The following is a 57,671-nucleotide window of genomic DNA, read 5'->3' as shown; positions in this document are numbered from 1 at the left end:
CAATCCCAAACCACGTTTTTATACTTCATACATCTCTCCCCAATTTTCTAAATTAATATTCAATTTATCCTTTCTCCCCAGTCTATTTATATGGAGAACAACGAGAAACCATAGTTTACACACCAATCAAAGAGGGTAATAAAGAGTTTCTCTCGTTTTACTCGTGTTTTATATTCATATTAAAAACGTTCCCGAAGGTCTTTGTACCGAAGTTGATCCGAAACTGTACCAAAATTAACCCGGAATCACACCCTTATTTCCATAGGTTTACCCGGGGATCTCTCCGGTCAGACTCTACTCTTCAGTAAACAGATCAACCTCGTCCTTAAAAGTATAATTCATATCTTTCTGCCGAAATCAATTCTGGTGAAAAGCCTCGATTCCCGTCCAACCAAGACGTTCACGAGCCACGTTTTCCGGGAAAATACGATACACGACCTCCGCCTCGCTCCCCAAGGAACCGTCGGCATTAAATATTTCGACATGCATTTTGGCTATACGAGAATTTTGCTCCACGATACGGGAACGCATGAAAAGCTCGCCCCGATCCGTGTAGACTGTGGAACGGTATTTCATATCCAATGCTATGGTGACCCCCGCACTTTGTACCTTGGCAAAAACATTCCAACAGGCGATCTCGTCAGCTAAAGTGGCTTGAATGCCACCATGCAACACGTGAAAGAATCCTTGAAATTCGGGACGGGGCATCCAATAACAAGTGATGTATTCTCCTTCCTCGTAAAATTCACATTGTAACCCGTGTTCGTTGCCGGATGCACAACCGAAACAATTGTATCCCTCGTGTTGCTCGTACGCGTTGTATAATTTCTTCTTTTCCATTTTTATAAAAAAAGGGACGTTATCTCGCGTCCCCCTATAATAAATTGTCTAATAATGTCACAAATTACTTTGAATCAATTTAGCACAAGCCTCCATTTCCTCTTTCGGGAATTGCTTTTTCGGATTGCTGAAATTCAACTCGTTCCCCTCAACCAACGGGACCAAATGCACGTGAGCGTGCGGCACATCCAATCCCAATACACCTATCCCGATGCGTTTGCAAGGAATGCTTTTCTCGATCGCTTTAGCTACTTTTTTGGCAAACACCATTAAGCCTGCCAATTCTTCATCGGTCAAATCGAATATATAATCTTCTTCTCTTTTCGGCACCACTAACGTGTGTCCCTTTTGCATGGGTGCAATATCCAAGAACGCATAATAGTTCTCGTCCTCCGCCACCTTGTATGACGGAATTTCACCCTTTATAATCTTCGTGAAAATTGAAGCCATTTTTGATTTTAGATTTATTGATTTTAGATTTTATGATTCCAGCCGCACGATTCTCTGCTTTTATAATGAATCATTTTCAATTCTCCATTTTCAATTAAATCGAGATGTCCATAATTTCGAACTCCATCGTTCCTGCCGGTACTTGTACTTCCACCTTATCACCTAATTTTTTACCGATCAGCGCCTTCGCGATAGGAGTCGTAATCGACAATTTTCCTGCTTTGAAATCAGCTTCACTTTCGGACACTAACGTGTACGTCATCGTTGCCTTTGTCTTCATATTTCTAATCGTCACCTTATTCAAAATCTGCACTTTTGAGGTGTCGATCTGGGACTCGTCAATGATCCGGCAACTGGCGATTGTATCTTGAAGCTGCGCGATCTTCGCTTCAAGCATTCCTTGAGCATCCTTGGCAGCGTCATACTCTGCATTCTCGGAGATATCTCCTTTTTCGATGGCTTCCCCGATTGCCTTGGAAATTTTAGGGCGCTCCACGTTTTGCAGATTGTCCAGCTCTTCCTGCAATTTTCTCAGCCCTTCTTTAGTTACATAAGATACCTTCTTTGTCATAGCATATAATATTAAAATCTTAATTCATATATAAAAAAATAAATGACACTTATCCTCCAATAAGTGCCTTTATCTAGTAAAGAATTCCATTCGTTCGGAATCCCTCACCTCCTGATGACAAATTTATGACCTTTTTTTGAATTAACCAATTTTTCTCCACAAATAATTTCAAACAAAAATATTACAGAAAAAACACTGATAATAAAACACATCACCTACTTGTATTCACTAGGGACAGAAGCAGTTTCACACTTTTCAAGGCAAGTATTCCTCCCGAATATTCTGCATGGCAGCAAAGAGATTACTCCGGGCATGAGGGGAAACCACCGTCATCTGATCGATTAATTTGCTCACGGCATCCCGGTTTGTCACCTTCTCGTGGGGACAATGTTTCTTTTGTTTCTTGAATTGCCGCATCTCGGCATATCGCGAAGTTTCGTCATTAGACAGATAGATCAAGGGGCGAATTAACGTGAACGTATTCTTGAACATCTCCAACCGGGGCGGCATACTGCATATCGTCCCGTTAAAGATCATACTCATCACGAGGCTTTCCACGGCGTCATCCCGGTGATGCCCGAGAGCCAGTTTTTTACAATCATATTCCTTGGCTATATCGAAAAGCATTTTACGACGGTGCCACGAGCAAACGAAACAAGCCGGTTTCTTGGGATTTACTGTCGTGTCTACCCGAATTGTCCGGTAGACATACTCCACGCCCAAACGTTCACAAAAAGCCCGCAGGTAATCGCTATCCACCTCGTAAGCCACGTCTTCCACCGCGATATGGGCGGCAACCACCGTGTAATTCTGTTTCGGGTCTTTCGCCCGCATCGCCAATACCTCTAATAACGCCAACGAATCCTTGCCCCCGGATACACCCACGAGTATCCGATCCCCGGCTTCGATCAAATTATAATCATGTATTGCTTTCCCCACTTTCCGGAAAAAGTCACGGGTAAATACCTTATCTTGTTTTCCTTCCGTTATCATCCTCTCGTTCTATAATTTCTTTCATGCAAAATTAAGAAATCCAACCAACATATTGTTTCACTCTCGCAATTATTTGTAAATTTGACCGTTCAATCTAAAATAACGTTTATGCTAAAGAAAGTCCCGCACACCTATACTATTGTATTCTCGATTATTATTATTTGTGCTATCCTGACCTGGATTATTCCAGGGGGTGAATACGCACGGGAAACCATCGATGTAAACGGTGTAGAACGCACGGTCATCGTGAACGACTCGTTCCACGAGGTAGCCAAAAGCCCCCAGACATGGCAAGTATTTTCCGCTCTCTTTAACGGTTTTGAAAAGCAAGCGGGAATTATCGCGTTCATATTGATTATCGGGGGCGCTTTCTGGATCATGAACAACAGCAAGGCGATAGACGTGGGTATTTTCTCGTTCCTGCGCTCCACGCGAAAACTGGAACACATCGGAATTATACGTAAACTCGGGGTGAACAATATCATCATCACGATGGTTATGTTACTATTCAGTAGTTTCGGGGCTATATTCGGGATGAGCGAGGAAACTCTGGCTTTCGTGATTATCATAGTTCCCCTGGCAATTTCCATGGGCTACGATTCCCTCACGGGCGTGTGCATGGTGTACGTTGCCGCCCATGTCGGCTTCGCGGGAGCCATACTCAACCCGTTCACGATAGGCATAGCACAGGGATTATCGGACTTACCGCTATTCTCCGGTTTTGAATACCGTCTGTTTTGCTGGGCGATTCTCAACGTAATTATGATAGCCTGGGTACTACGTTACGCCGCGAAGGTGAAGAAAAATCCCAAAGCATCACTAGTTTATAGCCTCGACAACCATTGGCGTAAAGAAAAAGTGGCTGCCCCCGAAGAAATAGAATACAAAAGTTACTCATCTTCTTGGTTCGTTTATCTTTTCATTCTCTCGGGGCTTATACTTTTCTCGTTCTATTTTCCCCGTACCACGCTATCTATCGGTGAGCATTCCAGCCTGACCACTTTCGTGCTTCCCGTCTTAACCGCGTTGTTTGCTTTGATCGGATTCTTTTCTTTACGAAAGTCCTACCACTTTTTTATATTGACCATACTCGGGTTCACGATTCTCTTCCTCATCGTGGGCGTTATGGGATACGGGTGGTACTTGCCCGAAATATCCGGATTATTCCTTGCCATGGGTATCCTATCCGGTTTTGCCGCAAAAGAAAATGCCGACAGTATTGTCAAACTTTTTATCGCCGGGGTAAAAGATATTCTTTCTGCCGCACTGGTCGTGGGACTCGCGGGTGGTATCATCATCATCCTGCAAGAAGGACACATCATCGATCCCATCCTCCATTCGTTAGCAAACTTGATGAACGAAACGGGGAAAGTACTTTCCCTAGGGGGCATGTATCTCATCCAGACCATGATCAATATCATCATTCCGTCCGGCTCGGCAAAGGCTGCCTTGACCATGCCCATTATGGCTCCGTTCTCCGACGTGATCGGTTTATCCCGGCAGGCTACCGTTATGGCATTCCAGTTCGGCGACGGGTTCACGAATATGATTACCCCTACATCCGGAGTACTAATCGGCGCTTTGGGAATTGCCCGTGTACCTTATGACGTGTGGGTTAAATTCTTTTGGAAATTTATCCTGTTGTTGATTATCTTCGGGTTCATACTATTAATCCCGACCGCTACCATGCAATTGAACGGGTTCTAAAGGAAATCATGCGCCCTCACTCTATTCTATACAAAGACTCCACGCGTAACCGCACGGGGGATTCTTCACGAATGAAGCCGGCAATGTAACCAACATTCCATTACCTACCCGCTTGTAACTCAAATTACCCTTATACCCCAATAACGTAACTTTTGTCCCTTTACCCGGCTTCATACTGTAAAGCATGATCTGTGCGGGCGGATTCGGTTCGTCCTCATCATTCAAGTAGATAGCGTACACCTTCCCGTTACTCTTGTGCTTCGTGTAGCAAATTTTCGCTTCTTTATACGGGGCTATCGGTCGGGTTTCATAGATTGCCTCACCGTTAATCTCCATCCACGCCCCCATCTCTTTCATGATCTTTATGCCTTCCGGCGGAATCTCCCCGTTACCGTCGACTCCCACGTTCAACAAGAAGTTTCCTCCCTTGCTAACAATATCCACTAGGTAATGCACCAATTCACGGGTAGGTTTGTATTTGTCCCCTGGCAGATACGACCACTGATTCGCCATCGTCATACAAGTTTCCCACGGGTAGCCCCACGGTTTCTCGGGAATCTTCTGTTCTGGGGTACGATAATTCTCGTATTTTCCCCCTACCCACCGGTCTACCGCAATTAATCCGGGTTGATATTCCCGAGCCATACGGATAATCCGATCCAATTTAATATCCTGTCCCCGGTTCTCAGGAGCTACCCAACCGCCATCCAGCCAAAGAATATCCACGGGTCCGTATCCAGTCATCAATTCCTTCACCTGATTGTAAGTAAAATTACAGAATTTCTCCCACATCCACGGGTGTTCCTTGATCTTGTAATTCACGTTCCGATCACCGTGTTGCCATCGATCCGACCAATAGTAAGGACTATTCCAGTCCGGCTTCGAGAAATAAGCCCCGATCATAAAATCCCGCTTCTGAAAAGCACCGTATAATTCTTTCAACACGTCCGGGTTCGGAGCCGTGTGATAAGGACATTCCACGGAAGTGATCTTATAATCCGTCTCCTTCGTGTCCCACATACAGAATCCGTCGTGATGCTTCGTCGTGAACACGAAATATCTCATCCCCGCCTCCTTAGCCAACTCCGCCCACTTGTCTGGATCGAACTTCACCGGATTGAACGTTTTTTTCAAATCCACGTAATCCCGGTAATACTCGTCATAAGAGATCGTCGTGTCCCGCTGTATCCAATCGGCATCTTCCGAACAAATCGTCCACGACTCGCAATACCCTTTTTGGCTGTATGGCCCCCAGTGCACGAAAAAACCGAACTTCAAATCCTGCCAGCGTTCTAATTTTACTTTCACAGCCGGATCTTGCTCCCAGTAATAATCCATCCCCTCGTATTGGGCTTTCAACAAGGTACCCCACAAAACAAGTACCAGACATGACAATAATTTCTGCATTGTTTTTCTTTTAGCAATTCATATATTTTACACAAACAATTGCAAAGATAACAAATATTCCGACTCTCCCCTTGCAAACAGAGGAAAGCCGGAATACTTCCTTATCTCAAAAGGACACAAATACTATTTCAATCGTTCCGAAACAAATGCTTTCAACTTTTCACCTCTCAAGTTCTTAGCTATAATCCGATTATTCTCGTCCAGCACGAATATGGTCGGCACTGCATCGATATTGTATTTTTTCACGACATCACTCTGCCAACCTTTCAAATCGGAAAGATGCAACCAGGTCAGACCGTCTTTCTCTATCGCCTCCTCCCACTTGTTTTTCCTTTCATCCAAAGAAACACTAATTACAGCCAACCCCTTATCCTTATACTCGTTATACAACTTCACCATATTCGGGTTCTCTTGGCGACAAGGTCCACACCAAGAAGCCCAAAAATCAATAATTTTCAATTTTCCCTTCACACTATACATCGCAACAGACTCTCCTCCCGGCGTTTGCAAAGTAAAATCGGGAGCCACTGCGTTCACATTCACGTTTTCCAAGGTAGTAATCCGCGCTGCCAAAATTTTAGCGGGTTCTGTCTGACGGGCTTTTTCCGACAGTTGCTCGTAGCATCGCTTCAACGCCGCCAAATCCATGCGTCCCATACCTGCCGTCTGAATATAAGCGGCAAAGAGGTTATCTTTATTTCTCTCCACGATGACACCCAAATCTTTCTGGGCTTTTTCTTTCACCTTTTCAATCTTCTTTTTCAACTCACCAACCGTTTTGAAATGCTTCTGGGCTTCAGCCTTATTCATCTCCTCCCGCAATTTGCCCATTTCGACATTGGCTTTCCCTACTATTTCCTGATAAGCATTCAACTCACTCTGTAACTTTCCTCCTTTAATAGAATTCTTACCGGATTGCCATAATTCCACTTCATAAGGAGCATCCGTATCCAACAAAAATACAAAACCACCGTCATAGCCTCCCACTTTTAACAAAGCGACACAAGGCTCTGACAATTCTCCTTGAATCCGGAATTTCCCGTTCTCGATCTTTCCCCTTCCTAACGTATCCACCCGGTCTATCCGATTCGAAATCACCAGCATCTCCCCCTCTGTCAATTCTTTTACATACCCGTCAATCGTGAATGTCTTTCCCTCCCCGGCAACAAACCCGGGGAGAAGAAAGAATATACTCAATAATAATATTAACCTGTTCATTTTATAATGATTTAAATATTTCCTGTCACGAACGAATAAGCAATATCCTGAATCGTGCCAAAACCAGTATGGACAATAGCTTTCACGAAATCGCCCGCTTCATCCAAAAATATCTCGTGCAACTCTCCCGTCCCGTCAGCCTTGTTCACCACGATTCCGATACTACGGTTTTCATTGGTTACGTTATAATGAGAACTGCATACCCGGAACTGCATTTGATGAATCACACCTCCCGCATCATACAATTCAATAGCTTCCTTACTTACCGAATTGTACAGGTAGACTTTTGACTCTTTCGTGTAGAAGAATTGATCGGCATAAGCTACCGAGGTTGCAAAACAAGAGTTTGCATCCACGTCCAAACTACCGAGTTCCACTTTTTTTATCGAAACACCCCCGTCACCATCTTTATCTTTTCCCGCCTCAAAATGATACATATTATAAATAGAGGTAGCCGTATTCTTCCCTATCACAAGAGCTCCACTCTCCTCGGAAGCCGGAGAAATTCCCTGACCGACCCAAAGAACTTCATTTTTCTCCCACTCGTTTTCATCTAGCGAACCGTTTGGCACCAATGTCAGCAATGCCGTGTTTCCGTCATCATTCGAAGGATATATCGTTCCGTCCTCCCTGTAACAACTGTTCTGGTTTAATTCATAATACATGAATTTCTTGTTCTTTTTATCCCATACAGTCACAAACCCATTGGTAGACATATACATTTTATCGACCGTATAATTTTCAACATCCGGTTGAGTTTTTACCGTATAGTAAAATCCGGTTGAACCTGCATGATAGAATTTACCGTTTTGATCTACAACTACACTATTACGCCAAACATTATTTGCGACCCCATAAGCAAATTTTTGCGAGAAACCGCTCGGGAATAATATTCTTGAAGGTTTGTAATCCAACATCTCAAAGGCATACAACCAACTTACCGAATCGGGTTGTACCACACTTAACGCTGCTCCCCGCCTATAATCCAAACTTTGATCCGGGGCATACATGATGCGTTCGGCTTTCTGGAAGCGTCTCGCCCCCCACAAATCCTGATAAACATCCAACGTGATCTGTGCTGTTTCCTCTTCATTCGGGTCTTCGATTACCGACAACCGACGATCACCCTGCGGACCGTTCAGCACGAACCAACTCCTCACGAAAGGTACTACGGTTTTCATGTTTAACTGGCGATAGTACTCAATTTGTGTAGACACATCCTTCACCTTAAAAACAACCTCGTAAAGCGATGCTTTTCTAGGAGGATACTTCAACAACAATTCCTTCGTGTACACGCTATCGATAACTTTTTTACCATCCACCGTGCGAGAAACGGTCCATAAAAACTCCAAATTATCCTCTCCATCCTTCGTCGTCTGGCTAATAACAGGGATATAGGTTACTTTCAAAGAATCCAGAGGTGGTTGCCGATACTGGTAAGAATACGAGTAATCCTCGCCTTCGCTTGTTGCTTCGGGGGTGAATGCAATCGTCAGATCGTTCACCTCCTTGTAATCATAATTTCCTTTATCATCATAGCACCCTGCTAGAAATAAAGTAACGATTCCCAATATATAAATTATCTTTTTCATCATTTTCACTTTTACGATTAAACGGGGGGTCACTTATCATTATCCGGGAGTACAGGATTTTCCGGGAACTGGGGGAATGCCAGCGGTTCATCAGGATGAGCCTCATTCCAAGCATCATATTCCTTACGCAACTGGGTATGTGTCGACTCCCAATCTATCGCCCACGTGGCATTATCAAAATTATATTGTCCCACGATCGAAACAATAAACTCTTTCTTCGCCTCGCTATATTCTCCCACGTAAGGCTGGATATACGGGTAATCCCACCAAGAGGGCTTCGTCCACACGGGGAACGTGAAATCTTTCGGGTTCCCGGGATGCTCATCATTATATTTCTGCAATTCCTCCCGCAAGGTCACGTTGTTCGCAGCCCAATCATCATACATATTAAATAAGTTATGCAGGATAGAAACCATAAAGGCATACTTTTCTTCGGAATACTCACCCAGGTAATCTTTTTGCATATCCCAATATTCCGGTTTCGGGTACCGATTGGATACCCTTAACCTGTAAATCTTCTTTTCTGCGGCGCCCGATTCAAAGTAAGGATCCGATTCATCGAGATCAAAGGTCAGCCCCACCGTGTAGTTGCCCCGGGTCTCGGGAAGCAGAACGACGAATTGAATGGTATCAATCAATTGTCCCGCCCGGAAACGATAGGAAGGAAAAAACTCAACCTTAGCCGCTGTTGCCGGATCCTGTCCGTCCAGCAGTACGGTTTTCAATTTAAATTCCCGGTCTTCCACTCCGCTATGCCCCATCAGTGTGACATACAAGGAAAGCGTATCCCGCAACAGCGAATCCCCGAAATAATGCCTACGAGTGTACGGGTATCCCCATTCCCAGACCGTATCCACCCGGTACTGGTCAATAAACTTGTAATCCAGTTGCATTTCATTGGTATCATAATTAAACTGCAACCCATCCCTGTCTATCGCATATCCCTGTATCGTGTCTTCCTGGCAAGCGGCTAACGAGATAAGCAAAAGAGCGATATAAACAATATATTTTCTCATGGTATCTTTTTTACATTACATGATTACTCGGTAACATTCCCGTATTCCACCTCGTCGTTCGGAATCGGTAATACATAGTAGCGCATCACATCCACGGGACAACGATAAAAAGTAGCCCGGTTGTGCCTTTTCAAGAAATAAAAGAATTGTCCTTCGGCAAAAAATTCCTTCTGGTACTCTTTTTCCAAAGCAGCCACCCGTGAGGCATCCGTGTAGTCCGAGGTAAACTGGATATCGTGCGAACGGGAAATTCCTCTGGTATTACGCACAGTATTGATATAAGTCACGCTTTCCTCCAAAGAAACCGATTCCGCCAAGATATAATACATCTCGACCAAACGAATCAAAGGCACTTTCTCCTTGTATTGTGTATCCTCTCCCAGATATTTCCGGCTAATCACGGAATTCAACCCATGCAGGAAGCCGTAATTATTCCGGTAACGAATATCATTCAAACCGATTCCCTCGTTTATCTCGAAAACAGTACGGGCATTCGCGGGAGAAATCCAAAGTTCCGAGTTCAAAGTAGTTGAATTTTTCCAATAACTCGACAACTTCTCTTCCATATTATACATTCCCAAGGCAAACAACGTTTCTTCGAACATAGACACATCCGAACGGTTATCCCTCGCCAATTTCAACCCGCACCCGTCAATAACCTCCCGTGCATACTCGGCAGCCTTCTCTTTATTCCCAATATACAGGTACACCCTTGCCAGCAAAGCCTTCACGGCGTATTTATTCATCCGGTGCTTCCGATCCCCGATAAAAAGCTCATTCGCGTTTCGTCCCCAATCCGCCTGATCGTTCTTTAGTAAACGTTCTGCCGTAGTCAAATCCCCCAGAATCTTTTCCACCAATTCATTCGCCGCCATCAACGGCACTTTTTCCGAGGTAAACTGATCTCTCCACGGCACACTTTTCACCGTGGGATTCAGACTGTACACGGGTCCCCACAAACGCAACAAGTCGAAATAATGGAATGCCCGCAAAGCCAAAGCCTCACCTTCAATCAGATCCCGGTATCCCTCCGTAACGATCACGTCCCCGTTCGTACCCAAATTCTTCAGAAGATTATTGATATTAGCTATATTCTTGTACATATTTTCCCAAATAGATTCGAGCTTGCCTTTGGAAGAAACATCATTCGAATAATCGTATATCTTGGCTCTCTCCTCATCGGTCGGGGCATTCGAAGCACTATAATTATCGTACCGCTGTGCCAGTTGCTCGATATAAGCGAACGTCATATCCGCCCCGTAAGTTTCCGTATTCGTCATCCGGGCATAAACCCCGATTAAGGCACTCTTGAATCCGTCTTCCGTCCGGAAGAAATCATCCGCCTCCACTTCTGTTTTCGGGTTCACGTCAACCCAGTCGGAACAGGCTGCCAGACCTATCAACATCATCCAACTCCACACTATTAATATCTTTTTCATCATGTATTCCTCCTTTTAGTTAAACAATACGGATAAGGACAAATTAAAATCACGAGCAAAAGGATAATCCAAACCGCGCTCCTGTTTCACCGAGGAAAGCCGAGCGATGTCATTCATCGAGAAATTCAAGGAAACACTTGCAATCCGGCACGCCTGCAAAAACTTGAACTCCTTCGGGTCTAAACGGTACCCTATCGAGATTGAAGAAAACTTTAGTTCATTGAATTTTTGTACGAAACGGCTGCTGCTCTCGGTTGTCTGTCCCACAATCTCAATAGACTTATACCTCGCATTCGGGTTCTCCGGACTCCAACGTTTCGTCAAGGCTCTCTTGTCCAGATTATAAGCCACACTTGAATTTTCGATCTTATCCACCAAAGTAGAATTATAACGGTAACCACCCCATTCATAGGTGAAACCTAATCCCACACTCAAATTCTTGTACGTGAATGAAGAGGAAATCGCACCCCTGAACTTCGGTTCTGTATCACCCACGGACACCTTATCGATCGGATCCCAAATATAAGTCTTCTCTCCATTCCGTTTCAAGAAAATTTCCTTTCCGGTTGCCGGGTCAATACCCAACGAACGAACCGTAAACAATTGTGTGGTCGATTTACCTTCTTCGTAAATAGGCACAGGGGCATCTTTCCGCTTCAGGTTTTCCTCGTTCATCACTTTCAACACGTTCGATATTTTTTTGATTTTATTCTTGTTATGAGCCCCATTAGCCGAAATAGACCATTGGATCTGACGCTCGTAATCCTGAATAGCGATCACGCTCGCCTGAATATCGATACCCTTATTCTCCAAGGCTCCCGCATTCATCGTCATAGACCGGAAACCCACGGATGGAGGCAAAGTATATTCTAATAACAACTCGTCCGTGTAATTATTATAATAAGAGAAAGAAGCGTTAATTCGGCTATTCCACAACCCGATCTCAAGAGCCAGACTTCGGTTCTCCGTGGTCGACCACCCTAAATCGGGATTGCCGATCCCCATCAATTCGGCACCCAAAACATCCGAAGCCGGATAAGGGAACATCAGGTTGGCAAATGTGTAAGTTTCCTTTGCCTGATAGGGAGAATAACTCTGCGAACCGGTGATACCGTAAGAACCACGAATCACCAGATTGGAGATAATCGAATTTTCAAACCATTTCTCCCGGTGGACATTCCAGCGGGCACCGAAAGCCCAAAAAGGAGCCATCCCGGCATCCGAACCGAATTGGGAAGATATATCCCCGCGCACGCTGAAATCCGCAGCATAACGCATATCGTACATATAGCTGACCTGCCCGATAATACCCATCGAGCGGGAAGTCGATTCCGAACCGCTCACCCGGTTATCCATCTCGAAACCGAAAAGGAAATCGGTCATATTATCATTCGGGAATCCCTTGGCAGAGAGATTCACACTGTTACTTTTCGACTCGTCCACATTCCAACGGGCAAACATACTCACCAGATGTTTATCTTTCTGGAAATTATAATTCACGGAAGCATTCAAGCTCCACGCAAACGATTCTCCCGTGTTTTTCGTGTACGATCCTTTCTTGGTCTGATCGGTTTCCTCTGCGAACATCGTGTGATTCATCGACCGGAACTGCTCCATACGGGAGGTTCCCTTGGTGAAAGAAGCTCCCGCCGATACCCGCAAATTTTCCAAAACAGCACATTCGATATTCAAATTATCCGTCACGTTAAAATTCTCCGTGAGATCCTTAAACGGGAATTGCGTGTTATAAAGCGGATTCTGAATAGTTACTCGTTGTGTACCTGAGCCCATTCCTTTATATTCAATAATTTTCGTGTACTGTCCGTTCTCGTCTGTTTTCCGGTAATAAGGATTCATCCTCGTATATTCGCTGAAAGAACCGTAAGGAGTATTATTTCCTTTCGTGTTAGACAAGCTCAACTGATTCGAGATATTCCATTTCTTCCTCCGGTATTGCAATCCCAGGTTCAACCCCATGTTATTACGGTCTGATTCTTTCATTACCCCCGGCTGACTTCCGTAGTTCACGCTCAAGTTATAACGCAAAGCCTCGTCACCACCATCCATGCTAAGCGTGTGCCGATGCGTCACGGCAGTCCGTAAAGGCTCGGATAACCAATATGTATCCACCCCTCTCAATATCTCTTGCCGGTAATGATTGTAGTAATTCAGCTGCGACACGGAAGTAAACAACCCCGCCTGCCGTTCGAATTCCAACTTTTCCCTCGCGTTCATCAAGTTATAATCCGTCAGATCGGGTACGGAAATACCGACACTCGCACTGTAAGACACATTCAACGCACCTGGCAACGGTTTCTTCGTCTCGAAAACTAGAACCCCATTCGATGCTCTGGAACCATAAATAGCCGTTGCGGCTGCATCTTTTAATATGGTGATCGACTCCACCCGTTCCGGATCGAGGTCTACAATCCGCTGCAATGTGGTTTCAAAACCATCCAACACGAAAAGAGGCATATTCGGACGTTGGGAATAATCTCCCATCATCATCTCCATGCTGCTTGCATCAACACCACCCAATTGCACATCACCCCTCAAACGAAATTCCGGCATCGCGTTCGGGTCAGACCCCCTTGAATTATTTTCCAATATACGGAAACTCGGATCAAAAATCTGCAAAGCCTTCAACAAATTATTCGGGTTCAATTTCTTCAATTCACTTCCTTTCACGGTCACGTACCCTCCCGTGAAACTCTCTACCTTCCGGGGCGCCATACCGGTTACCACCACATCTTCAATTTCCTCCGTCTTGGGCGTCAACTTAATCTCCATCTCTGTCAGCTTCCCGGTCAAAGGCACCGTTTCACTCTCGAACCCGATAAAAGAAACGATCAATGCCCTTATTCCTTCCGGTACTTCAATAAAGAAATTTCCGTCCATATCCGTAACGACACCCATACCCGGTTTCTCTTTCAACACGATACTGGCTCCAGGCAAAGTTTCTTTCGTACTTGCATCGATCACCTTACCGCTCACCTTAATCACGGTTGCCCCGGGAGCCATTTTCGGACGGGGTTTCAACATGATCACCCGATTGACCTGAAACTCGACATCCACGTCTTGTCCACCCAACACGATCATCAACACGTAATTCAACGTTTCGCCCTTAAAATCAGCCGTAATCTTTTTCTTCACGTCAATTTGTGCATGATTGTAAAAAAAACGCACTTTCGCCATCTCCGCCAGAGTATCCAGTACCCTGTTCAGTTCCATCTCCTTTACCTTCAACGTAATCTTCGTATCCTTGTAATCCTCGTCATTCCCGGCGTGTAGATTTCCGGTGAACAAGAAAAAAACAAGTGCAAAGAGGGTAAATTTAATTCCACATGAATGTAGACACACTCTTTTTTTTTGCATAACTTTGTTTAGTTTTTAGTTTAAAGTAACTTTTAAGTAAAAATTCAAGTAATGGGGAGTATCGCTAGTACTCCCCGTACTTTTATTTCATGATTTGCGCAAGAATCTTTTTATACTCCTTATCCTTATTATACTTCTTCAAGTAATCCTTTCTCAATTTATCGAGTCTATCGAAATCACCGTTATTTGCTATCGCATTGTACAAAAAGACAAACAACGCCGCATCTCTCAAAGAACCATCATAAAAATCAGCAAGATCGGCATATTCGTCTTCCAACGATTTATTCGGGGTAAACCCTTCTGCCTTATTACCGGCTTCCTTTCGCCTCATATAATCTTTATAAGTCGTGAGAAACGACATATACCCCCGGTTTCTTAGCGAAGCTTTATCCCCTCTCGGTTTATAATCGTTCAACACATCCCAGTATCCGTCAGCCAAACAATCCTGAATTTTCTTCTTGTGGAAACCTGCACTTGCATACGGGTAGTTAATCAGATTCGTCAGAAAAACCCCATCCAATTCCGACAATACATTATTATATACCCCAGGAGAAATCCGATCTCTCACCTGATCCAGAATACAGATCTCTTTTTTCCATTCAGACAACGTCTGGGCGTAATAATCTTTCGCTTCCACTAACGTCACGAGTGCCGCAGGCATATTTGCCTTATACCCGGCAGCTCGTCGAGCAGCCCTTATTTCCTGTAATGCGGTAGCGATAGCTACAGCCTGCGGGGTGCCCGTGTATTCGGCTGTTTTATGATATTTCCCATCATACACGATCTTGGCATGAATACTATCCCCCGGTTGCAGGCAAACATAAATCCATGTATTGATCCTCAACATCGTAATATCATCCAGCTCCACCGCTATTTCCATCAACTGGTTTTCTTGGTAAGGGAGTTCCGCATTTATCCCGTCTTTCTCCATGAAATCAAAATAAACCATATCCCCATTATATCCCTGAATCTCGGCAGTGATATAAGTCATTTTACCCTTCGCACCCGCGGGAAGTATAAAAATACATCCCAAGAGTAAAGCTAATATTATCCTTCTCATAACTTTCGTTTATTTTTTTCCTACAATCTCTTTTACCTTCGCTATCAATTCCTCTCCCCGCAAATTCAAGGCTACCACTTTCCCCTCCGGATCGATCAACACCGTATAAGGCACGGCTCTCACGTTACACAACTTCACGGGTTCCGTTCCCCACATCTTCAAATCACACACTTGTACCCACTTCATCCCATTTTTCTTCACAGCTGCCGTCCAAGCATTCTTATCTTTATCCAGGGAAATTCCCAAAATCTCGAAGTTTTTCCCTTTACATTCCTTGTACAGCTTCACCACGTTAGGCATCTCCCTCAGGCACGGTCCGCACCATGAAGCCCAGAAATCAATCAATACATATTTTCCCCTGAAATCCTTTACACTTACCATCTTGCCATTCTGATCGGGCAAAGTAAAATCAGGTATAGTGCTTCCCACGTTGAATTCAGCTAAACGAATAAACTCATCCAATTGTTTCGTGTAAGGGTGTTCGTTCAATTTCGAATCAATCGCCGTGCGCATAACTTTCAATTCCTCCAACGGCAACTGGTATCTCATTCCCCAGTAAATAAAGAACGGCGCCGTCACTTGATCCGGATACATTTTCACCATATCCTTCAGTATATCCAGATTTCTTTGTTTGCCATGAGCCGTACGGCGCTTGAATTCGGCATTTTCATACTCGTAATCCCGTTCTCCATACAGTTTTTTCTCCAGTAAAAATGCACGCATCGAACTATCCTCAAGATGCTTTATCAAAGCATTATAAAAACCGAAAATATCATTCGTGATCGTTCCTTTAGCTTCTGCATTCAAAAAGAACTCCGAATTCGACCGGATATTTATCACTCCATTCTCTAGGAAAAATGGAGTAATCGGGCTCAAACAATCCGGATCTCCGCTTTTAATAAAATACATTTTCACGCAATCAACCTTCGGTCCCTTGAATGTATAACGGTTATTCACTACCTCGCTGCTATCAGTCACCCTCGACGGACCCTGTATTTCGTCTTCTTCCACCAGATACACTTTATTCGCTTTGTACTTTCCCTCCAATACGCCACGAATCTCGTATCCCTCCACCTCTTTCTCCTGTCCGATTACCCAGGCTGACCACAAACACGCTACAACTAAAACAAATATATGTTTCATATCACAAATTATTATTTTTTACCCACGATCTCTTTTACCTTCTTGATCAACTCTTCACCCCGAAGGTCGAGAGCCACCACTTTTCCCTCCGGATCTACTAAAACCGTGTATGGCACAGCCGACACGTTACATAACTTCACGGGAAGCGTTGCCCAGCCTTTCAAGTCACTCACTTGAATCCATTGCATCTTATTACTTTTCACGGCATTTAACCACGCGTTTTTCTCCTTATCGAGGGACACTCCCACGATCTCAAAATTTTTCCCTTTGCACTCCTTGTACAATTTCACCACGTTAGGCATTTCCCGCATACACGGACCACACCAAGATGCCCAAAAATCCACTAGCACGTATTTCCCCCTCAAACTGCTAAGTGTGAAATCTTTCCCATCCTTATCCGGCAATTTAAAATCCGGCATATCACTTCCCACCTTAAACTCAGCCAAACGGATATACTCATCCAACTGCTTTGTATAAGGATGCCCGTTCAAACTCGGGGCAACCACTCCACGCAACTCCTTCAACTTGTCAAGCGACACATTCGCCTTCATCTCCCAAAAAATCATAAATGGCGCAATCGCTTGGTCATAATAACGTCTTACCACTTCCTCCTGCAATTCCAGCGACCGACGATTGTGAAAATCGGTACGAGCTTTAAAAGCCCTGTCCTGGGCTTCCGGAGTCTGATTCCGATCCAGTAACACATCGATGTTAGCCACCCGGCGCACACTGTCCATAATGTGCCTTACCTCTGCATTATAAGCATAGAATATTTCATTATTAGCTGTTCCTGCCACATTACAATTCATAAAAAATTGCGAATTTGCCCGGATATTCACGATTCCTTTTTCCACCCAGAAAGGAGAGATTGGACTCAAGCATTCCGGATCACCGCTCTTGATGAAATACATTCTTGGCACAGCCACATCTTTAATATTAAAAGTATAGCGATTATCCACGACCTCGCAACTATCGATCACCTTCGACGCCCCGTTAATTTCCTCCTCTTCTACCAAATATACTTTCTTTCCCTTGTAAACACCATCCAACACCCCTCGCACCACGCACCCTTCACTCTCCTGCGGCATTTTATTTTGCCCCAAAAGTCCGACACCGGACATTAAAAAACATCCCAATACTAGAAATTTTCTCATACAAACTGATTTAAGTATTTAATAAAATTACTTCACGTATAATTTATCTCCTTCCATTCTACACGACAAAGATGACGTCTCTCTAAGCCGTTGAATAAAAACATCAAAATTCTCTTCCTTGTAAACCACTCCCGTGTAAATAACCTTGGCACTTTCTTCATCCTCGAAAACGACCTCCACGTCATACCAACGTTGCAACACTTTCGCCACTTCCGACAACATCCTTCCCTTGAAAATATAGTGTCCCTCCTTCCACGCAATATAATCATTCACGTTTACCATCTTTATATCCACGCTTTGATTTTCCTTATCCCAACGCAATTGGCGATTCGGCAACAAATCATAGCTATCGTCATCCACGTGCGCCGCAACGTGCCCTTCCACCAAAGTAACCTCTGCAAAATTCTCATCGGCATAAGAATTAATATTGAATGAAGTACCCAACACCTCAACCTTCATCCCATTCAACACCACGAAAAACGGATGCTTCCGGTCTTTTGCCACTTCCAGGTAAATCTCTCCCTCGGCATACACGACACGCTCATTACCGGTAAACGCAACCGGATAACGCAATGACGATTTAGCATTCAACCATACTCTCGTCCCATCCGCCAGCGTAAACGTGAAATCACATTGCGACGGTGTCGTCAACGTGTTGTACACCATTTCCGATTTTGTTGAATCCGAAGTATTATATTGCATTCCTCCTGTCGTTTTCATCGTGATCCGCACGCCATTTTCCTCGTTCAACGTTATATCCTGATTGTAAAGGATCATTTCCTGCCCGTTAGAAAGCGTCAACACCGGAGCATTCCTTTTCACCGGCACCGTGTTCTCCGACAACTCCAACAATCCGTCGCCTATCTCTGCCCGATTAAAATAAAACAAAACAACAAATAAAGGCAAGGCAATAATAGCCGCATAACGTGAGATTCTCACGACCAAACGCCTACGCGTATTCTTTTTCTCTCTCCTCCGGATAAAAGAATCGAATGCGGTCTGCACATTACTACCGCTATATAGCTTTATCTTATCCTGCATTACCTTATCAGAGCATATCTTTTCATACAACTCTAGATTCCGTTCGGAAGCATTTTTCCACGCATCCAACATTAACTGTTCTTCACGTGTTATATCTCCGGATAAACTTTTATAAATCAATGCAGAAATCTCAAATAATATTTCTCTATTATGTTCCATAAAATCACATTTTTACCTATATCTTTAAACGTTCCTTTATTAATAGTATAAAAGGACATTCAAAATGCCTTAATGCCAAATATGCAATCATATTGGAAAACACTAATTACAAACGCCTTAAGAAAAAGTCGTATTCCAATGTAAAAAGTAATACTCAACGAGTAATAAAGGAACGTTTAATCACATTCTAAACTCAATTACATATATAAAACGCACAAGTTTTATTTAAGGGGGGGTACGAACCCCCAAAAAATAGAAGAAAAAATAAAAACAAATTGCTCTCGGGCAGGAAAGACGAATTCCGAACAAAATAATTTATCACATCAGAACCATAGCAACCCGATCAGACAAAGCAGTTCACCGTCCTTCAATTGGGCGGCTAACTTCTTTTTACCGCTACTCTTGTGTTCCTTCACGGTATCCAACGAAATATTCAGTTTCCCGGCAATCTCCGTCCCCGTCAATCCTTCAAGGGTCAACATCATTACCATTTTGCATTGAGGCGGCAACGTATCGACGGCAGCCATCAGCCGGGCATACACGTCTTCCTCCAACACCTTATCCCAAAAGTGTTCTTCTTCCGTCTGCGAGGACAAAATCTCCTGATAGTATTTATCCCGCACCTTCTGTTTTCTGAAATGGCTGATACACTTATTTTTCAGTGAACTATACAAGAAATATTTCACCTCATTCACGGTCTTGAACGTGTATCCGCTCTCCAACATCGAGACAAAAGAATCCTGAACCAAGTCCTCCGCCACGTCATTATCTTTCACGTAATAATTTGCCAAAGATTTCAACGCCACGTAGTAACACTGATACAAATATTGATAAGCCCGGTTATCATGCCGTGCTAACAAATCGAGCAAAGCATCTTGATCCAAAACCTCGTCCTCCATTGAAAAAAAGAAAAGAGGAGAGCGTTCTAACACCTCATAGAACGCTTCCCTCCTATATTATAAAACTAATTCTCCTCCGCGTAAGATTCAAGCGGATCGCAAGTACACATCAGATTACGGTCACCGTAACCGTCGTCTACACGACCTACCTGCGGCCAGAACTTGTTCTCTGCTACCCAAGCCAGCGGGTAAGCCGCCTTGCTACGCGGGTAAGCGTGAGACCATTCGTCTGCCGTTAACACCTTGTGCGTATGGGGAGCATTCTTCAAAACGTTGTCCGTCTTGTCAGCCTTACCCTCGCCCACTTCGATCATCTCCTCACGAATCGTGGTCAATGCCGCAATAAAGCGATCCAATTCCTCTTTCGGCTCGCTCTCCGTCGGTTCAACCATCAACGTCCCGTGAACAGGGAAAGACAAAGTAGGAGCGTGGAAACCGAAGTCCATCAAACGCTTGGCAATATCCAACTCGGAAATTCCGTACTCTTTGTTGAACATATTGCAATCCCAGATCATCTCGTGACCTACGCGACCTTTTTTACCTTTATATAGAATCTTGAAGCCCAACTTCTCGAATGAAGAAGCCAAATAGTTAGCGTTCAAAATAGCCATCTTAGTCACCATTTCCAGACCTTCGCCACCCAGCATCAGCAGGTAACCATAAGTCACGGGCAACATACCCACAGAACCGTAAGGAGCGGCAGCAACGGCATGAATACCCTCGTCACCACCGGTCTTCACCATCGTGTGCGACGGTAAGAATTTCACCAGGTGAGGAGCCACACAGATAGGACCTACACCGGGACCACCACCACCGTGAGGCATAGCAAACGTCTTGTGCAAATTCAAATGACACACGTCAGCACCAATTGTACCGGGGTTTGTCAAACCGCATTGCCCATTCATGTTAGCACCGTCCATGTAGAACAAACCGCCATTCTCGTGAATAATATCCGCCAACTCCTTGATCGACTCCTCGAAAATACCGTGAGTCGACGGGTAAGTGATCATAGCACCCACCAGATTATCACGATGCTCGATAGCCTTCTTGCGGAAATCCTCCACATCGATATTTCCTTCCGGGTCGGTAGCCGTCACAATAATCTTGAAACCAGCCATCGTGCTCGAAGCCGGATTCGTTCCATGAGCGGAAGCGGGAATCAAAATCACGTTCCGGTGTCCTTCCCCTCTAGCGATATGATATTGGCGAATCACCATCAACCCGGTGTACTCTCCGGCAGCACCCGAATTAGGCTGTAAACTACATCCGGCAAAACCGGTCACCTTGCACAACATATCCTCCGTTTCCCGGATCATCTGTTGGTAGCCTTCTGCTTGAGAAAGCGGAACAAACGGATGCAAACCGCCAAACTCCGGCCAAGTAATAGGCAACATCTCCACGGCGGCGTTCAACTTCATCGTGCAAGAACCCAACGAGATCATGGAAGTAGCCAAAGAGATATCTCTTCTCTCCAGATTCTTCATGTAACGCATCATAGCGGTTTCCGAGTGATATATATTAAACACGGATTGCGTCAAAATCTCATCCTCACGCAACATCGCGGGTTCCAACACCGTGCGGTCGTCAATAAACTCGACACGCTCGGCACTCTTTCCGGCAGCCTTGGCAAAAATACCAATCAACGTGTTGATTTCCTCCTCGTTGATTTTCTCGTCAGTAGACAAACCAACTACTTTTCCACACCCACAATCACAATAGAACAAGTTCATCTCCTGTTCCAAAGCGGCATCACGCACAGCCTCTTGAGTAACACCTTCCGGCAACTCGAAACGAAGCGTGTCGAAGAATTTCTCCACCTTCAACTTGTAACCCAACTTCTGGATTTCTTCAGCCAGAGTCACGGCAGCCGAGTGGATATGACGAGCGATACGCTCCAATCCCTCACGCCCGTGATAAGCGGCATAGAAACCTGCCATCGTGGCGTTCAGCGCCTTGGCAGTACAAATATTGGAAGAAGCCTTCTCCCGTTTGATATGTTGTTCGCGGGTCTGCAAAGCCAGACGCAAAGCATGATTCCCCTGTGCATCAATCGTTACACCGATAATACGTCCCACGATATTACGCTTGTACTCCTCTTTCGTTGCCATGTAAGCGGCATGAGGACCACCGTAAGCCATCGGGATACCGAAACGCTGGGTTGTACCCACAGCCACGTCGGCACCCCATTCTCCCGGGGCTGTCAGCAACACAAGACTCATCATGTCAGCGACAGCAGTCACCAGCGCACCGTTAGCGTGCGCACGCTCGGCAAAAGCTTTATAATCCCGCACTTCACCGTTAGCGGCAGGGTATTGCACGATAGCACCGAACACATCCGGGGTAAACTCAAATGTATCGTAATCACCATAAACCAACTCTATTCCCTGCGGGGCTGAACGGGTAATCAACACGTCCTTCGTCTGCGGGAACACTTGGTTATCCACGAACAATTTATTCGCTCCGGCTTTTTTCATCTCCTTGCCTCGCAAACCATACATCATGGTCATAGCTTCAGCAGCAGCCGTAGCCTCATCCAGCAACGAACAGTTGGCAATCTCCATCCTGGTCAACTCGACCACCATCGTCTGGAAATTCAACAAAGCCTCCAAACGACCTTGGGAAACCTCAGCCTGATAGGGAGTGTACGACGTGTACCACGCCGGATTTTCCAAAATATTCCGTTGAATCACGGCAGGGGTAATCGTGTCATAATATCCCTGCCCGATAAACGTCCTGTACAATTTATTTTTTGAAGCTACCGCCTTGATCCGAGAGAAAAACTCGAACTCGGTAAGAGGAGCCGGTAAATCCAACGTTTTCTTCAAACGGATTGATTCGGGTACGGTTTGCTCTATCAACTCGTCAAGAGAACTGACACCCACCACCTTGAGCATATCCTCGATATCCTCCGGACGCGGTCCTATGTGTCTCCACAAAAATTTGTCTGTTGCCATCTATTTATTCCTAATTATTAATAATTTATACTCACAATCATCGATTCGTCAACGATTGTGTAAAAATAGACATAATTCCGCTCAATACAAAAAAACAGGGAAGAAGTTATCGTATTTTCCCTCCTATCTCATCTATCCTAACTCTCAACTATTATCCAAGTATTAATCGCCTACCGCCCCAGGATTCCAAACATGAAACAAATGATACGAATCATCCATAAACCACTATTAAATAGTTTCGGACTGAAGCCTCCAAAGTTTTGAATACCTACCGTTGCATTGCATCAATTCGTAATGCGAACCTTGTTCTGCAAGTTTTCCATCTTTAAGTAAAAAAATTTTATCGGCATTTTTTATAGTGCTAAGGCGATGAGCGATTAATATGATCGTTTTATTTTTACCGCACAACTTATTTATCATGTTTTTAATCATTTCCTCGGATTCTGAGTCCAATGCCGATGTTGCTTCATCAAGAATTAATATCTCCGGATCTCGGTACAAAGCTCTGGCGATAGCAATCCGTTGACGTTGTCCCCCGGATAACTGCATCCCATTCTCTCCAATATATGTTTTGAGTCCTTGCGGTAACTTATCTGCAAAATCAGCTATACCTAAATCTTTACACAAACTATTTACTCGCTCCCAATCAGGCTCCAAATCATCAAGCAAAATATTATCAGCAATAGAACCGTTAAATAGGTCTATACGTTGAGGAACAGCTATAATTGCAGAACGTAAATCACTTGTACGAACATGCTTTATATTAATACCCCCGACAGTAATTTTACCAGAAACAAGAGGGTAAAGATTCTGTATTAATGCCACAATCGTACTTTTCCCACTTCCACTTTCACCGACAATCGCACTCACTTTACCCGCAGGAAATTCAATATTGAAATGTTCGAAAATAATTTCTCGCGAACCATATCTGAACGTAATATCATGAAACACGATATCCCCGCATGAAGCACGAGAGAACGGGATTTTACATTGGTCATCATCCTCCTGCTCTCTATCAAAAATTTCAAATAGTCGTTCAGCCGCAATCTTTGTTTCCTGAAATATATTATTAACATTCAACAAGGCAATTACCGGACTCATAAAATATCCTGTCAAAGAATTGAACGACATTAGCTCCCCTGGCGTAATAATTCCATCAAGGACAAAAGAAGTACCAGCCCCAAATAATACCATAGAAAAAAAACCAGAGAACAACCCTGATGCTGCACCAAGATTTAAATCATACATTCCAGAATTCCAACCAGTACGTGTTAAAGTTACAAATCTCTCTTCTGTTTTTAGATTTGCATAATCTTCAATTCCAAAACGTTTAATCGTCCCTGCCGCATGGATTGTTTCAACGAGCTGAGATTGCATATCAGCTCCCTGCTCCATAATTCTCCGCTTGATCACTTTATTTACTTTATTGTAAAAATAGTACATTAAGGCATATATCGGAATAGAAACCAACATAATTGCAGCCAATTTCCAATAATATGAAAACATCAAAGAAAATGAAACGATTACGGTAAACACATTTATTACAATTGACAGGAACGTTCCGTTTATAAAAGCATTGATTCGTGCAGCATCAGCCATCCTTGAGAGAATCTCTCCAGAACGCATCGAATCGAAAAACGATTGTGGCAATTTCAATAAATGTCGATAATATCCAAGCATTAATCGTGTATTCACCTGAATACCGGCATGCATCATCATTTTCGATCTCATGAAATTTATAAACACAGATAGCAATGTCGAAACAGTCAATATCACACAGATCAGATGTAACAGATTTAAATTGCGGTCAGGGATCACATAATCTATTATTTTCTGAATACAGATTGCAGAAATTAAACCTATTGCCGTATATATTAACGAACCGAACAAAGCTTGAACAAACACCTTTCGATGCGGCTTGAATAAAAACCAAAATCGGGATATTATCGAAACTTTCTCATTTCGCTTCACAAAATCTTCATCAGGAACAAGCAACAACAACATTCCGGTCCATATGCATGAAAATTCTGTGATATTTTGAACGTTAACTTTTCCGACCGCCGGATCCATGATCCAAATTTTATCTTTAGATATCTTGTATATGACAACAAAATGCAACAACCTACCATCAACTATAACATGTGCAATTGCTGGCAACGGGATTTTTTTTAGGCTTTGTATATTTACAATCTGCTTGCCTGCTTCCGTCTTATATGCCTTTACCCCTTTCGCCGCAAACCCCAACTTCTGGGCTGCTTCAACCATACCTAGAAAATTTGTGCCATAACGATCCGTATAAGCAATTTGACGGATTCTCGCTACTGGAATCCGAGATTCATAATATGCCGCAACCGAGGCCAAACAAGCGGCAGCACAATCTGTCACATCATGCTGCCTGACACAAACTCCACGTTTCATGGCTTCAAATAAATTATTTGCTTACCAGTATCTATATACATTTGCTGGAAATAGCGAACGAACGCTAGTGTAATTGTTTTTCGAGATTCATCAAAAATGCTCTCGTCCTTAAACGTTCCAATAATACAATTTTTGAAAACATACCCGTTAATTTTTATCGAGTCAAATATCGGGCACTCTCCCCCACGACTTTCACTTGTGGTAAACCCTCCATCACAAATCAAAGTAGTTTCACCTAATTTCCCATCTAGTTTTGAATGAAATTTTCCTGCCTCTCGTGAACTCCTAAAATAAGCGTTAATAATTCCATCAGCAGAATCAATACCTTCTTTTTTAGCATACCCCGTATCAAAAGTAAAGTTCTTGATCCAATTGGAACCAATTTTCAAATCGACCTTCATTCCTTTATATTTTACAATTTTAAAAGGAATTTGAATCCAATCTTTCAAATCATCAATAATGAAACTTGTGTTAGAAATTTTTACCTTGAATTTTTCGAAATCAAACCACCAATAAAATTGATTAATCACGTCACACCCGATAAAAGACAAACCCACCGTGGTATCAGCTAAAAATTTCACGTTTTCTTTAAGCGGCATATCAAATATTAGCCTTGAAACAGGCTCCGTGTAGTAGGAAAAATGCTTCTTGCCATATCCTTTCCACGCCGCAAGCGCACTGTCCCTCCTGTTCACTTTCAACCCGATTTTATCCAAATCCGGATCGGTGATCACAGAACCTCCAGAGCCGGTATCAAACATGAACCAATAACTGACTGTGTCTATCTTGATAGGAACAAAAAGTCCCCTACTTACGCTATCAAATCGACATTCAAGTTCCAACGTCTTGATATCTTGTGGATGTGGACGATTATTGCACGCTGCTATAAGCAGAGCCAAAACCATCATATTAAAACTTCTTATTCCTACCATAACATTCTGGATTTAGTCTTCCACAGGCCAACTGCATCGTATTACTTTTTTTTGACCGGGATACCCATATTCAACATGTGGTTGATGCCTTCCACACTCCACTACAACATATCCGTATTCTCCGATAACGACCTCAAACTCTACGGTATGATAACCTGTAGGCCCATTATTAACCAATGCATAAACAGCAGAAACCGCTCCAATAATCGTAAATACGACTCCAAGTATTGTCCAAGTAATCGGATCCAAACCACCGTTAACTTCAAGAAGTTCCCGTTGGCTCATTTCTTCTACATCGTAAACTGCCACGTCAAGTTTTCTCATAATCTATTTGTTTTTAAAGTTAGTATTACTCTATTTTAAAGGATTAATCCAATTTTCAACTTTATCGTAAAGCAAATCAATAATTCTACGTCGGTTAATTACGAACCTGCAATTCACACTCATTCCTCGTTTCAAATACCCTCTATAGCCATTTTTAAGCTCTAAAAAATTTTCACTTACACTACAATATACTTTATAAGCCATCCCTTGATAACTCATAATTGGCTGCTCTGAAATCTCAATCAATACTCCATTCAACATACCCCATTGATTATAATTATAAGCATCCACCAGAATCTTACATGGCAAACCTACTCTCAACAAACCAATATCCTTCGAAAGCACGTTACATTCAACACAAAACTCACTATCCGGCACAATTTCCATCAATTGCTGACCCAACAATACTCTTAAACCTTCTACTAATTTACCAGTATTTACACACACACCACTAATTGGAGAACAAACCGTATATTTACCATTGCTTTTCTGATCAATTATCGTGAAAATCGTATCCCCCTGCTTAACTTTTGCGTTTTCGCGAATATCATGAATTCCTAACACTCCATCAGCCGGTGCAATGATAACATTTACCTCCCCCCTATTTTGAACTGAACCTAAAGTTACAGTACCAACGTCAATAAATATGAAAAAAAATGATACGAATATCCCGATTATTGTAAAAATAATCACATTATATAGAATATTTGAACATTTTCCATGTTCATACACGATTTGCTCATACGACTGATTTACAATATCATCTGGGAAAATTTTCATATTTATCTGAATATCTTGCTGTAAATTTATACATAAATTTTGTAAATTCCAAATTTATACATACAAGTTTATTTTTAATAAACACCCACAGAGAAAAGTCATTTAATCACCTTCTGATAGCCTAACTGCGAGGTCGTGTCAAAAGTGAAGTGAACCCTAAAAGTTTTTTGTCTAACTTTTAGGGTTCACTTCACTTTTCCTTTCAATAACCATATTTATTCAAGTCTTGCAACAAAGGGACTCCAGCAACTTATCAATCACTCCGATAAATCCATTACCCAAAACCTGATTTACTGGTGCATCCTAATTTTTCATTTCAACATGCACAAACTGACATAAAAATCTTCGATTTTTACGCCAGTACCATAAAAAGTCAAGCCCTAGTCACAATTCTTTGTCTCTAAATCGGCAGTTGGCACGATAATTTGTATATTGAGGTTATAAACTTAAAATACCTCATCATGAATAGACTCAACAGAACCGTGACAGGGCTTGACGTCCACAAAGATAGTGTATTCCTTTGTATAATGGACAATTCAGGCAAGATATTCGAGTCGAAGTACGGTGTTTAACACCGGATTTGAATAAAATGGCTTCTGACATACAACGTTACGGCGTGTCAGAAGTGGCGATGGAAAGTACCAGTATTTACTGGATACCTATCTGGCGAGTGTTGGAAGGCATGTTTGATCAAAAACTGGTTAACCCTTATTTCATCAAACAACTCCCCGGGCGAAAAACGGATGTCAAGGACGCAGAATGGATCGCCACTTGTGTTTATAAAGAATTAATCAGGGGAAGTTATGTTCCTGAGCTTGTCATCCAGCAGCTTCGGCAGTACGACCGACGTATTTTTGACCTCAACAAGGAAATAGCCTGTAAACTGGTAAAGCTAGACACTTATTTACAACGCTGCAATATACGCCCGAGTAATTACCTCTCTACCCTTGACAGCAAAAGTTACAAGAAGGTCGTCAAACTATTAGCTCGAGGTATTTCTGACCCGAACGAGTTGATAAAATGTATTCACGGGCGCACGATTAACAAGCACGGGACGGGTTCCATACTCGCCGCATTGACCGGGGTGGTAACTGAAATCGATTCCGAGATCATCGGGATGCTTGTGACCGAGATCGAGATGCTACAAAGCCATAAAGACAAATGCCAGCAAAAAATGACCGAGATTTGCAACCTGTATTACCCCAAACAAATAGTTCGACTCCAGACCATACCAGGCGTGAAAGAAAGAACTGCCACATCCATTATTGCAGAACTCGGCGTTGACCTCAAAATGTTTGTTACTACTTCAGCGCTAGTTTCCTGGTGCGGCTTGAGACCAAGGAACGAGGAGTGCGCGGGAAAAATCAAAGGGCGGAAGATTACTCTCGGGAACAAATATTTGAGAAGAATGCTCGTTGAATGCGCTTGGGCGGCGGCAAAAACACAAGGATCTTTCTTTAACAAGTTCAGCTATATACAAGTAACGGCTAGAAAAAAGAACAAAATGAAGGTACAAGTCGCGATTGCCCGGAAAATACTGGTTGCCATATGGCACATGTTCACCAAAGACCAGGAGTATATTGACATCCTTAAAATTGCATCATAGATGGGGTTATTCCATTCATGATATACCCTCGATTGCAAGGTCAGTATCTTTGTGATGTTTACCAAACTCGTTTGACAAACAGGCTGAAGCTTTAGAGGGGATAGGACGCCAGTTTGAGTAAAAAGCTCGGAGAGGAAAGTGATTATATAAAGATGAAAGCTGACAACACGTGTTGTCGGAAAAGTTCGTGTTGACGTGTACTATACTAAAAAAAACAAATACTCTGATTTACAATATATTTAGTAGAAATAAACAGGAGACCAAGGGAAAAATTAAAATTTTACTCACCCAAAAGACTCTTCTTCAAATTCATTTCATAATATTGCACTTGATTGTTGACTCTGCCCATATATAACCCAATAATATTTACAATATGAAAACTATATTCTTAATTATCTTTGCCATTTTAGCAAATAGCAAAATATCAAACGCACAAATTTTAAAAGATTTCTCCGTAGAAAAACATGAAAAATTTATTGTAAAACCAAAATATCTCTCGGAACCAGATTTCACAAAAAGTTGTGGTTTCTATATTTTGGATCAAAAATACATGGGAAATTTAGTTGATAGTGTAAAAAAAGCAGTTATACCAGATAGTACTAGATTCACACCAGGTTCGTCTCAAATCATGCTATGCTTCAACGAATCTGGGAAAATATTCTATGCCTATTTATTTCTCAACAAAAATGATGTTCCAGGAGAAAAAATACCAGAAAAAGACCTTCGGAAAATTATAGATGGTTTCATGAAGATAAAAATAGACATGTCCAAAATAGATACCAACTATGAAACGAACAATAAAAAATTCGAATTCGGAATACTCACTCTCCCACTAAGAAAGAAAAACACCAAGAAATAATTGTAAACCATTCGGGGTGACTAAAAAGTTACCCCGAAACTTATCTCCATGTCGAAATGAAGTATTCAACGACTCGCAATCTTATCAATAACGCCGGATTCTTTATTCTTAGCGGGATAATCATGCTTTCACCCGTGATTGGCAACATATTCAACCAATGGGACGGGGTTTTTCCAGTATTTCTAATCTCTACCGTTTGCGCAACCATACTCCTCACCCAAGTTTGGTTAAGAAGCACAAACCACACTCCCGTCAAAATCACCACCACCGACATAGGCTTCACCCTTTACCTCACTTATGGAGTTTTAAGATTAAACATTTTTAAAGAAACATTTGACCCGATAACCCTGTGTGAATGGAGTGGGCTAACCGCCATATACATCTCGACAAGATGGGGAAAACCCAAATTCGTTACATGGCTTTTATACGCTTTACTAGTGGGAGGAATAATACAAGCCCTCATCGGACTATGCCAATTCGCTGGAATACTCGAGTCAAATAACACCACGTTCAAAATTACCGGAAGCTTCATGAACCCGGAACCTTACGGCGGCTTCCTCGCCCTATCCACTATAGTATGCCTCTCCACGTGGAAAAAAGAAACATACACATGGACAGGCTTTCACTTGCTATTACCATGCATTTTACTCCTGTTGACAACGACATTAATCCTATCCGATTCAAGAGCGGCTTGGCTTGCCGTGTTTGTTTCCTCTTGCTTCCTATTCATAAAAAGAAATACACCCTATCATCACTGGCACATGAAACTAGTTGTAGGACTCCTCGCCACGCTACTCGTCGTTGCCTTGTATTATTACAAAAAGCCTTCAGCCGACGTTCGGCTACTGACATGGAATTCAAGTTCGCTTATGTTTCTTGATAAACCGATACTCGGGCACGGTATCGGTAGTTTCCCGGCAAACTACATGCTATACCAAGCTCAATTCCTAAATGAACACCCCGGGGAAGAATGGGAAATCATCGCGGATAACAACATCACTGCGTTCAACGAGTTCATCCACCTAGCTTGCGAACAAGGTATAATTGGGTTACTCCTATTTCTGGGTTTATTCATTTCCGCTTTCTCCGACACCCAATCGACAAAACACGGACAGACCGCCCAAGTTTGCCTCGTCGCCTTGATCACTTTCGCGTTCTTTTCATACCCGGCGTCAATATACCCGATAAAACTCTGTTTCCCGTTACTACTCGGGATACTAGGTCAAAAAAGCAAAGTTGTAACGAGATTCAACCCAAGCCCCAAAGCCTACATATTACCAACCCTCATCATTAGTACAAGCATCTATTTTAACATGCGAGTCTACCTCATTTACCAAAAAGCTTACACGACACTAGAAAAACACGCCTACAATGAAATAAAACTCTTGCGGCACGAGAGAATAAATGAAACCCTCGGCGTCAAAAAACAACTATATACCCTCGCCCCGACCTCTTCTCTCTCTTGCGACATTGGAATGATACATTTGTATAAACACGAGCGGGACTCCGCCGAATATTATTTCAAACAAGCCAAAGAAATGACCCCCAACCACGTGTTACCGTTTTACGGGTTATGGTTAATAGCAAAAGACAAAAACGAAAAAGAACAATGTATCCAATTAAGCAAAACAATACTCGCACTACCCGCACGAGTGATAAACAACACTGTCCTTAAAGCAAGGAAAGAAGTTCAAGAATACTTAAAAACAACAAACCATGAAACAAATAATTAACCATCTACTTGCACTCTGCTGCATTGTCTCCATTCTTGTCGGATGTAGTCCTTCCAAACTCGACGAGGCTCTTGCCCTTGCCGGAGAAAACCGGACGGAACTGGAAAAAGTGTTACAACATTACTCGTCCCCCGACGACAGCCTAAAATGGCAAGCCGCCCGTTTCCTGATCGAGAACATGCCCGGACACTACACCCTCCGGGGGGACACCATCGATCAATATCGGCAAATCATCGACCGGGACACGGCAACTTCCTATTACTACAAAAAACTTTACGACATCATACTGGAACACTTCATTCAAGACTATAACAACACATACCGAGAAGAAGACGTGAAACACATCACCGCCGTCTACCTCACCCGACACATCGACGCCTCGTTCGAACTTGCCGAAAAGCAAAAAATACTCGACGTCATTCCCTTCGATTTCTTCCTCGAGTACGTCCTTCCCTATCGTTTCGGACACGAACGCCTCGACCTTTGGAGAGACTCCATGCAAGTAACCTCTCGAAACAATCCCTTGAATGCACTAATATACAATTTCAGAAATCTAAAATCGAATTTTAACCTGAATCCCCCTCAAAAAACAGACTCCAAACTCATCAACAAACTTTTGAAGACCACCCCTTCCGGGGATTGCTATTTCATAGCATACAAAGACACGTGGGAACATCGTTCGGTAGGACTCCCTTCTATGATTGACTGCATCCCTTTTTATTCCAATCGCAACGGTTATCATTACTGGCGCACCGATCCGCCACTCTTGTACCGCCCCACGACTGTGACGGGAGCTTTTGATCGAAGAACAGCAAAAATATACCGAAACAGCAAAAATATACCGACACACGTTTTCCCACAACCAGTACCTCGTCCCAGAACAAGACGAGTACATTCCTGATTTCTTTCAAAACCCGTTCATACAAGACGTAACTGATCAATACAACGCCACTATCGACATCCAAATTGAAAACAATTCCGGAATTTCACCCCGACACGCCTACCTATGCACATTCAATAATTTAAAATGGCAACCCATTGCTGCGGGAGAAATATCACACGGCAAAGCGACATTCCGACAAGTATCAAAAAACATCGTTTATCTCCCCATCTATTACACCCCATCCGGAACACCTCTCCTTTTCAATTACCCGTTTATCCTCACCTCCAAAGGAACCGTTAAACATCTTACCCCTTCCAACGAAACCATCACTCTCCATCTAGAACGCAAAAACCCGGATTTATCAGGTATGCTCTCCTATTACATGGAAAAACTTACAGGCACAATTATCGAAGCCTCCAATAACAAAAACTTCAAACATACGGATACCGTCTTCATTTTAAACACACCCGAGAAACTACACCACGAAGTCCATAACATGCACCCCACTAAAAAATACCAGTGGTACCGCATCCCCAAAACGTTCAACAAACATATTGCTGAATTGTATTTCACCAATCCCGAAGGCAAACAAATACAAGGTACCGTCGCCCCCACCTACCAAGCCACCATCGATGGGGATCCATTAACCTATGCGACAATATACAATAAAGAACTCGTCATTCGCTTCCCCACCCCCGTAACCATCAGCAAACTCGTTTGCTTACCAAGAAACGACGGGAACGGAATCTACCCCGGCAACCTATACGAATTATTCTACCACGATTCGAATGGCTGGCAATCCCTCGGTACACAGCAAGGCGACAATTTCGACCTCGAATACAACAATGTTCCCAAGAACGCCCTATACTGGCTACGCAACCTCACCACGGGAGTAGAGGAAAGAATATTCACGTGTTCAAACGGGGAAATCATCTTCTGGTAATTTAGCTGCAACAAACCCTTTTCCGCCGTGGCGAAATTCGCCACGGCGGAAAAGCACCAGAGTCTTGCCCGACAATATGTAAAAAAAGCGGAGAATTTTCATTCTCCGCTTTCTCGTGAGGGGGGTGGAAGACCGGGTTCGAACCGGCGACCTTCGGAACCACAATCCGACGCTCTAACCAACTGAGCTACATCCACCATTTTGCTTTTGCGCTGCAAAGATAGAACAAGTTTCGTTTCTCGCAAAGAAAAGCCACAAAAAATTTATCGTCGGAATTTAATTTTTCCCGTTTCGATCTCCCGGGCTGCGTAGCACAACTGCTCGTACCATTCCTCCCCGTATTTCGCGATCAAGGCATCTTTCAGGAATACGTACACCGGAACTCCCTCTTGCTCACCCTTCAGCCTGGCACAGTCACATATCTTCCATTGGTCGTAATTCATTGCCTCGTAATTCTGGTACTGCTTCACCCGGATCGGGTACAAATGACACGAGATAGGTTTCCGGAAACTACTTTCGCCCCGGCTCCACGATTTCTCGATAGCACACCAGCAACTTCCCCCCTCTTCTATCGCGTAGGCACATTCCCGTCCCCCGATCAACGGGGTCACCAGATCGCCTTCCATGTCGACCACAGAGAATCCCTGCTCCACAACAGCAGCCCTGCCCTCCGGCTTCATGTACGGCTTAATCTTCTCGTAATTCTCCCGGATCAATTCTGCCTCTTGTTCCTCCAATGGAGCCCCGGAATCTCCTTCCACACAACACACGCCCTTGCATGCCGCCAAATCACAACAAAACTTCTTCTCGAAAATATCAAGGCTTATAATTGTATCTCCTATCTGTATCATATTTTAATTGAAAATTGAAAGTACAAAATTGAAAATGTTTTTTCAAAGTTACAATAATCTTATCCCTATTTCTCTCGTGTTTAGCTAGAGATAAGTTAAATAACATATATTATTGTTTTATATCTATTATACTTACTTTATACCATCTCCCATTCAACTCCTATTCATCTCCTATTCAAAACCTATTATAAAAGGAAATTAATAGTATTTTAATAGAAATTAAATAAAAGTTAATACAGAGAAAATACTTTATATATCTATGATTTATACAATTAAAATTACTGAATACTCTGGGAACTCTCCTTGAAAACGGGAGGAAAAATATCAACTCAAAGGCTACCCGTGTAAAAACAAATAAGGGAGGCAGTTAATTCGAGAATTAACTTACCTCCCCTTCCACTAGTTGCAAATTGTGGTATTCTATATGTTTAAACCAACAAGGATTTACCCGTCATCTCTTTAGGCTGTGGAAGTCCCATGATAGCCAACACCGTGGGAGCGACATCCGCCAACACGCCGTCACGCAAATGATCGCATTTCAAATCGGTCACCCAGATACAAGGCACGGGGTTCAGCGAGTGTGCCGTATTGGGCGTTCCATCCTCGTTCACGGCATTGTCGGCATTCCCGTGATCGGCAATGATAAGCACGTCATAGCCGTTGGCGCGGGCAGCGGCGACCGTTTTCCCCACGCACTCGTCTACAGTGGCAACCGCTTTCTGTATCGCCTCGTACACGCCCGTGTGTCCCACCATATCGCCATTAGCGTAATTCAAGCAAATAAAATCGACCTCCCCCTTGTTCAACTCCTCCACGATCTTTTCCGTCACGACGGGAGCGGACATCTCGGGTTGCAAGTCATAAGTAGCCACCTTAGGAGAAGGCACCAGGATACGGGATTCTCCCTCGAAAGGTTCCTCCCGCCCGCCATTCAGGAAGAAAGTCACGTGCGCGTATTTCTCCGTCTCGGCGATACGCAATTGCTTCAACCCCTGACTGGAAATATATTCCCCGATGGTATTCACCACGTTGTCTTTATCGAAAAGGATATGCAATCCCTTGAATTTAGCGTCATAAGGAGTCATCGTGCAATAGTGCAATGGCAGGGTCTTCATACCGAACTCCGGCATGTCTTCCTGGGTCAACACGATCGTCAATTCCTTTGCCCGGTCGTTACGGAAGTTAAAGAAGATCACCGCATCGCCCTCCTGTATCGTGCTCAACGGTTTACCCGCCTCGTCGACACACGCTATCGGCTTCACGAACTCGTCGGTCACGCCCGCGTCATAGGAAGCCTGCATGGCTGCCACGGGGTCGGTTGCCGGAGTTCCCACGCCTTTCACGATCAAATCGTAAGCCTCTTTCACGCGTTCCCAGCGTTTGTCCCGGTCCATGGCGTAATAACGCCCGATGATGGAAGCGATCCGTCCTCCGGATTGTTTCATGTGATTTTCCAATTCTTCGATAAAACCTTTCCCGCTCTTGGGATCGGTGTCACGCCCGTCCATAAAACAATGAACAAAAGCCTTCTCCACGCCGAACTCTTTCGCCAAATCGCAAAGGGCGAAAAGATGATCCAGAGAACTGTGCACCCCCCCGTTGGAAACCAATCCCATGAAATGTATCTGTTTCCCCTTCTCGCGGGCGTAAGTGAACGCTTTCACGATCTCGGGATTTTGAGCGATCGAGTGGTCACGGCAAGCCCGGTTGATCTTTACCAGGTCTTGATAAACAACCCGTCCCGCACCGATATTCAAGTGCCCGACTTCGGAATTACCCATTTGTCCATCCGGCAAACCTACATTTTCACCACTCGTGTAAAGTAATGAACGAGGATTACAACTTGCCAACCCCGTGATATTCGGGGTCGGCGTACTCCCGATCGCGTCTGAATGGTCGTGTTTACCAATACCCCAACCATCCAATATCATCAACAATACTTTTTTCATATCTACTTTATTTATTCTTATTCTTATCTTCTAAACGATTAGCAAAGTTAAATTATAATATTCACTTTAACGCCTTATTTTCAGGGAAAATCAACGAAAACGTTTGCCTCGAAACGACTTGCCCTCCAAAATTCATCACAATACAGTCTATTTTTTCGCGACAAAAAATATAAACACACTAATCAAATGAATATCAATGCATCACAAATAAAAACGAATAATTCTTATTATTTTTATAGTACTGTGTATTGCATAATACTATTTTTTATTCATATCTTTGTCATGCAAAACTAAACAAATCAAGATATGAATATCGAGAACACACAGGCTCAAATGAGAAAAGGGATTCTGGAATACTGTATCTTGCTGATTATCGCACAGAAGGACGCTTACGTGCCGGATATAATCAGCAGACTGAAGTCTTCCCGGATGATCGTTGTCGAGGGCACGATCTACCCTTTGCTGACCCGCCTCAAAAACACGGGACTGCTCTCATATCGCTGGGAGGAATCATTACAAGGTCCACCACGCAAGTATTACAGCATCACGGAAACGGGACGGGAATTCCTCAAAGAACTGGAAACATCCTGGAATGAACTGACCGCTGCCGTGAACAACATTAAAGAAAACCATAATAGCTAAATTCCACGATCATGAAGAAGACATATACGATTAATCTTAGCGGAAAGATTTTCCATATTGATGATGACGCTCTGGATAAGTTGCAGACTTACATCAACACGCTCAATACATACTACTCCCGGGAAGAAGACGGAAACGAAATCATGGACGATATCGAAAACCGCATCGGCGAATTATTCACGGAATACCTGAAAGGACAATACCGGGAAGTAATCACCATCAATGATGTCGAACAGGTGATCGCCACGATGGGTTCCCCTGCCGATATTATCGACGAGGACGAACAGCCTCAAAAGACGACTCCCAAACAAGGGAAAAAATTATACCGCTCCCCGGACAACCGGGTTCTCGGGGGTGTTGCCGGGGGAATGGCTGCCTACTGGGGGATTTCACCCTTGTTGCTCCGGGTATGTTTTGTCATTATGACGTTCTATTACGGGATATTCTTTATCGTGTATATTATCTTATGGATTGCCGTGCCCAAGGCAAAAACGGCAATGCAGAAACTGGAGATGAAAGGACAAGACATAAACGTCTCTAATATAGAACGTTCGTTCAAAGAAGAATACCAAGAGGTCAAAAACAGCAAAGGAACTAAATACGTCAATTATGTCGGGAGAGGCATCACGAAAGCATTACGAATCGTGGCTAGAATTGTTGTCATTTTCTTGGGAATGATACTCTTTGCCGGTGGTATATTTTCCTTGTTCTCGCTGCTTTCCGCCCTATTTTTACCTCACTGGTATCCGTGGGGCGACAGCTACATGGGAATAAGTTATGCCCTCTCGACAACAAACCTAGTCTTTTGCAAAATCGGAATACTGTTCCTATTGGGAATTCCTATTATCATGGTCATTTTCATGGCGATCAAATTGTTGTTCTCCTTCAAGAGCAACAACAAGGCGATCGCCCTTTTTGCCCTCGTCGGATGGCTCATCGGTCTAGTTATGGTTATCTCCGTGGGTATTAGCGAAGGATCGACTTGGACTCCACAGACAAAAGACTATGAAGAAAGTTTACAACTAGATAAGTCCCAAACGCTCACGGTTCAAGTGAATGATCGCTACACCGTTCCCGTGGAAATATACTATACAGGAAAAGAAGTAGTTCAACTCGATGAAAACCGAGTATTTAAACCTCATTTTACAGTCTACCCTTCTCACAATAACAAAGGTGCAATCGTCGTGCGGTATTGTACCCACGAGAACAAGCCAAACTGGAAAAGTGTAACTTTTGACTACACGTACGGAAACGATACCCTACGATTCGATAATTACGCTCAACTGAATGATAAATGGAGGGCGCAGAGAGTGGAAATTCTTGTTTATTTGCCCGAAGGCACACGTATACAATTTACCCCACAGACCGCAAAATACTTAAAAGAAAACAGGCACACAAACCTTTTATATTCTGGACTAAACGACAATAAAACATTATTCATCATGCAAGACCGGAAACTCAAAGCTCTCCGGTAAAAAGAAGCGGCAGACCTTTTATCCCTTTGGTCTGCCGCTCTGTTTTTATTTTTTGCTATCGATGTCTTTTAACAATTCATCTACCGCTTTCTTTAGCTGCTCGTCTTCACCTTGGATGATCTTTTCAGGCGAATTGGCAATCTTCACGTCCGGTTCCAGTTGCTGGTTTTCCAGGTAACTCCCGTCATCTAAACGATACCCCACGATAGGGATCCCGAAGAAAAGCGACGGGTCTTGCAGAAATTCCCAAGACACGCTGGTCATCGTGCCCGGCACAGGCATCCCGACGATACGTCCCAGTCCCTGGTGCTTGTACACCCAAGGCGTACCGTGCGCGTTCGAGTAATTCGCCTCGCAGGTTAACATGATGGACGGTTTGTTCCAACGGCGGCTAGGCATATCGCAAGCCTCCCGACCGCGAACTACCTGCGTGAAATATTTTTTGCCGCTGAATAATATCTCTATATCCTCGTGTAAACGTCCGCCCCCGTTGAAACGCGTGTCAATAACTATTCCCTCCCGGTCATTGTATTTACCAAGAATATCTGAATACACGGAACGGAAACTCGGGTCATCCATGCTGGAAATATGCACGTATCCCAACCGACCACCGGAAAGACGATCCACGTCGGCAGCACGTTGTTTTACCCAACGTTTGTATAGTAAGCCGTTAAGGGCTCCTTTTCCTATCGGGAGGACAATTTCTTCCCAACGGGTTTTTGTTGAAGGGTCGTAAACAGACACCAACACCCGTTTGCCCGACTTGTTATTCAGCAAAGGATAGTAATCCATTCCCGCTTTCACCTCCTGACCGTCGATCTTCTCGATGATCATCCCGGCTTTTACCTTGGAACGGGCATGATCGAAAGGTCCTTTCTCGATCACTTCATCAATCAACAAACCGTCTTTCTTGTAATCCGGATTCAAAAACAACCCTAACTCCGCGGTAGCATCTCCATTCCCGCCGGAACGATAACCGGAACCCGTGTGCGACACGTTCAACTCGCCCAGCAACTCGCTCAACATCTCGGAGAAGTCGTAGTTATTATTGATATAAGGTAAATATTTCTCGTACTCCTTTGTCAATTTTGCCCAATCCACTCCGTGCATATCTTTCGTGTAGAAACGCTTCGCCTCTTGGCGGCGCACCCGGTCGAACATATACGCCCGCTCTGCTGCCAAATCCATTTCCATCTCGGCGGAATAAGCGACTGGTGATCTTTTCTCGGAAGCCAGGTTGATTTTTTGCATTCCACGGCTACCTAGCAAGAATAACTCTTTGCAGTCCTTATCCATCTCAAGGGAAGCCCATCCGCTGTTCAACTTGTGCATTACCCGGGTACTTCTCGCCCGCAGGTCGCTTACCCACAGATCATATCCGCCCTCGAAGGAAGACATATAATACAGCTTATCCCCGGATTTACTCAAGATGGCATCACCCAAAGAAGAAGAATTGGGAGTCAGGCGCATCACCCGGTCTTCAATATCTTTCAATTCGACCTCAATGTCTTTCTTCTCTTTCTTATCCGCTTTGACATCTTCCTTTTTATCCTCTTTTTTGCCTTTTGCCTCGGCTGCCGTTATTCGTTTTTCTTCCTCTTTCAACAACTCATAGCGTTCTTTATTCAAACGGAATTTATCATACGCGTCTTGATTCATAAAGACTATCATCACGTCCTGCAAGGACCCCCAAGAGGCGTGGTTACGCATTCCATAACGTTCGCTGGCAAAAAGAATGGCATTTCCATCGAGCACCCAGCGGGGATTGCTGTCAAAATAACCGCTGTTCGTCAAATTTACCATTTCCCCGCTCCCGTCAGCCTTCACGATAGCGATGTCGCTATACGGGTCATGGCGGTTTCCGATGATTTCCACGGCAAACCATTTCCCATCGGGCGACCACGTGTACGTGAAGCCGTCCCCGGTGCGGTATTGATATTTATCGTCCGCCACCTGCCGGACTTTTTTGGTTTTCAAGTCCACAACCATCAATTTCGTGCGGTCTTCAATGAACGCCAATTCCTTCCCGTCCGGGGAGAATTGCGGGGCAAAACGTTCTTTCGTGGAAGCGGGCAACACGGCTTCTTCCTCGATTAACGTGGCATTGGGAAAATTAGCTTCTTCATCCCGGGCTATCCTTGCCGTATAGATATTCCAGTTTCCACCCCGTTCGCTGGCATAAGCTATCGTCCGGTTATCCGGGGCAAAACTCAACCATTTCTCTTGTTCCGGCGTGGTGGTGATCTGTTTCGTTGTCGTGTAATCTGAAGAAGTCACGAACACATTCCCCCGGATAATCATTGCTACCTGTTTCCCGTCCGGAGATACCGCCGCACTCGTCGCTCCGGAAGTGAAGCGCAAAGAAGCTACATTATTTTTCCCCTCGTCGCCGATAATATCGACTTTCACTTTTACGGGTTTCCCTTGCGCATCCTTCACGTAAATCTCCCCGTCGTACCCGAAGCAAAGACGACCGTTGTCGGCAATACTCAAGAAACGCACCGGGTGTGTTTTAAAAGAAGTTACCGCTTTCACCTCAGACGGCTTATTCAAAGGAAAAGAATACACGTTGAAAGAACCACCCCTTTCGCTTAGGAAATAAACGGTTTGCTGATCGGGAGATAAAACAGGCGAACGATCTTCTCCCGCCCGGCTAATCAGAGGAGTATGCTTACCGCTTTTCATGTCATAACGATAAATATCCCGGGTGATGGAAGAAGTATGATGCTTCCGCCACTCGTTCTCTCCTCCTTTGCAATCCTGATACAAGAACATATCCCCGGATTTGGAAAAACAAATCTCTTCCGCCGGAGTAGCCAACACTTGCCGGGAACGCCCGCCGTTTACCGATACGGCGTACAATTCTGTCAAAGCCCCCTTCGGGAACAACGCACTTTGGGCGGGATCTTGGATTTGAGCACTATAAACGATCTCTTTCCCGTCGGGCGTAAACGTGTAGGGGATCTCTCTCGCCGAATTGGTGGTTACCCGACGAGCTTCACCTCCCCGGGCTGGCATCACGAATATATCGAAATTTCCGAAACGATCGCTCGTGAAAGCAATCTGCTTCCCATCCGACGACCAAACCGGGTGAGATTCGTATGCCGGGTGAGTCGTCAACTGGCGAGCCTCTCCCCCTTCCGAGGAAACGATATAAATATCTCCTTTATAACTAAATACAATTTGCTTCCCGTCAGGTGAAATTTTCGGGTAACGCATCCACAGCGGTCCTGCCTGCAACATGAAGCCTACTAACAAAAAAGTAATAGTCAATACGATTTTATTCATCCTTTATTTATTTTGGTTTTAATTTATCTTAGCTTGGAAATACGGGTATCTTTCATCCAAGAAAAACGAGAAAAGTCCGCACCTTGAATAATCGCCAAACCTTTCCCGTCCCGACCGGAATAACAATCCCTTACTTTTTCCAGGATATGATCTCCTTCCTGCCACACGATTTCTTCCCGTATAAAATCGGCAACAATCATTCCTCCGTAAAACTCAAGACAGGGGATCTCCCTTATCACTCCACCGGTATCCACGACCTCCACGACACGCTCATTCTCCAACACCACGTAGCCGTTGTGTATCAATTCAAACCCGGGTAACAGTATATAATTAGCTGCTATCTTTCGCATCTTAAATCCTAAACTCTATTTTTTCCTTGCATCCGGTCTTCTCTGAACCGAGGTAGGGATATCATACTCTTTCTCCAATTGTTTTTTTCTATTGTCACCCACGTACACCCGGTTCAAACGGGTATTCGTTACCCAACCGTCTATCTCTTTTGTCTTTACTTTTGCCCTTTTATCGATTTCGCTATCCACTATCTTCACGACTAATTTCGTATATATAGAATCCTTCACGTAATGACTCCAATTATAGTCCCGCGTACGGATAGAATCATACGTGCTGACAGGTATATCCCGAACTTTCAACGTGTCGTTTTCGGCAGACAAGAAATAAGACCGTATATAAGACCTCCTTCCCTGGATCCGCCGGTTCCACTTCAAGGCGGTATAGAAATTATACATACCCGGCACAATGCTATCCATCTCAACGAGCACGAATTGATTCCGTTTATCAAAATGTACCGTGTCCGCCTTCACGACACGCTCGGCATAAACGACCGAATCTTTCTTCGGTGCTTTCGGGTTCGTGGAATCCGGACGTATCGTATCCGCCACAGTCATCGTGTAGCCCGAGAATAAATTAATCGTATCGTCTTTCGTAAATTGACTCAATATCCGCATTTTCTGAGTCTGCCGACGATTAAGCGTATCGATTACCGCATCATACATCCGGTTGAACGCCGTGAAGTTCTTGGAGTAATAGTTCAGACAGGAGTCGAAATCCGACCGAGTGATTCCATACTTTTTAAACAGGTCGTTATAATATAAATAATTGTCTTTTTCGTCACGATGCTCCGGATTAGCAATTTTCAACACGCCATCCGCCATATGCATATCGATCAGCAAAGCCGTAAACTGGTCTTTATTCAACGCCACTTTCTTCGTGCAGGCAACGACAGAAACGGCAATCACGAATACCCATATAATATGTTTCATTCCCTTTTGTCTTTTTGTTTCTAGCATTTTCTTCTTAATTTTTCCCGTACCAATTTATTCAGTTTAGATGAGAAAAGGAACTCGTTGAGAGCCTGGTTGTCAGAGTACATGATATTCTCGTTGGAACCTTCCCACTCCTTATGCCCCTCGTGGATAAACAACACTTTTTCCCCGATCTCGAACACGGAGTTCATGTCGTGCGTGTTAATCACCGTGGTCATGTTATACTCGTGCGTGATCTCCGACAACAAATTATCAATAACGATAGAGGTCAAGGGATCCAACCCGGAGTTCGGCTCATCACAGAACAGGTATTTCGGCTGCAACACGATAGCCCTCGCTATGGCAACCCGTTTCTTCATACCTCCACTAAGTTCGGCAGGATAGAGGTTCTCGACGTTTTCAAGATTCACGCGGTTCAAACAGAAAAGGACACGTTCGACCTTTTCTTTCTCGGTCATCATAGAGAACAAATTCAAGGGAAATTTCACGTTTTCCATGACGGAAAGAGAATCGAACAAAGCGCCACCTTGAAAGACCACGCCCAATTCTTTCCGGATTTCCTTCAATTGCTTGGAATCCATCACTGTAATATCCCGGTCGTCATAAAATATCTTTCCCGCATCGATCGTGTGTAAACCAATCAAAGATTTCAACAAAACAGTTTTTCCCGAACCACTTTTTCCGATAATCATATTCACCTTACCCGGCTCGAACACGGCATCTATATCAAACAATACCTGCTTTTTATCAAATGATTTACATACTCCTTCCGCCCGTATCATTACAATAATATTTTGGTTAATATCACGTTAATAAGCAAGATCGCGATACTGCTATCGACAACCGCTTTCGTACTCGCCTTACCGACTTCCAGAGCTCCACCCTGTACGGAATACCCGTAAAACGCAGGAATCGATGTAAATATCACGGCAAAGAACAAGGTCTTGATGATCGAGTAAGTCACGTAATAAGGATTAAATGAAAAATGAAGCCCGTGGATGTAATCGTCATAATTGACCACCCCGGTAGCGATACCCGAGAGGATACCCCCGATAATCCCGATAAAAACACTGAATATGTAAAGAATAGGATTAACAATTAATGCTGCCGCAATTTTAGGTCCCACGAGATAAGATACAGAATTTATTCCCATCACTTCCAAAGCCTCTATCTGTTCCGTGATTTTCATGCTCCCGATCTCGGAAGCAATGTTACTCCCGATCTTTCCGGCAAGAATCAAACTCACGATGGTGGAAGAAAATTCCAACAACAAGGTTTCCCGGGTAAGATAACCAATCAAATAACGGGGCAACAGAGGACTGGACATATTGTAAGCCGTTTGCAAAGTCAACACGACTCCAATGAAAAAAGAGATTATCACCACCAACACGATAGAATTCAGCCCCAGTTTCTCCAACTCGTTGACTAATTCTCTCAAGTATACTCTCTTCTTCTCGGGCTTGGTGAACATCCGCCCCATAAACAATATGTACTCCCCTATCCTATTTAAAGCTTTCATCTGCATTAACTCCTTATATAAGACCCTCCTTGTCCTCCTTCTTCAAATTTTATCGTAAAAATAGAAATTATTCACGGATTTATTACTAATTTCGACAACAATAAGATGAAATTTAATTTTAAACTTATAACTAGAAATGAATAAGAACTCGTATTGCGTTATTATGGCCGGAGGATTGGGGAAACGCTTTTGGCCCGTAAGCACTAAAGCCTGTCCGAAACAATTTTGTGACATACTGAACGTCGGGAAAAGTTTTCTTCGCCAAACCTTCGAACGAGCAAACCAAATCTTTGAAACCCAAAACATCTTTATTGTCACGGGTGCTGCTTATGAAGAACTAACCAAAGAACAAATTCCGGAAATCCCAAGCGAGAATATTTTAAAAGAACCATTCGGGAAGAACACTGCCCCTTGTATCGCATATGCGGCATACCGGATTGCCCGGATCAACCCGGACGCTAATATGGTCGTTGTCCCTTCCGATCATTTTATCAGTAACGATGCCGTTTATGTCGACAACATACAAAAAGGTCTTGCCTTCGTGGAACAATTCGGCGGATTGCTCACGATCGGGATTAAACCGACCAGACCGGAAACCGGATACGGGTATATTCAAATTAAGAAAAACAAATTCTCTGAATTCATTTCTAAAGTAAAGACTTTCACAGAAAAACCGGATATCGAATTGGCAAAAGTGTTTCTATCATCCGGAGATTTCTTGTGGAACGCCGGAATATTCGTGTGGAAAGTGAAAGATATTATCGGGGAATTCAAAACTTATCTGGAAGATATTTACCTGCTATTCGAACAAGAATACAAGAACGCTAAAGACCCCGATTCACAAGAAAACATCACACATATTTATAGCCAATGCCGGAATATTTCCATCGACTTCGGTATCATGGAAAAATCTTCCAAGGTATATGTTATGAAAGGAGAGTTCGGTTGGTCTGACGTGGGCACGTGGCATTCATTCCACGAGATTAGCCCGAAGGACGAGAACGACAACGTATCCAACAGTGAACACGTGTTACTGACAGATACCAAAGGTTGTATCATCAATGTTCCCCAGGACAAGAAAGTCATCATCGAAGGTATTGAAAATGTGATTATCGCCGAGAATAATGACGTACTTATGATCTGCCACAGGGATCACGAAGACAACATCCGGCATTTTGACGATATGCTGAAACATACAAAAAAGGAGCTTTAAAAAGCTCCTTTTTATATCTTTATTTTCACCTCTTCTATCCGGGCGCTCTTGACGCTTAATACCTCGAAAACAATATTCTCGATTTCGATCTGTTCCCCCTCCTCGGGTATATCTTCATTGTAATACAATATCAACCCCGCTAACGTTTCATACTCTTCATCCTCGGGCAAATTCAAATCATATTTCTCGTTCAGGTAATCCACTTCCAGCCGACCGGAGAAGATAAATTCATTCGGGCTCAACTGCTCCTCTTTCAAGTTCAGACGGTCATGTTCGTCCTCAATCTCCCCAAAGATTTCCTCCATAATATCCTCTATCGTTGCCATTCCGGCTGTAATCCCAAATTCATCTACCACGACAGCAACACTTTTCTGTTCCTTCGTAAAAAGATTCAATAACCTCAATGCGGACATCGTTTCGGGAACAATCAATATCTTACTTACAGCTTTCTTTACCGTTTCCGGGTGATGGAATAAAGCTGACGAATGCACATAACCGATCACGTTGTCGATAGAGTCACGGTAGATCAATATCCGTGATAGTCCGGTCTTTACAAACAGATTCCGCAATTCATCCAAACTACTGTCTATCGGCAATGCCACAATATCCGGGCGAGGCACGATACATTCCCGCAATTTGATCTCCGAGAAATCCAAAGCATTGCGGAATAGTTTTATATCATGTTCGTCCTCATTTTCAACTCCTGCCGTTTCCCCTTCCTCAATCAAATTATTTAGATCGACTTTCCCGAATGCCCGGTTTTCTTCTTTTGCCAACTTCCGCCCCGTGAATATCCGAAGCAGCAATCCCCCGAACCAAACAGAAAAATAAGAGATCGGGAAAAACAGAATATAAAAGATAAACACGGGTACCGCAAAAATACGAAGGAACAAATTCGGGCGCAACCGGAAAACCGCTTTCGGCAAGAATTCACCCGACACCAACATGATGAGAGTAGAGATTAGAGTCACTAGTATCAACCTTAATCCTAACGAAATCCCATAACTTTCCAAACGAGGATCGAGATAATCGGACATGAAAATACCATAGACAACCATAACCACGTTGTTACCCACCAATATCGTGGTAATATACATCCCCGAATTAGAGATAAAAAGGTCGATCACCCGCTGCGTGATACCTTTATTCGATTTGTCGATCTCTATACGCAATTTATTGGATGCCATGAATGCGATCTCCATTCCCGAAAAGAAAGCAGACAACACCAAACAAATTAATATAGCTACTAATACTGACATTTAAGGTTGTTGTTTTTCTACAATGACTCCGGTAACTTTATTAAAGACCGGTTTTCGTAAAGATTGATCGGACTTGAATCCATTGTTCCCCTCGATAATATTCTCTTCCGAGGTTAAACGCGTATAACGGTCTGAATAGACAATCTCCTTCTTCATATCCCAGTAAAGAAGTTCTGTTTCCAACTTCTTACCCTCGGAATTGATAACCACAACTTCGTCACGCAATTCCCATAGCATTTCATCTTCCAGTTTTTTAGCGTATTTCGAAGTAATAGCACCTACCATCGTTCCGTCTTTCTCGTACAACTCGGCGTGAATCCCTTTCGGAAATTCATCGTATTTTTTATTTTCCTCGTCATACTTGTTGTAAAGCGGAGTCGTCACTCGATATTTCAATCGTGCCGAATCGGAATAAAACAATTCCATGTTTTCGCCGGACATATTAGGTAACCCAGCCCGTGCCGCCTCAATAGCATTCACCTCTTTTATATCCGTTTTGCACGAGAAAAGCATTACCGTCCCGAAAACGAGGACGGTAATGCTTCTTATCATTCTTAAAGCACGATATCGAAATATCATATATTATTCTTTAAATCTTGCAGTCGTTGTTTCGTTTATCCATCCGCCAACTTTTACAGATGCTCCTGCCGTAATGGAACGGAAAAAAGCATCATCTTTTGACGGGAAATAAACGGAATACTTCGCGATAAACTCGTTTGCTTTATCCGCAACCCCCGGATCAACTTGTTTTGCCTTGATAAATTTATCCACGGCAGCCCAGAATACGGTACGTTTCTCAAATTCGTCACCCTCGTAACTGTTACTAGCTGAAGCATAAGCCAGGCCGATGGTCAAATAAGCCTGTCCCAGATTCGGATTACTTTTTAAAGCAGCCAAAGCATATTTCTTGGCTTGCTGGTAATCCCGCTTCGTGGACAAATATACTTGAGCCAGATTCAGATTGTAATCACCCCGATCCGTCTCGTTGTCAGTCTTGTCAATAGCCTCTTTCAAATACTGCTCGAACTTGGGAATATCGTTCTTACGATAGAACATAATTGCCAATCCGTAAGCAGCCTCTGCACTCGGATCTTGATGATAAATACTTTCAGCTATCGTGGCATACAAAGGTAAATCTGTACACTCCTGCTTTTTCAACAACTTGTAAATATCTTTCAACACATCCAAATTATCCTTGTTTGCCTCGTACTTCTTGACTAACAACTCATTCAACGTCATACAATCAGCCAATCCGGTTTCAATAAACATGGCTTCCAGATTATCCTTACATACCAAGAAAGCCTCGCAACCTTTCTCTCCCGTACCGGCTTGTTGGTCGGCGAAATCAGCAAAGTCAATGTACAAATTAACGAAATCATCTTTCGACAATTGATTTTCTCTCGCCAACTGACACGCCGCATGGAAAGTCATATGAACCTGTACGGCAGGAACAATGTCCTTATCCATCTCGTAGGATTTCAACAAATTGTTAAAAGCATCCTTCACCATGTTGATATCGCCATTGGAATAACGGAATTGCGCCATACCTTTTTTCCCCAATACAACTCCCTCTCTATTATTGGGATTATTTCTCATGTACTGGTTACGGCGATCAAAAAGCATCAATAGAGTATCCACGTACTCTTTTTTCTTTGTCTTCTCAATCATATGCTCGAGGATTTTTTCCCCGCGAGCGTACACCGTCAATTGAAATGCCGGGGCATTCAAAAACAAATACCGCCAAGGGGCTAAAGCCTCCTCGAAATTTCCTTGTTTAAAATATTCTGTGTAAAGAGAAGCATTCAAGATTGTTTTTGCACTATCAAGCCCATACTTAGACTCCAACGTTTGCGCCTTCGTCCCGATAGTGAATAAACATATTCCCAATGCCAAAACAGCAATCTTTTTCATGGTCATCCCTTATTTAGTTATAGTTCGAATTAGTATTTTCATCATAGCAACCGTGTCCACGTGAACACCTTTGCAAAATTACCACTATTTTTCAAATACGGAAATCTATCTCCTATTTTTCACTGTCTATTAACCGTTTTTTGAAATTCTAAAACTCTATTTAGACCTAAGTTTACCAATTTATCCACAAAAAAGACCTGTCGATCCAGTGTCTTTTTCAAATATTCGCTTCCTCCTCCCGTAATAATCACCACCGCATCGGGATTATTATGGTAAGTTTCATCTATATAACCTCTTATTTCAAAAAGTATACCATTCATCACCCCATTCAGAATAGCATCATGTGTATTTTTGCCTATATAGCCATGATTTATATCACATTTTACGAGTGGTAAACTTACCGTAAACTCGTTCAACGCACGAAAACGTATCCCCAAACCCGGGGAAATATTCCCCCCGAGGAATTCCCCTGCCTCACTCACGAAATCATACGTGATAGCCGTCCCCGAATCGATAATCAACAGCTCTTTTCCAGGGAATAACGCAACCCCTCCCACGCAGCCGGCAATCCGATCCACACCCAAAGTCTTCGGGGTATCATATCCCAATTTGATCGGCAATGGCATTTCCGACGACATCTCACAAAAAAAAGTAGAAACACTCTTCAAATGCTCCCGTACTTCTTCGGATATAAATCCCGTACTCGACAAAATCATATTCACCTCTTGTCCCCGGTGCAAATAACCGGAAGCCAACTCGTACGCCTCCGGAATTCCCATTCCGCAAACGACCCAATCCCCTCCATCATAAACAGTATATTTAGTACGCGTATTTCCTATATCAACAATCAGATTCACGGCTTCCAGTTTTTCGTTTATACTAACTATTAGCTTTCATAAGCATATTCCCTCATCTCCCCAATAATCTTCGATACCTTATGAATATCCTTCACATCCGAGAAAATAAGACTCAACTTATCATTTTTCTCACTCATCTTGCAAGGTATGATTTGTTTCTGTACAAATTTAAGCAATTCCCCGAAAATCGGAGAAGCATAGAACGGGGAGTCTTGGTCACTAATAAAATAAATCACCATTCTATTGTTTTTCACCATCAATCGCTCTATTCCCAAGTCAATACATCTTTGCCGTATCCGTACAACCTCCATCAAACCACTTACCTGCTCCGGAATCTCCCCAAACCGATCTCGCATCTCGACCTCGAAACGCTGCAAAGCACTTTCGTCCGTGATATTATCCAATTCCCGGTACAAACGAATTCGCTCGCTCACGTTTTCCACGTAAGTGTCCGGTATCAACAAAGCAAAATCGGTATCGATCACGCAATCCGTTGTGAAAGCGGTAGGCCCATCCGTTTGCTCTTTTTGCAATTCCGGGAACTCCTCATCCCGCAACTCGAGCAATGCCTCATTCAAAATACGTTGATAAGCCTCGTACCCAATTTCCGCAATAAAGCCCGATTGCTCTCCCCCCAGGATATTCCCGGCTCCGCGAATATCCAAATCCTGCATAGCGATGTTGAAACCACTACCCAGTCCGCTAAAATCTTCGATTGCCTTCAACCGCCGCCGGGCATCCGAATTTACTAACTCCAAGGGAGGAGCCAACAAATAACAGAAAGCCTTTCGGTTGGAGCGTCCCACTCGTCCTCGCAACTGATGCAAATCACTCAGCCCGTAGTTTTGTGCTTGATTTATAATAATGGTATTGGCATTCGGAATATCCAACCCGGACTCCACAATAGTCGTGGCAATCAACACATCGTAATCCCCCCGGATGAAATCATGCATAACGGTTTCCAATTCCTCCCCGCTCATTTGCCCGTGCCCCACGCAACTTTTTATTCCCGGCACCAAACGATGTATCATGTACTGGATATCCCGGATATTATCTACCCGGTTGTGAATAAAGAAGATTTGTCCACCACGACTCACTTCATATGTAATCGCATCTTTAATGATTTTCTCGTCAAACCGGTGTAACTCTGTCACAATCGGATACCGGTTAGGCGGCGGCGTCCGGATAATCGACATATCACGTGCCCCCATCAACGAGAACTGCAATGTACGCGGAATCGGTGTTGCCGTCATGGTGATCGTATCCACGTTCAGCTTCAAACGCTTCAATTTTTCCTTTACAGCCACCCCGAATTTCTGTTCCTCATCCACGACCAGCAACCCGAGGTCTTTAAACTTCACGTCACTGCTTGTCAGGCGATGTGTACCTATAATAATATCTACTTTCCCCTCTTCCAGATCTTTTAGAACTCGTTTGATATCCGCACTTTTCTTCATCCGGCTGATATATTCTACCCGGCAAGGCATTCCCTCCAAACGCTTTTTGAAAGTATTGTAATGCTGATAAGCCAATACAGTTGTCGGAACAAGTACAGCCACCTGCTTACTATCCGCCACGGCTTTAAACGCTGCCCGAATAGCAACCTCCGTCTTCCCGAAGCCGACATCTCCACACACCAAACGATCCATCACGTGAGGTTTCTCCATATCCTCTTTCACCGCCTGAATAGCCTTCATCTGGTCGGGCGTTTCCTCATACATGAAAGAAGCCTCCAACTCATCCTGCAAGAAACTGTCTTTCGAAAATGCATAAGCCTCCTCACGACGGCGTTTGGCATACAAGGCGATTAACTCTCTGGCAATATCCTTCACCCGGGATTTCGTTCGCTGCTTCAACTTATTCCATGCCTCGCCTCCTAACTTGCTCACGGCTGGAGGCTCCCCTTCCTTACCCTTGTATTTGGATATCTTATGCAAGGAATGCAAACTCACGTACAATTCGGCATTATTTTTATAGACCAAACGTATCGCCTCTTGCACCCGACCGTCATTACTTATCTTTGTCAATCCCCCGAAACGCCCGATACCGTGATCGATATGCACCACGTAATCGCCGGGATGCAAGTTCTGCAATTCACTAATCGTGATAGACTCTCGCCCCTTGCGTATTTGAGTCGTCTTCAAACGGTACTTCTGGTAACGGTCAAAAATCTGGTGTTCCGTGTACACGCATATTTTAACATCCGCATCACTAAATCCCTCATGCACCGTCCCTTCCACCGGGACAAAATTAACCGAGTGCCCTTTGTCCGAAAATATATCCCTCAAACGCTGCAATTGCATATCATTTGTCGAACAAAGATATATCGTATAACCATCTTGCTGTTTATCCAACAAATGTTCCGCCAACAAATCGAATTGCTTGTTGACAGCGGACTGCACTTCAGCCTCCAGACGAAGCACATCCCCCCGGAAATAAAGTTCCGGTCCCCACTCGATCACGCTATTTTTCTCAATCGATAGAAATAGTTCCTCCGCCCCTATCAACAATTCTCCGGCATCTTCCTCTTTCAACGTCTTGATTCGATCATGAATCAACAACGAATTCTTCAACCACCACGTCGTTTCTTTCCCCAAAAACTCTGTCAATCCCACGTTTGACTCTTTTCTCGTTGCTTCGCTCAAATCGGGGACAATAACCACTCGTTCAATTAACTGCTCGGACAATTGCGTTTCCACGTCAAAATAACGAATGCTTTCTACTTCATCCCCGAAAAAGTCTATTCGCACGGGGCGCTCTTCTGCAAACGAATAAACATCAACGATACTACCCCGAATAGAGAATTGCCCGGGTTCATACACGAAATCACTACGCTCGAACCCGTACTCGGAAAGCAAAGATTCCAGAAAAGAGATAGATAACTTTTCGCCTTTAGCCACGGGCATCGACATATCTGCAAGCACGGCTTTACTGACTACTTTCTCGGCTAAAGCCTCCGTGTAAGTCACCACCATTCCCACTTGTTTCGCGGTCAAAGCATTCAACACCTCCGTGCGCACCAGTATCGAATCGTTATCCTTATCCTCGAAATTACCAGCCCGGCGATAAGAAGAAGGCAAGAACCGCACATTTTCTTCGTCAAAAAAAGTCAACAGATCATTATAGAAATAAGCAGCTTCCTCCTTATCGTTCATCACGAACAATTGAAGACTCCCCATCTCCTGCCCGACATTAGCACCGACAAACGAAACTATCGACCCGATCCCATTTTCCAGCTTTACCTTTATTCCCGGACGTTCTCTCAAACGCCGAGTGATTTTCTGGACAACAGGATGAGCCTGAAATAATTTCAATAATTCCTTTGCTTCCAAATTATATCCTCTTTATCAAAAAAACGGCACACCTTTCAGCATACCGTCTATCTATATTTTTAAATAAGCCCAATCATATGATTAGCATAGCATCCCCATAAGTTCCGAATCTATACTTTTCTTTGACAGCAACATCATAAGCCTCCATCACGTAATCATATCCCCCGAAAGCGGCAACCATCATCAATAAAGTAGAATAAGGCAAATGGAAATTGGAAATAAATGCATCCGGCACACTGAAATCATAAGGAGGGAATATGAATTTATTCGTCCATCCATCAAATTCCGTCAAACGTCCTTTTGTTGTTACACAACTTTCCAGCGTACGTACAACAGTTGTCCCCACGGCACATATCTTACGCTTTTCATCTTTCGCATCATTCACGATTTTCACAGTTTCCGCCCCCACGATAATCTGTTCCGAATCCATCTTATGCTTGGTCAAATCCTCAACATCCACTTCCCGGAAATTACCCAAACCGACGTGCAACGTGACAAACGCAAAATCAATACCCTTGATTTCCATACGTTTCATTAGCTCCCGGCTAAAATGCATTCCGGCAGTCGGGGCTGCAACAGCTCCCTCGTTTTTGGCAAAAATAGTCTGGTAATTTTCGGCATCCTCCGGCTCTACCTTCCGGTTAATAAAGCGCGGTAGCGGAGTTTCTCCTAAGGCGTACAATTCTTTTTTAAATTCTTCGTATTCCCCGTCATACAAGAAACGTAAGGTTCTTCCCCGGGAAGTCGTATTATCGATCACCTCAGCCACCATACTGTCGTCTTCCCCGAAGTACAACTTGTTACCGATACGAATCTTCCGAGCCGGATCAACCAACACGTCCCAAATACGCAATTCCGGATTTAACTCTCTCAACAAGAATACCTCAATCTCCGCTCCGGTCTTTTCTTTGTTTCCATATAGCCGAGCCGGAAATACCTTGGAGTCATTAAACACGAACACATCCTTTTCTCCAAAATAATCAATTACATCCTTGAATACCTTGTGTTCAATCTTTCCGGTCTTCCGATCCAATACCATTAAACGAGCTTCATCCCGATTCGGCGTCGGGTGCAAAGCGATTAACTCCGGCGGCAACTTATATTTAAACTTTGATAGTTTCATGTTGAACAATTTTATATATTAACCAAATCTTGCTAAATTACAAATTTTCTCCTAAAATCCCAATAATTTCATCTATTTTAAATCCATCCTCCACTCGAAAGTCCCCTACTCGAGTCCTTCTCAACGCAGAAAGATGCGAACCGCTCCCGCAAGCTTTTCCCAAATCATGCGCCAAAGAACGAATATACGTTCCCTTGCTGCAAACAATTCGAAGTTCCACTACCGGAAACTCTGCTTTCAATATTTCAATCTCCTTCACCATCACTTTCCGGCTCTTCATTTCAACCTCATCTCCCCGGCGTGCCATCTCGTAAGCACGAACGCCATCTACCCGAACCGCCGAATAAGTAGGCGGGAATTGCTCTATCTCCCCGACAAACTGCCGAACAGCTTGTTCCAATCGCTCCCGATCAACATGTGTATACGGGAATTCGGCATCAAAAGATGTTTCCAAATCAAAAGAAGGTGTCGTATGCCCGAAAGTAATCTCTGCCACGTATTCCTTCTCCTGTCCCATGTACTCCTCTATGTTTTTCGTTTCTTTCCCCACGCAAACAATCACGACTCCTGTCGCTAACGGGTCTAACGTTCCCGCGTGCCCCACCTTGATTTTCCCGTATCCCATCCTCAGGCAAATACGAATCTTGTTTACCACATCGAAAGACGTCCAACGCAACGGTTTATCCACCACGAGAACAGCCCCCGCACGAAAATCATCTCCTTCCCGAAAACGTATATTCCCCCAGTCTTTCATTATCCCAACACAATCGTCAATATACCGGCTATCGCACAATAAAGCGCGAACCAAATCAATTTTCCCTTCTTCACGATATTAATCATCCAACGGCAAGCTATACATCCCGACACGAAAGCCGCAACAAACCCTACAAGCAAAGAAACCGCAGAGATTCCGCTCTCGGCAGGACTAAAACCACCTTTCATCAAATCGAGAAATGCCTCTCCCAATATCGGGATCAATACCATCAGGAACGAGAATTTAGCCACCGCTTCTTTTTTATTTCCCAATAAAATACCTGTCGCTATCGTCGATCCGGAACGGGACAACCCCGGCAAGACCGCACAAGCCTGCGCCAAACCAATCACCAAAGCATCCCAATAGGATATTTTCTCTTTCACCCGTGGCTTGGCATAATAAGCAAACGCAAGCAACAGAGCCGTCACCAACAACATACACCCCACGACCAGCAACCCGGAACCAAATAACTCTTCCACGTAATCCTTAAAACAGAATCCCACGATAGCTACCGGAATCATAGAAAGGAATATCTTCAACACGTAAGCCATCTCGTCATTGTACTTGAACGTAAAGAATCCCTTGAAAAGTACCGAAACCTCTTTCCACAATATCACGATCGTGCTACAAACCGTCGCCGCATGCACTGCCACGGCAAACGTCAGATTTTCTTCCCCCTGTATACCGAATAAAGCACTAAATATCTGCAAATGACCGGAACTACTTACCGGTAAAAACTCAGTCAATCCTTGGATTATGCCAAGAACCAATGCTTGAAACCACTCCATCTATTAATTGAAAATTGAAAATTGAAAATTGAAAATGCACGCACACCAATATTCAATTACATTAATATTTATTTTTCTTCTTTTTTCTCTTTAGGCTTTCTCATGACGCCCCAGAACACGAAACCGAAGCCAAACAACACGACGATCGGGGCTAACGTGATTCTTCTGAAACTGAAAATATCATAATTAAACGTTTCGGGGGAATCTGCCCCACCACCCATCATTAACAGGAATCCGATTACAACAATCCCGAAACCGATAAGAATCATCTTGTAATTATCTTTCGGTATAGGAAATCCGTCTTTTTTTTCGTTTAAAATTCTTGCCATATATTTCTATTTACGCGTATATTTCATTCAAATCCTTGTTCAAATACATCCGTACAGAGAACCACGCCGAGAAAAACGACAACAGCACCCCGGAAAGCATCACGAACCCGACCATCATCACAATAACATCCATATGCATGATATTAATCACCTTACCAATATTCTCCTGTGCAAAGAATATCGCACCCAACAGAATTAGATTAGCGATCAACGCACCAAAAAATCCCCGCCACATACTTCCATACACGAAAGGTTTACAAATAAAAAACGGTGTTGCCCCAACCAATTGCATCGTCTTAATTAATAGACGCTGGGAATACACCGCCAAATGAATCGTGTTACGAATCAACGTGAACGAGATTAATACCAACACAGCCCCCACGATCAGGAACAATAAAGTAATACGATGAATATTCTCGTTTATACTCTCTATCATGGATTTCTGGTAATACACCTCCTGAATAATATCAAACCGGGCTAACCCTTTCTCGATAACCGCCAGGGAATCGTTATTCGCGTACTCCGGATTCAAACGAATCTCGATCGACGGCAACAAGGGATTTCCACCCAGTATCGCCTCGAAATCTTCTCCCATCTCCTTTTTAAAAGAGCGAGCCGCTTGTTCTTTCGTGATATAAGTCGAAGAATAAACAAAAGGACGGGTATCCAGGATCTTCTGCACCCGCTTGATTTCCGCCTCATTCGTGTTATCCTTCACGATCACCGCAAAACCGATATTCCTTCTCACGTGATCCGATACCACCCGGGCATTCAATAAAATAAACACAAGCATACCCACCACGATCAATACCAGAGAAATACTGATCGTGGAAACAAAATATGAACTTTTTCCTCTTTTGCTTCCTGTACTTGACATTTTCTTGCCTTAAAAAACTTGACAAATATAATCATTCTACTCCCGAGAACAATCAATTCAGGGAAAAAATCCTAAAAACTCTTCATTAACCCCTCAAATAACTACATGAATAACAGATTTTAAGAAATAGAACGAAAAAATCTACCGCTTTTTCTTCCAAAACCCTTTGCACGTATTAAAAATTGCTCTATATTTGCAATCGCAAAAAATGGAAAGCGTTCCTGTTCAAGTTTTGCAAGCAATCATGCGAAAATAGCTCAGTTGGTAGAGCATAACCTTGCCAAGGTTAGGGTCGCGGGTTCGAGTCCCGTTTTTCGCTCAAGTTGCTCGAGTGGTGGAATCGGTAGACACGCGGGACTTAAAATCCCGTGGCCATTGCGGCTGTGCGGGTTCAAGTCCCGCCTCGAGTACAGACATTTTAGAGAGTTAGCATTAATTGCTAACTCTTTTTTGTTAGTTATTCTCTATCCTAATTTCTTATTCGAACAAAAGCAATTTCTACCCCCCCCAAAAAATAGCTTAATCAAATTCTCGCAAATCAGTGAAACACTTTCTAATTCGTCGGTTACAACCGACGAATTAACCCTATAACCAACAGAAATAACCATATCCAAATTATAATATGTGATAAGATATGATTCTCTTAACTACTCTCCAACCTTCTTCTTGAACTTGTGCATTTTTCACATAAGTTGCATCTTCATATAGCTCTTCTATATTGTAAA

At 43.5% G+C, this 57,671-nt stretch carries 48 protein-coding genes and 3 tRNA genes (1 of these 51 cut by a window edge); 11 read left to right on the top strand and 40 right to left on the bottom strand.

Annotated features, from left to right (window positions below; genetic code table 11):
• The 5 genes from BN8899_RS10670 to BN8899_RS10650 all read right to left on the bottom strand — a co-directional run.
• On the bottom strand, window positions 1-29 hold the 5' portion of the coding sequence (locus BN8899_RS10670) for an HAD family hydrolase (protein ID WP_231932328.1). It extends 538 nt beyond the left edge of the window; the window shows 29 of its 567 coding nt (coding positions 1-29); its start codon is at window positions 27-29; its stop codon lies beyond the left edge, outside the window.
• A 328-nt stretch (window positions 30-357) separates the two neighbouring features.
• Window positions 358-840: a PaaI family thioesterase gene (locus BN8899_RS10665; RefSeq protein ID WP_018337537.1), complete on the bottom strand. Its 483-nt coding sequence runs from the start codon at window positions 838-840 to the stop codon at window positions 358-360.
• 57 nt (window positions 841-897) lie between these two features.
• Window positions 898-1,290, bottom strand: a complete 393-nt coding sequence (locus tag BN8899_RS10660; protein ID WP_018337538.1) for an HIT family protein — start codon at window positions 1,288-1,290, stop codon at window positions 898-900.
• 94 nt (window positions 1,291-1,384) lie between these two features.
• A complete protein-coding gene (gene greA, locus BN8899_RS10655; RefSeq protein WP_018337539.1) occupies window positions 1,385-1,861 on the bottom strand; it encodes a transcription elongation factor GreA in 477 nt (158 codons plus the stop codon).
• Window positions 1,862-2,116: 255 nt separating this feature from the next.
• On the bottom strand, window positions 2,117-2,854 hold the full coding sequence (locus tag BN8899_RS10650) for a tRNA lysidine(34) synthetase (protein ID WP_065219356.1): 738 nt from the start codon (window positions 2,852-2,854) through the stop codon (window positions 2,117-2,119).
• A gap of 108 nt (window positions 2,855-2,962) precedes the next feature.
• On the opposite strand from BN8899_RS10650, the gene BN8899_RS10645 reads away from it, so the two are divergent.
• Window positions 2,963-4,561, top strand: coding sequence for a YfcC family protein (locus tag BN8899_RS10645; protein ID WP_065219355.1), 1,599 nt, complete (start codon window positions 2,963-2,965; stop codon window positions 4,559-4,561).
• A gap of 21 nt (window positions 4,562-4,582) precedes the next feature.
• Here the strand turns inward: BN8899_RS10645 and BN8899_RS10640 are convergent, their stop codons facing one another.
• From BN8899_RS10640 to BN8899_RS10565, 16 genes are all read right to left on the bottom strand, one after another.
• A complete protein-coding gene (locus BN8899_RS10640; protein ID WP_065219354.1) occupies window positions 4,583-5,968 on the bottom strand; it encodes an alpha-L-fucosidase in 1,386 nt (461 codons plus the stop codon).
• A gap of 123 nt (window positions 5,969-6,091) precedes the next feature.
• Entirely contained in the window at window positions 6,092-7,186 is a 1,095-nt protein-coding gene (locus BN8899_RS10635) for a TlpA disulfide reductase family protein (RefSeq protein WP_018337543.1), read from the bottom strand.
• 11 nt (window positions 7,187-7,197) lie between these two features.
• Complete coding sequence (locus BN8899_RS10630; protein WP_187376855.1) at window positions 7,198-8,778, bottom strand: PKD-like family lipoprotein; 1,581 nt, start codon at window positions 8,776-8,778, stop codon at window positions 7,198-7,200.
• Between the two features lie 29 nt (window positions 8,779-8,807).
• Complete coding sequence (locus BN8899_RS10625) at window positions 8,808-9,794, bottom strand: DUF4843 domain-containing protein (RefSeq protein WP_018337545.1); 987 nt, start codon at window positions 9,792-9,794, stop codon at window positions 8,808-8,810.
• A 23-nt stretch (window positions 9,795-9,817) separates the two neighbouring features.
• Entirely contained in the window at window positions 9,818-11,236 is a 1,419-nt protein-coding gene (locus BN8899_RS10620; RefSeq protein WP_231932327.1) for a RagB/SusD family nutrient uptake outer membrane protein, read from the bottom strand.
• Window positions 11,237-11,248: 12 nt separating this feature from the next.
• On the bottom strand, window positions 11,249-14,608 hold the full coding sequence (locus tag BN8899_RS10615) for a SusC/RagA family TonB-linked outer membrane protein (RefSeq protein ID WP_065219352.1): 3,360 nt from the start codon (window positions 14,606-14,608) through the stop codon (window positions 11,249-11,251).
• Between the two features lie 82 nt (window positions 14,609-14,690).
• Window positions 14,691-15,668 carry a hypothetical protein gene (locus BN8899_RS10610; RefSeq protein WP_026207470.1) on the bottom strand — a complete coding sequence of 326 codons (978 nt, stop codon included), beginning with the start codon at window positions 15,666-15,668 and terminating at the stop codon, window positions 14,691-14,693.
• A gap of 9 nt (window positions 15,669-15,677) precedes the next feature.
• Window positions 15,678-16,811, bottom strand: a complete 1,134-nt coding sequence (locus BN8899_RS10605; RefSeq protein ID WP_065219351.1) for a TlpA disulfide reductase family protein — start codon at window positions 16,809-16,811, stop codon at window positions 15,678-15,680.
• An 11-nt stretch (window positions 16,812-16,822) separates the two neighbouring features.
• Window positions 16,823-17,965 carry a TlpA disulfide reductase family protein gene (locus tag BN8899_RS10600; RefSeq protein WP_231932326.1) on the bottom strand — a complete coding sequence of 381 codons (1,143 nt, stop codon included), beginning with the start codon at window positions 17,963-17,965 and terminating at the stop codon, window positions 16,823-16,825.
• A 27-nt stretch (window positions 17,966-17,992) separates the two neighbouring features.
• A complete protein-coding gene (locus BN8899_RS10595) occupies window positions 17,993-19,165 on the bottom strand; it encodes a FecR family protein (RefSeq protein ID WP_018337551.1) in 1,173 nt (390 codons plus the stop codon).
• Window positions 19,166-19,488: 323 nt separating this feature from the next.
• Entirely contained in the window at window positions 19,489-20,064 is a 576-nt protein-coding gene (locus tag BN8899_RS10590; RefSeq protein ID WP_065219349.1) for an RNA polymerase sigma-70 factor, read from the bottom strand.
• Window positions 20,065-20,129: 65 nt separating this feature from the next.
• Window positions 20,130-23,018, bottom strand: coding sequence for an aminomethyl-transferring glycine dehydrogenase (gene gcvP / locus BN8899_RS10585; protein WP_065219348.1), 2,889 nt, complete (start codon window positions 23,016-23,018; stop codon window positions 20,130-20,132).
• A gap of 228 nt (window positions 23,019-23,246) precedes the next feature.
• Window positions 23,247-25,436: a peptidase domain-containing ABC transporter gene (locus BN8899_RS10580; RefSeq protein WP_065219347.1), complete on the bottom strand. Its 2,190-nt coding sequence runs from the start codon at window positions 25,434-25,436 to the stop codon at window positions 23,247-23,249.
• A complete protein-coding gene (locus tag BN8899_RS10575; RefSeq protein ID WP_065219346.1) occupies window positions 25,433-26,368 on the bottom strand; it encodes a retropepsin-like aspartic protease in 936 nt (311 codons plus the stop codon). Before BN8899_RS10575 ends, BN8899_RS10580 begins: the two co-directional genes overlap by 4 nt.
• Window positions 26,369-26,380: 12 nt before the next feature.
• Window positions 26,381-26,692, bottom strand: coding sequence for a hypothetical protein (locus BN8899_RS10570; RefSeq protein WP_065219345.1), 312 nt, complete (start codon window positions 26,690-26,692; stop codon window positions 26,381-26,383).
• A 30-nt stretch (window positions 26,693-26,722) separates the two neighbouring features.
• Window positions 26,723-27,472 carry a putative HlyD family type I secretion protein gene (locus tag BN8899_RS10565; protein WP_065219344.1) on the bottom strand — a complete coding sequence of 250 codons (750 nt, stop codon included), beginning with the start codon at window positions 27,470-27,472 and terminating at the stop codon, window positions 26,723-26,725.
• 589 nt (window positions 27,473-28,061) lie between these two features.
• On the opposite strand from BN8899_RS10565, the gene BN8899_RS10560 reads away from it, so the two are divergent.
• Together BN8899_RS10560 and BN8899_RS10555 are read left to right on the top strand one after the other, a co-directional pair.
• The gene (locus BN8899_RS10560) at window positions 28,062-29,078 is read left to right on the top strand and encodes an IS110 family RNA-guided transposase (RefSeq protein ID WP_231932324.1); all 1,017 of its coding nucleotides are present in this window, start codon (window positions 28,062-28,064) and stop codon (window positions 29,076-29,078) included.
• Window positions 29,079-29,451: 373 nt separating this feature from the next.
• Window positions 29,452-29,937 (top strand): hypothetical protein, encoded by a 486-nt coding sequence (locus tag BN8899_RS10555; protein ID WP_065219343.1) that lies wholly within the window; start codon window positions 29,452-29,454, stop codon window positions 29,935-29,937.
• Between the two features lie 40 nt (window positions 29,938-29,977).
• Here the strand turns inward: BN8899_RS10555 and BN8899_RS20950 are convergent, their stop codons facing one another.
• A complete protein-coding gene (locus BN8899_RS20950) occupies window positions 29,978-30,211 on the bottom strand; it encodes a hypothetical protein (protein ID WP_187376854.1) in 234 nt (77 codons plus the stop codon).
• 163 nt (window positions 30,212-30,374) lie between these two features.
• Between BN8899_RS20950 and BN8899_RS10550 the strand changes: the two genes are divergently transcribed.
• From BN8899_RS10550 to BN8899_RS20945, 3 genes are read left to right on the top strand one after another with little or no spacing between them, the layout of a single operon-like run.
• Window positions 30,375-31,670: an O-antigen ligase family protein gene (locus BN8899_RS10550; protein ID WP_187376852.1), complete on the top strand. Its 1,296-nt coding sequence runs from the start codon at window positions 30,375-30,377 to the stop codon at window positions 31,668-31,670.
• Complete coding sequence (locus BN8899_RS10545) at window positions 31,654-32,571, top strand: hypothetical protein (protein ID WP_065219341.1); 918 nt, start codon at window positions 31,654-31,656, stop codon at window positions 32,569-32,571. The genes BN8899_RS10550 and BN8899_RS10545 overlap by 17 nt, the downstream gene beginning before the upstream one ends.
• Window positions 32,468-33,496 (top strand): hypothetical protein, encoded by a 1,029-nt coding sequence (locus BN8899_RS20945; protein WP_187376850.1) that lies wholly within the window; start codon window positions 32,468-32,470, stop codon window positions 33,494-33,496. The genes BN8899_RS10545 and BN8899_RS20945 overlap by 104 nt, the downstream gene beginning before the upstream one ends.
• A 122-nt stretch (window positions 33,497-33,618) precedes the next feature.
• Here BN8899_RS20945 and BN8899_RS10535 read toward each other — a convergent pair.
• From BN8899_RS10535 to gpmI, 3 genes are all read right to left on the bottom strand, one after another.
• Window positions 33,619-33,694: transfer RNA gene (locus BN8899_RS10535), tRNA-His, on the bottom strand.
• A gap of 65 nt (window positions 33,695-33,759) precedes the next feature.
• Window positions 33,760-34,347, bottom strand: a complete 588-nt coding sequence (locus BN8899_RS10530; protein ID WP_018337559.1) for a DUF3109 family protein — start codon at window positions 34,345-34,347, stop codon at window positions 33,760-33,762.
• A 428-nt stretch (window positions 34,348-34,775) separates the two neighbouring features.
• Entirely contained in the window at window positions 34,776-36,296 is a 1,521-nt protein-coding gene (gene gpmI, locus BN8899_RS10525; RefSeq protein ID WP_065219339.1) for a 2,3-bisphosphoglycerate-independent phosphoglycerate mutase, read from the bottom strand.
• Window positions 36,297-36,602: 306 nt separating this feature from the next.
• On the opposite strand from gpmI, the gene BN8899_RS10520 reads away from it, so the two are divergent.
• A complete protein-coding gene (locus BN8899_RS10520; RefSeq protein WP_018337561.1) occupies window positions 36,603-36,938 on the top strand; it encodes a PadR family transcriptional regulator in 336 nt (111 codons plus the stop codon).
• 11 nt (window positions 36,939-36,949) lie between these two features.
• Entirely contained in the window at window positions 36,950-38,413 is a 1,464-nt protein-coding gene (locus BN8899_RS10515; RefSeq protein WP_065219338.1) for a PspC domain-containing protein, read from the top strand.
• Between the two features lie 45 nt (window positions 38,414-38,458).
• Here the strand turns inward: BN8899_RS10515 and BN8899_RS10510 are convergent, their stop codons facing one another.
• Genes BN8899_RS10510 through BN8899_RS10490 form a run of 5 tightly spaced genes read right to left on the bottom strand, consistent with a single transcriptional unit; the run spans window position 38,459 to window position 44,503 of the window.
• Window positions 38,459-41,701: a S41 family peptidase gene (locus BN8899_RS10510; RefSeq protein WP_065219337.1), complete on the bottom strand. Its 3,243-nt coding sequence runs from the start codon at window positions 41,699-41,701 to the stop codon at window positions 38,459-38,461.
• Between the two features lie 23 nt (window positions 41,702-41,724).
• A complete protein-coding gene (locus BN8899_RS10505) occupies window positions 41,725-42,051 on the bottom strand; it encodes a hypothetical protein (RefSeq protein ID WP_065219336.1) in 327 nt (108 codons plus the stop codon).
• Between the two features lie 15 nt (window positions 42,052-42,066).
• Window positions 42,067-42,981, bottom strand: a complete 915-nt coding sequence (locus BN8899_RS10500) for a DUF4296 domain-containing protein (protein WP_187376848.1) — start codon at window positions 42,979-42,981, stop codon at window positions 42,067-42,069.
• Window positions 42,982-43,001: 20 nt separating this feature from the next.
• Window positions 43,002-43,766, bottom strand: a complete 765-nt coding sequence (locus BN8899_RS10495) for an ABC transporter ATP-binding protein (RefSeq protein ID WP_018337566.1) — start codon at window positions 43,764-43,766, stop codon at window positions 43,002-43,004.
• Window positions 43,766-44,503 carry an MlaE family ABC transporter permease gene (locus BN8899_RS10490; protein ID WP_026207472.1) on the bottom strand — a complete coding sequence of 246 codons (738 nt, stop codon included), beginning with the start codon at window positions 44,501-44,503 and terminating at the stop codon, window positions 43,766-43,768. Before BN8899_RS10490 ends, BN8899_RS10495 begins: the two co-directional genes overlap by 1 nt.
• A 136-nt stretch (window positions 44,504-44,639) precedes the next feature.
• Here BN8899_RS10490 and BN8899_RS10485 point away from each other — a divergent pair, with 136 nt between their 5' ends.
• Complete coding sequence (locus BN8899_RS10485; protein WP_018337568.1) at window positions 44,640-45,716, top strand: mannose-1-phosphate guanylyltransferase; 1,077 nt, start codon at window positions 44,640-44,642, stop codon at window positions 45,714-45,716.
• Between the two features lie 11 nt (window positions 45,717-45,727).
• On the opposite strand, the gene BN8899_RS10480 is transcribed toward BN8899_RS10485, so the two are convergent.
• The 10 genes from BN8899_RS10480 to BN8899_RS10435 form a co-directional block, all read right to left on the bottom strand.
• Complete coding sequence (locus tag BN8899_RS10480) at window positions 45,728-46,975, bottom strand: hemolysin family protein (RefSeq protein WP_018337569.1); 1,248 nt, start codon at window positions 46,973-46,975, stop codon at window positions 45,728-45,730.
• Window positions 46,976-47,554, bottom strand: a complete 579-nt coding sequence (lptC, locus tag BN8899_RS10475; RefSeq protein WP_018337570.1) for an LPS export ABC transporter periplasmic protein LptC — start codon at window positions 47,552-47,554, stop codon at window positions 46,976-46,978.
• 3 nt (window positions 47,555-47,557) lie between these two features.
• A complete protein-coding gene (locus tag BN8899_RS10470; protein ID WP_148375368.1) occupies window positions 47,558-48,886 on the bottom strand; it encodes a tetratricopeptide repeat protein in 1,329 nt (442 codons plus the stop codon).
• A 119-nt stretch (window positions 48,887-49,005) separates the two neighbouring features.
• Window positions 49,006-49,743: a type III pantothenate kinase gene (locus BN8899_RS10465; protein ID WP_065219334.1), complete on the bottom strand. Its 738-nt coding sequence runs from the start codon at window positions 49,741-49,743 to the stop codon at window positions 49,006-49,008.
• Between the two features lie 29 nt (window positions 49,744-49,772).
• Window positions 49,773-53,075, bottom strand: coding sequence for a transcription-repair coupling factor (mfd, locus tag BN8899_RS10460; protein WP_018337573.1), 3,303 nt, complete (start codon window positions 53,073-53,075; stop codon window positions 49,773-49,775).
• A 73-nt stretch (window positions 53,076-53,148) separates the two neighbouring features.
• Window positions 53,149-54,198, bottom strand: coding sequence for a tRNA preQ1(34) S-adenosylmethionine ribosyltransferase-isomerase QueA (gene queA, locus BN8899_RS10455; protein WP_065219333.1), 1,050 nt, complete (start codon window positions 54,196-54,198; stop codon window positions 53,149-53,151).
• Between the two features lie 37 nt (window positions 54,199-54,235).
• Window positions 54,236-54,952: a tRNA pseudouridine(55) synthase TruB gene (gene truB / locus BN8899_RS10450; RefSeq protein ID WP_065219332.1), complete on the bottom strand. Its 717-nt coding sequence runs from the start codon at window positions 54,950-54,952 to the stop codon at window positions 54,236-54,238.
• Window positions 54,952-55,740: an undecaprenyl-diphosphate phosphatase gene (locus tag BN8899_RS10445; protein WP_018337576.1), complete on the bottom strand. Its 789-nt coding sequence runs from the start codon at window positions 55,738-55,740 to the stop codon at window positions 54,952-54,954. The genes truB and BN8899_RS10445 overlap by 1 nt, the downstream gene beginning before the upstream one ends.
• 68 nt (window positions 55,741-55,808) lie before the next feature.
• Window positions 55,809-56,069: a DUF3098 domain-containing protein gene (locus BN8899_RS10440; RefSeq protein WP_065219331.1), complete on the bottom strand. Its 261-nt coding sequence runs from the start codon at window positions 56,067-56,069 to the stop codon at window positions 55,809-55,811.
• A 10-nt stretch (window positions 56,070-56,079) separates the two neighbouring features.
• A complete protein-coding gene (locus BN8899_RS10435) occupies window positions 56,080-56,946 on the bottom strand; it encodes a cell division protein FtsX (protein ID WP_018337578.1) in 867 nt (288 codons plus the stop codon).
• 246 nt (window positions 56,947-57,192) lie between these two features.
• On the opposite strand from BN8899_RS10435, the gene BN8899_RS10430 reads away from it, so the two are divergent.
• Both BN8899_RS10430 and BN8899_RS10425 read left to right on the top strand, forming a co-directional pair.
• Window positions 57,193-57,265 (top strand) — tRNA-Gly (locus BN8899_RS10430).
• Between the two features lie 6 nt (window positions 57,266-57,271).
• A tRNA-Leu gene (locus BN8899_RS10425) sits at window positions 57,272-57,356 on the top strand.
• Window positions 57,357-57,671: the final 315 nt, after the last annotated feature.

Source organism: Butyricimonas sp. Marseille-P2440 (assembly GCF_900091675.1).
GTDB classification, from domain to species: domain Bacteria; phylum Bacteroidota; class Bacteroidia; order Bacteroidales; family Marinifilaceae; genus Butyricimonas; species Butyricimonas synergistica.
Note: the sequence above shows the minus strand (reverse complement) of the source record. Positions and strands in the feature narration are given on the sequence as shown.

Coding starts and splice junctions, on each gene's coding strand:
- BN8899_RS10665 (WP_018337537.1), bottom strand. CDS start 840: ATGGAAAAGAAGAAATTATACAACGCGTACGAGCAACACGAGGGATAC.
- BN8899_RS10660 (WP_018337538.1), bottom strand. CDS start 1,290: ATGGCTTCAATTTTCACGAAGATTATAAAGGGTGAAATTCCGTCATAC.
- greA (WP_018337539.1), bottom strand. CDS start 1,861: ATGACAAAGAAGGTATCTTATGTAACTAAAGAAGGGCTGAGAAAATTG.
- BN8899_RS10650 (WP_065219356.1), bottom strand. CDS start 2,854: ATGATAACGGAAGGAAAACAAGATAAGGTATTTACCCGTGACTTTTTC.
- BN8899_RS10645 (WP_065219355.1), top strand. CDS start 2,963: ATGCTAAAGAAAGTCCCGCACACCTATACTATTGTATTCTCGATTATT.
- BN8899_RS10640 (WP_065219354.1), bottom strand. CDS start 5,968: ATGCAGAAATTATTGTCATGTCTGGTACTTGTTTTGTGGGGTACCTTG.
- BN8899_RS10635 (WP_018337543.1), bottom strand. CDS start 7,186: ATGAACAGGTTAATATTATTATTGAGTATATTCTTTCTTCTCCCCGGG.
- BN8899_RS10630 (WP_187376855.1), bottom strand. CDS start 8,778: ATGAAAAAGATAATTTATATATTGGGAATCGTTACTTTATTTCTAGCA.
- BN8899_RS10625 (WP_018337545.1), bottom strand. CDS start 9,794: ATGAGAAAATATATTGTTTATATCGCTCTTTTGCTTATCTCGTTAGCC.
- BN8899_RS10620 (WP_231932327.1), bottom strand. CDS start 11,236: ATGATGAAAAAGATATTAATAGTGTGGAGTTGGATGATGTTGATAGGT.
- BN8899_RS10615 (WP_065219352.1), bottom strand. CDS start 14,608: ATGCAAAAAAAAAGAGTGTGTCTACATTCATGTGGAATTAAATTTACC.
- BN8899_RS10610 (WP_026207470.1), bottom strand. CDS start 15,668: ATGAGAAGGATAATATTAGCTTTACTCTTGGGATGTATTTTTATACTT.
- BN8899_RS10605 (WP_065219351.1), bottom strand. CDS start 16,811: ATGAAACATATATTTGTTTTAGTTGTAGCGTGTTTGTGGTCAGCCTGG.
- BN8899_RS10600 (WP_231932326.1), bottom strand. CDS start 17,965: ATGAGAAAATTTCTAGTATTGGGATGTTTTTTAATGTCCGGTGTCGGA.
- BN8899_RS10595 (WP_018337551.1), bottom strand. CDS start 19,165: ATGGAACATAATAGAGAAATATTATTTGAGATTTCTGCATTGATTTAT.
- BN8899_RS10590 (WP_065219349.1), bottom strand. CDS start 20,064: ATGGAGGACGAGGTTTTGGATCAAGATGCTTTGCTCGATTTGTTAGCA.
- gcvP (WP_065219348.1), bottom strand. CDS start 23,018: ATGGCAACAGACAAATTTTTGTGGAGACACATAGGACCGCGTCCGGAG.
- BN8899_RS10580 (WP_065219347.1), bottom strand. CDS start 25,436: ATGAAACGTGGAGTTTGTGTCAGGCAGCATGATGTGACAGATTGTGCT.
- BN8899_RS10575 (WP_065219346.1), bottom strand. CDS start 26,368: ATGGTAGGAATAAGAAGTTTTAATATGATGGTTTTGGCTCTGCTTATA.
- BN8899_RS10570 (WP_065219345.1), bottom strand. CDS start 26,692: ATGAGAAAACTTGACGTGGCAGTTTACGATGTAGAAGAAATGAGCCAA.
- BN8899_RS10565 (WP_065219344.1), bottom strand. CDS start 27,472: ATGAAAATTTTCCCAGATGATATTGTAAATCAGTCGTATGAGCAAATC.
- BN8899_RS10560 (WP_231932324.1), top strand. CDS start 28,062: ATGGCTTCTGACATACAACGTTACGGCGTGTCAGAAGTGGCGATGGAA.
- BN8899_RS10555 (WP_065219343.1), top strand. CDS start 29,452: ATGAAAACTATATTCTTAATTATCTTTGCCATTTTAGCAAATAGCAAA.
- BN8899_RS20950 (WP_187376854.1), bottom strand. CDS start 30,211: ATGTCGGTGGTGGTGATTTTGACGGGAGTGTGGTTTGTGCTTCTTAAC.
- BN8899_RS10545 (WP_065219341.1), top strand. CDS start 31,654: ATGAAACAAATAATTAACCATCTACTTGCACTCTGCTGCATTGTCTCC.
- BN8899_RS10530 (WP_018337559.1), bottom strand. CDS start 34,347: ATGATACAGATAGGAGATACAATTATAAGCCTTGATATTTTCGAGAAG.
- gpmI (WP_065219339.1), bottom strand. CDS start 36,296: ATGAAAAAAGTATTGTTGATGATATTGGATGGTTGGGGTATTGGTAAA.
- BN8899_RS10520 (WP_018337561.1), top strand. CDS start 36,603: ATGAATATCGAGAACACACAGGCTCAAATGAGAAAAGGGATTCTGGAA.
- BN8899_RS10515 (WP_065219338.1), top strand. CDS start 36,950: ATGAAGAAGACATATACGATTAATCTTAGCGGAAAGATTTTCCATATT.
- BN8899_RS10510 (WP_065219337.1), bottom strand. CDS start 41,701: ATGAATAAAATCGTATTGACTATTACTTTTTTGTTAGTAGGCTTCATG.
- BN8899_RS10505 (WP_065219336.1), bottom strand. CDS start 42,051: ATGCGAAAGATAGCAGCTAATTATATACTGTTACCCGGGTTTGAATTG.
- BN8899_RS10500 (WP_187376848.1), bottom strand. CDS start 42,981: ATGAAACATATTATATGGGTATTCGTGATTGCCGTTTCTGTCGTTGCC.
- BN8899_RS10495 (WP_018337566.1), bottom strand. CDS start 43,766: ATGATACGGGCGGAAGGAGTATGTAAATCATTTGATAAAAAGCAGGTA.
- BN8899_RS10490 (WP_026207472.1), bottom strand. CDS start 44,503: ATGAAAGCTTTAAATAGGATAGGGGAGTACATATTGTTTATGGGGCGG.
- BN8899_RS10485 (WP_018337568.1), top strand. CDS start 44,640: ATGAATAAGAACTCGTATTGCGTTATTATGGCCGGAGGATTGGGGAAA.
- BN8899_RS10480 (WP_018337569.1), bottom strand. CDS start 46,975: ATGTCAGTATTAGTAGCTATATTAATTTGTTTGGTGTTGTCTGCTTTC.
- lptC (WP_018337570.1), bottom strand. CDS start 47,554: ATGATATTTCGATATCGTGCTTTAAGAATGATAAGAAGCATTACCGTC.
- BN8899_RS10470 (WP_148375368.1), bottom strand. CDS start 48,886: ATGAAAAAGATTGCTGTTTTGGCATTGGGAATATGTTTATTCACTATC.
- queA (WP_065219333.1), bottom strand. CDS start 54,198: ATGAAACTATCAAAGTTTAAATATAAGTTGCCGCCGGAGTTAATCGCT.
- truB (WP_065219332.1), bottom strand. CDS start 54,952: ATGAAAGACTGGGGGAATATACGTTTTCGGGAAGGAGATGATTTTCGT.
- BN8899_RS10445 (WP_018337576.1), bottom strand. CDS start 55,740: ATGGAGTGGTTTCAAGCATTGGTTCTTGGCATAATCCAAGGATTGACT.
- BN8899_RS10440 (WP_065219331.1), bottom strand. CDS start 56,069: ATGGCAAGAATTTTAAACGAAAAAAAAGACGGATTTCCTATACCGAAA.
- BN8899_RS10435 (WP_018337578.1), bottom strand. CDS start 56,946: ATGTCAAGTACAGGAAGCAAAAGAGGAAAAAGTTCATATTTTGTTTCC.